Origin of the sequence: Parvularcula bermudensis HTCC2503 (assembly GCF_000152825.2) — a bacterium.
GTDB classification, from domain to species: domain Bacteria; phylum Pseudomonadota; class Alphaproteobacteria; order Caulobacterales; family Parvularculaceae; genus Parvularcula; species Parvularcula bermudensis.
Map to the genome: position 1 here is coordinate 1,877,109 of NC_014414.1, position 56,056 is coordinate 1,933,164.

At 60.5% G+C, this 56,056-nt stretch carries 57 protein-coding genes and 1 other RNA gene (1 of these 58 running past the window's edge); 49 read left to right on the forward strand and 9 right to left on the reverse strand.

Annotated elements, in window-relative coordinates; all coding sequences use genetic code 11:
- Positions 1–330 precede the first annotated feature (330 nt).
- From rplJ to PB2503_RS09050, 42 genes are all read left to right on the forward strand, one after another.
- Positions 331–855, forward strand: a complete 525-nt coding sequence (gene rplJ, locus PB2503_RS08840; RefSeq protein ID WP_013300903.1) for a 50S ribosomal protein L10 — start codon at positions 331–333, stop codon at positions 853–855.
- A 45-nt stretch (positions 856–900) separates the two neighbouring features.
- A complete protein-coding gene (rplL, locus tag PB2503_RS08845) occupies positions 901–1,284 on the forward strand; it encodes a 50S ribosomal protein L7/L12 (RefSeq protein WP_013300904.1) in 384 nt (127 codons plus the stop codon).
- A gap of 405 nt (positions 1,285–1,689) precedes the next feature.
- A complete protein-coding gene (rpoB, locus tag PB2503_RS08850) occupies positions 1,690–5,775 on the forward strand; it encodes a DNA-directed RNA polymerase subunit beta (protein WP_013300906.1) in 4,086 nt (1,361 codons plus the stop codon).
- 127 nt (positions 5,776–5,902) lie between these two features.
- Positions 5,903–10,126 carry a DNA-directed RNA polymerase subunit beta' gene (gene rpoC / locus PB2503_RS08855; protein WP_013300907.1) on the forward strand — a complete coding sequence of 1,408 codons (4,224 nt, stop codon included), beginning with the start codon at positions 5,903–5,905 and terminating at the stop codon, positions 10,124–10,126.
- A gap of 245 nt (positions 10,127–10,371) precedes the next feature.
- Positions 10,372–11,496, forward strand: a complete 1,125-nt coding sequence (locus PB2503_RS14035) for a GNAT family N-acetyltransferase (protein ID WP_148235240.1) — start codon at positions 10,372–10,374, stop codon at positions 11,494–11,496.
- Positions 11,483–12,316, forward strand: a complete 834-nt coding sequence (locus tag PB2503_RS08870; protein ID WP_013300909.1) for a cupin-like domain-containing protein — start codon at positions 11,483–11,485, stop codon at positions 12,314–12,316. Before PB2503_RS14035 ends, PB2503_RS08870 begins: the two co-directional genes overlap by 14 nt.
- Before the next feature lie 320 nt (positions 12,317–12,636).
- The gene (gene rpsL / locus PB2503_RS08875; protein ID WP_013300910.1) at positions 12,637–13,008 is read left to right on the forward strand and encodes a 30S ribosomal protein S12; all 372 of its coding nucleotides are present in this window, start codon (positions 12,637–12,639) and stop codon (positions 13,006–13,008) included.
- 14 nt (positions 13,009–13,022) lie between these two features.
- Complete coding sequence (rpsG, locus tag PB2503_RS08880; protein WP_013300911.1) at positions 13,023–13,493, forward strand: 30S ribosomal protein S7; 471 nt, start codon at positions 13,023–13,025, stop codon at positions 13,491–13,493.
- A gap of 41 nt (positions 13,494–13,534) precedes the next feature.
- Positions 13,535–15,628 carry an elongation factor G gene (gene fusA / locus PB2503_RS08885; protein ID WP_013300912.1) on the forward strand — a complete coding sequence of 698 codons (2,094 nt, stop codon included), beginning with the start codon at positions 13,535–13,537 and terminating at the stop codon, positions 15,626–15,628.
- Positions 15,629–15,681: 53 nt separating this feature from the next.
- Positions 15,682–16,857: an elongation factor Tu gene (gene tuf / locus PB2503_RS08890; RefSeq protein ID WP_013300913.1), complete on the forward strand. Its 1,176-nt coding sequence runs from the start codon at positions 15,682–15,684 to the stop codon at positions 16,855–16,857.
- Between the two features lie 68 nt (positions 16,858–16,925).
- Positions 16,926–17,237 carry a 30S ribosomal protein S10 gene (gene rpsJ / locus PB2503_RS08895; protein WP_013300914.1) on the forward strand — a complete coding sequence of 104 codons (312 nt, stop codon included), beginning with the start codon at positions 16,926–16,928 and terminating at the stop codon, positions 17,235–17,237.
- 1 nt (position 17,238) lies between these two features.
- The gene (gene rplC / locus PB2503_RS08900) at positions 17,239–18,195 is read left to right on the forward strand and encodes a 50S ribosomal protein L3 (protein WP_083811034.1); all 957 of its coding nucleotides are present in this window, start codon (positions 17,239–17,241) and stop codon (positions 18,193–18,195) included.
- Positions 18,195–18,857 carry a 50S ribosomal protein L4 gene (gene rplD, locus PB2503_RS08905; protein ID WP_013300916.1) on the forward strand — a complete coding sequence of 221 codons (663 nt, stop codon included), beginning with the start codon at positions 18,195–18,197 and terminating at the stop codon, positions 18,855–18,857. Before rplC ends, rplD begins: the two co-directional genes overlap by 1 nt.
- A complete protein-coding gene (locus PB2503_RS08910) occupies positions 18,857–19,162 on the forward strand; it encodes a 50S ribosomal protein L23 (protein WP_013300917.1) in 306 nt (101 codons plus the stop codon). The genes rplD and PB2503_RS08910 overlap by 1 nt, the downstream gene beginning before the upstream one ends.
- 6 nt (positions 19,163–19,168) lie before the next feature.
- Positions 19,169–20,008 (forward strand): 50S ribosomal protein L2, encoded by an 840-nt coding sequence (gene rplB, locus PB2503_RS08915; protein ID WP_013300918.1) that lies wholly within the window; start codon positions 19,169–19,171, stop codon positions 20,006–20,008.
- A 2-nt stretch (positions 20,009–20,010) separates the two neighbouring features.
- Complete coding sequence (gene rpsS, locus PB2503_RS08920) at positions 20,011–20,289, forward strand: 30S ribosomal protein S19 (RefSeq protein ID WP_013300919.1); 279 nt, start codon at positions 20,011–20,013, stop codon at positions 20,287–20,289.
- A 2-nt stretch (positions 20,290–20,291) separates the two neighbouring features.
- A complete protein-coding gene (rplV, locus tag PB2503_RS08925; RefSeq protein WP_013300920.1) occupies positions 20,292–20,672 on the forward strand; it encodes a 50S ribosomal protein L22 in 381 nt (126 codons plus the stop codon).
- Positions 20,672–21,397, forward strand: coding sequence for a 30S ribosomal protein S3 (rpsC, locus tag PB2503_RS08930; RefSeq protein ID WP_013300921.1), 726 nt, complete (start codon positions 20,672–20,674; stop codon positions 21,395–21,397). The genes rplV and rpsC overlap by 1 nt, the downstream gene beginning before the upstream one ends.
- A gap of 12 nt (positions 21,398–21,409) precedes the next feature.
- Positions 21,410–21,823 carry a 50S ribosomal protein L16 gene (gene rplP / locus PB2503_RS08935; RefSeq protein WP_013300922.1) on the forward strand — a complete coding sequence of 138 codons (414 nt, stop codon included), beginning with the start codon at positions 21,410–21,412 and terminating at the stop codon, positions 21,821–21,823.
- Between the two features lie 3 nt (positions 21,824–21,826).
- On the forward strand, positions 21,827–22,048 hold the full coding sequence (rpmC, locus tag PB2503_RS08940) for a 50S ribosomal protein L29 (protein ID WP_013300923.1): 222 nt from the start codon (positions 21,827–21,829) through the stop codon (positions 22,046–22,048).
- Positions 22,041–22,322 (forward strand): 30S ribosomal protein S17, encoded by a 282-nt coding sequence (rpsQ, locus tag PB2503_RS08945; protein ID WP_013300924.1) that lies wholly within the window; start codon positions 22,041–22,043, stop codon positions 22,320–22,322. Before rpmC ends, rpsQ begins: the two co-directional genes overlap by 8 nt.
- Before the next feature lie 66 nt (positions 22,323–22,388).
- Complete coding sequence (rplN, locus tag PB2503_RS08950) at positions 22,389–22,757, forward strand: 50S ribosomal protein L14 (RefSeq protein ID WP_013300925.1); 369 nt, start codon at positions 22,389–22,391, stop codon at positions 22,755–22,757.
- Between the two features lies 1 nt (position 22,758).
- Complete coding sequence (gene rplX / locus PB2503_RS08955; protein ID WP_013300926.1) at positions 22,759–23,085, forward strand: 50S ribosomal protein L24; 327 nt, start codon at positions 22,759–22,761, stop codon at positions 23,083–23,085.
- Complete coding sequence (rplE, locus tag PB2503_RS08960; protein WP_013300927.1) at positions 23,078–23,647, forward strand: 50S ribosomal protein L5; 570 nt, start codon at positions 23,078–23,080, stop codon at positions 23,645–23,647. The genes rplX and rplE overlap by 8 nt, the downstream gene beginning before the upstream one ends.
- A gap of 67 nt (positions 23,648–23,714) precedes the next feature.
- Positions 23,715–24,020: a 30S ribosomal protein S14 gene (gene rpsN, locus PB2503_RS08965; RefSeq protein ID WP_013300928.1), complete on the forward strand. Its 306-nt coding sequence runs from the start codon at positions 23,715–23,717 to the stop codon at positions 24,018–24,020.
- 15 nt (positions 24,021–24,035) lie between these two features.
- A complete protein-coding gene (gene rpsH, locus PB2503_RS08970) occupies positions 24,036–24,434 on the forward strand; it encodes a 30S ribosomal protein S8 (protein WP_013300929.1) in 399 nt (132 codons plus the stop codon).
- Positions 24,435–24,451: 17 nt separating this feature from the next.
- Positions 24,452–24,985 carry a 50S ribosomal protein L6 gene (gene rplF, locus PB2503_RS08975; RefSeq protein WP_013300930.1) on the forward strand — a complete coding sequence of 178 codons (534 nt, stop codon included), beginning with the start codon at positions 24,452–24,454 and terminating at the stop codon, positions 24,983–24,985.
- 30 nt (positions 24,986–25,015) lie between these two features.
- The gene (rplR, locus tag PB2503_RS08980) at positions 25,016–25,381 is read left to right on the forward strand and encodes a 50S ribosomal protein L18 (RefSeq protein ID WP_013300931.1); all 366 of its coding nucleotides are present in this window, start codon (positions 25,016–25,018) and stop codon (positions 25,379–25,381) included.
- Positions 25,382–25,393: 12 nt separating this feature from the next.
- A complete protein-coding gene (gene rpsE / locus PB2503_RS08985) occupies positions 25,394–25,987 on the forward strand; it encodes a 30S ribosomal protein S5 (RefSeq protein ID WP_013300932.1) in 594 nt (197 codons plus the stop codon).
- A gap of 12 nt (positions 25,988–25,999) precedes the next feature.
- Complete coding sequence (rpmD, locus tag PB2503_RS08990; RefSeq protein WP_013300933.1) at positions 26,000–26,188, forward strand: 50S ribosomal protein L30; 189 nt, start codon at positions 26,000–26,002, stop codon at positions 26,186–26,188.
- 151 nt (positions 26,189–26,339) lie between these two features.
- Positions 26,340–26,846, forward strand: a complete 507-nt coding sequence (rplO, locus tag PB2503_RS08995; RefSeq protein WP_013300934.1) for a 50S ribosomal protein L15 — start codon at positions 26,340–26,342, stop codon at positions 26,844–26,846.
- A gap of 125 nt (positions 26,847–26,971) precedes the next feature.
- Positions 26,972–28,327 (forward strand): preprotein translocase subunit SecY, encoded by a 1,356-nt coding sequence (gene secY, locus PB2503_RS09000; RefSeq protein ID WP_013300935.1) that lies wholly within the window; start codon positions 26,972–26,974, stop codon positions 28,325–28,327.
- Positions 28,327–28,914 (forward strand): adenylate kinase, encoded by a 588-nt coding sequence (locus PB2503_RS09005; RefSeq protein WP_013300936.1) that lies wholly within the window; start codon positions 28,327–28,329, stop codon positions 28,912–28,914. Before secY ends, PB2503_RS09005 begins: the two co-directional genes overlap by 1 nt.
- Before the next feature lie 148 nt (positions 28,915–29,062).
- Entirely contained in the window at positions 29,063–29,431 is a 369-nt protein-coding gene (gene rpsM / locus PB2503_RS09010; RefSeq protein ID WP_013300937.1) for a 30S ribosomal protein S13, read from the forward strand.
- A complete protein-coding gene (gene rpsK / locus PB2503_RS09015) occupies positions 29,431–29,826 on the forward strand; it encodes a 30S ribosomal protein S11 (RefSeq protein ID WP_013300938.1) in 396 nt (131 codons plus the stop codon). The genes rpsM and rpsK overlap by 1 nt, the downstream gene beginning before the upstream one ends.
- A 58-nt stretch (positions 29,827–29,884) precedes the next feature.
- Positions 29,885–30,901 carry a DNA-directed RNA polymerase subunit alpha gene (locus PB2503_RS09020; protein WP_013300939.1) on the forward strand — a complete coding sequence of 339 codons (1,017 nt, stop codon included), beginning with the start codon at positions 29,885–29,887 and terminating at the stop codon, positions 30,899–30,901.
- 156 nt (positions 30,902–31,057) lie between these two features.
- Positions 31,058–31,483, forward strand: a complete 426-nt coding sequence (gene rplQ / locus PB2503_RS09025) for a 50S ribosomal protein L17 (RefSeq protein WP_013300940.1) — start codon at positions 31,058–31,060, stop codon at positions 31,481–31,483.
- A gap of 69 nt (positions 31,484–31,552) precedes the next feature.
- Positions 31,553–32,965 (forward strand): Do family serine endopeptidase, encoded by a 1,413-nt coding sequence (locus PB2503_RS09030; RefSeq protein WP_013300941.1) that lies wholly within the window; start codon positions 31,553–31,555, stop codon positions 32,963–32,965.
- Complete coding sequence (locus PB2503_RS09035) at positions 32,962–34,287, forward strand: replication-associated recombination protein A (RefSeq protein ID WP_049781998.1); 1,326 nt, start codon at positions 32,962–32,964, stop codon at positions 34,285–34,287. Before PB2503_RS09030 ends, PB2503_RS09035 begins: the two co-directional genes overlap by 4 nt.
- Positions 34,288–34,519: 232 nt before the next feature.
- Positions 34,520–36,076, forward strand: a complete 1,557-nt coding sequence (locus tag PB2503_RS09040) for a hypothetical protein (protein WP_013300944.1) — start codon at positions 34,520–34,522, stop codon at positions 36,074–36,076.
- 10 nt (positions 36,077–36,086) lie between these two features.
- On the forward strand, positions 36,087–37,058 hold the full coding sequence (locus tag PB2503_RS09045; protein ID WP_013300945.1) for a tyrosine recombinase: 972 nt from the start codon (positions 36,087–36,089) through the stop codon (positions 37,056–37,058).
- Between the two features lie 70 nt (positions 37,059–37,128).
- The gene (locus tag PB2503_RS09050; RefSeq protein WP_013300946.1) at positions 37,129–38,094 is read left to right on the forward strand and encodes an acetyl-CoA carboxylase carboxyltransferase subunit alpha; all 966 of its coding nucleotides are present in this window, start codon (positions 37,129–37,131) and stop codon (positions 38,092–38,094) included.
- Positions 38,095–38,201: 107 nt separating this feature from the next.
- Here PB2503_RS09050 and PB2503_RS09055 read toward each other — a convergent pair whose 3' ends face one another.
- Both PB2503_RS09055 and mutL read right to left on the reverse strand, forming a co-directional pair.
- Complete coding sequence (locus PB2503_RS09055; protein WP_013300947.1) at positions 38,202–39,527, reverse strand: putative O-glycosylation ligase, exosortase A system-associated; 1,326 nt, start codon at positions 39,525–39,527, stop codon at positions 38,202–38,204.
- A 40-nt stretch (positions 39,528–39,567) separates the two neighbouring features.
- Positions 39,568–41,466 carry a DNA mismatch repair endonuclease MutL gene (mutL, locus tag PB2503_RS09060; RefSeq protein ID WP_013300948.1) on the reverse strand — a complete coding sequence of 633 codons (1,899 nt, stop codon included), beginning with the start codon at positions 41,464–41,466 and terminating at the stop codon, positions 39,568–39,570.
- Between the two features lie 170 nt (positions 41,467–41,636).
- On the opposite strand from mutL, the gene PB2503_RS09065 reads away from it, so the two are divergent.
- Positions 41,637–42,155: a DUF421 domain-containing protein gene (locus PB2503_RS09065; RefSeq protein ID WP_013300949.1), complete on the forward strand. Its 519-nt coding sequence runs from the start codon at positions 41,637–41,639 to the stop codon at positions 42,153–42,155.
- A gap of 28 nt (positions 42,156–42,183) precedes the next feature.
- Here the strand turns inward: PB2503_RS09065 and parE are convergent, their stop codons facing one another.
- From parE to sfsA, 3 genes are all read right to left on the reverse strand, one after another.
- Positions 42,184–44,181: a DNA topoisomerase IV subunit B gene (gene parE, locus PB2503_RS09070; RefSeq protein ID WP_013300950.1), complete on the reverse strand. Its 1,998-nt coding sequence runs from the start codon at positions 44,179–44,181 to the stop codon at positions 42,184–42,186.
- Between the two features lie 126 nt (positions 44,182–44,307).
- On the reverse strand, positions 44,308–44,748 hold the full coding sequence (locus tag PB2503_RS09075) for a sugar fermentation stimulation protein (RefSeq protein WP_013300951.1): 441 nt from the start codon (positions 44,746–44,748) through the stop codon (positions 44,308–44,310).
- Between the two features lie 60 nt (positions 44,749–44,808).
- Positions 44,809–45,564 carry a DNA/RNA nuclease SfsA gene (sfsA, locus tag PB2503_RS09080; RefSeq protein ID WP_013300952.1) on the reverse strand — a complete coding sequence of 252 codons (756 nt, stop codon included), beginning with the start codon at positions 45,562–45,564 and terminating at the stop codon, positions 44,809–44,811.
- Between the two features lie 57 nt (positions 45,565–45,621).
- Here sfsA and PB2503_RS15160 point away from each other — a divergent pair, with 57 nt between their 5' ends.
- From PB2503_RS15160 to PB2503_RS09100, 4 genes are all read left to right on the forward strand, one after another.
- Positions 45,622–45,873, forward strand: a complete 252-nt coding sequence (locus PB2503_RS15160; protein WP_013300953.1) for a DUF3253 domain-containing protein — start codon at positions 45,622–45,624, stop codon at positions 45,871–45,873.
- Positions 45,870–46,676, forward strand: coding sequence for an inositol monophosphatase family protein (locus PB2503_RS09090; protein WP_013300954.1), 807 nt, complete (start codon positions 45,870–45,872; stop codon positions 46,674–46,676). The genes PB2503_RS15160 and PB2503_RS09090 overlap by 4 nt, the downstream gene beginning before the upstream one ends.
- Complete coding sequence (locus PB2503_RS09095) at positions 46,673–47,098, forward strand: metallopeptidase family protein (protein ID WP_013300955.1); 426 nt, start codon at positions 46,673–46,675, stop codon at positions 47,096–47,098. Before PB2503_RS09090 ends, PB2503_RS09095 begins: the two co-directional genes overlap by 4 nt.
- A 417-nt stretch (positions 47,099–47,515) precedes the next feature.
- Entirely contained in the window at positions 47,516–50,407 is a 2,892-nt protein-coding gene (locus PB2503_RS09100; protein WP_158305839.1) for a TonB-dependent receptor plug domain-containing protein, read from the forward strand.
- A 226-nt stretch (positions 50,408–50,633) separates the two neighbouring features.
- Here the strand turns inward: PB2503_RS09100 and PB2503_RS09105 are convergent, their stop codons facing one another.
- Positions 50,634–51,575 (reverse strand): SDR family NAD(P)-dependent oxidoreductase, encoded by a 942-nt coding sequence (locus tag PB2503_RS09105; RefSeq protein ID WP_013300957.1) that lies wholly within the window; start codon positions 51,573–51,575, stop codon positions 50,634–50,636.
- Positions 51,565–52,392, reverse strand: a complete 828-nt coding sequence (gene mazG / locus PB2503_RS09110) for a nucleoside triphosphate pyrophosphohydrolase (RefSeq protein ID WP_013300958.1) — start codon at positions 52,390–52,392, stop codon at positions 51,565–51,567. Before mazG ends, PB2503_RS09105 begins: the two co-directional genes overlap by 11 nt.
- 89 nt (positions 52,393–52,481) lie before the next feature.
- Between mazG and PB2503_RS09115 the strand changes: the two genes are divergently transcribed.
- On the forward strand, positions 52,482–53,417 hold the full coding sequence (locus PB2503_RS09115) for a branched-chain amino acid transaminase (protein WP_013300959.1): 936 nt from the start codon (positions 52,482–52,484) through the stop codon (positions 53,415–53,417).
- 29 nt (positions 53,418–53,446) lie between these two features.
- Here PB2503_RS09115 and PB2503_RS09120 read toward each other — a convergent pair whose 3' ends face one another.
- Positions 53,447–54,169: a type III secretion system chaperone family protein gene (locus PB2503_RS09120; RefSeq protein ID WP_158305840.1), complete on the reverse strand. Its 723-nt coding sequence runs from the start codon at positions 54,167–54,169 to the stop codon at positions 53,447–53,449.
- A gap of 108 nt (positions 54,170–54,277) precedes the next feature.
- A complete protein-coding gene (locus tag PB2503_RS09125) occupies positions 54,278–55,720 on the reverse strand; it encodes a UDP-N-acetylmuramate--L-alanine ligase (RefSeq protein ID WP_013300961.1) in 1,443 nt (480 codons plus the stop codon).
- A 125-nt stretch (positions 55,721–55,845) separates the two neighbouring features.
- Here PB2503_RS09125 and rnpB point away from each other — a divergent pair.
- An RNA gene (gene rnpB / locus PB2503_RS14185) (RNase P RNA component class A) lies at positions 55,846–56,056 on the forward strand (it continues 161 nt past the right edge of the window).

The following is a 56,056-nucleotide window of genomic DNA, read 5'->3' on the forward strand; positions in this document are numbered from 1 at the left end:
AGCCGAAAAGACGATCTGACCATGCGCGCCCTTGGGGGTTTACAAGCACGGCCTCATTCGCCATAGGCCCGGTTTCCGAGAGAGATCTCGGGCCTGTCCGTGACCGTTGGCAGAGGCCCTTTTTGAAAAGGGGTTTCCGTAAGACCCACGTAGATGAGGTTAGGACCGATAAGCCGGGATCCCCGTGATCTTGCGCTGCGGCCCTCGCGCATCCGGTCAGGCTTTCGTCATTATGGCGGAGGCTTTTTTTGTCTCCGCCCCCGATAATCGCCCCGTCAGGGGCGTCAGACCGGAACCGGCGCTTCGGCGCCCTGAGGAGTGAGGCCGCGAATGGCACTGACACGGGAACAGAAGGGCGATCAGGTCGCCTGGATTTCGACTGTCCTGAACGACAACGAGGTGCTTGTCGTCATCGAGAACAAGGGGCTCTCCGTTGCCCAAGTGTCCGATCTCCGCAGCAAGTTGCGTGAGGTGGGGGCGGGCATGAAGGTGGTGAAGAACCGCCTTGCGAAAATCGCCCTCGCCAAGGTCGATGGCGGCAATGACGTGGCCCCGCTCTTTGTCGGCCCGACCTTTATCGGCTATTCGGAAGACCCTGTCACGGCGCCCAAAGTGCTGGTGGAATGGGCTAAGAAAAGCGACAAGGTGGAGATTCGCGGCGGGCTCATGGCGGGCACCGCGCTCAATGCCGACGGCATCACCAATCTCTCCAAAATGCCGTCGCGTGAAGAGATCATCGCCCAGATTGCGGGCAGCCTCACGGCGCCGGCGGCCAACATTTCCGGGGCTATTGGCGCCCCCGCGGCGAACCTCGCTGCCTGCGTCAAAACCATCGCGGAAAAAGAAGACGCGTAATTTTCTCTCAACACCTGACCCAAACGATCGATTAGGAGCCCTCCCATGGCAGATATCAAAGCCCTCGCCGAACAAATCGTCGGCCTCACCCTCCTCGAAGCGAAAGAGCTTCAGGACCTTCTCAAAGACGAATACGGCATCGAGCCCGCCACCGGCGGCGGTGTCGTCATGGCCGGCCCGGTCGGCGGCGACGGCGGCGGCGATGCGGCCGAGGAGAAGACCGAATTCGATGTCATTCTGACCTCTGCCGGCGATAAGAAAATCAACGTCATCAAGGAAGTCCGCGGCATCACCGGCCTTGGCCTCAAGGAAGCCAAGGAATTGGTCGAAGGCGCGCCGAAGCCCGTCAAGGAAGGCGTGTCCAAGGACGAAGCCGAAGAGCTTAAGAAAAAGCTCGAAGAAGCCGGTGCCGGCGTCGAGCTGAAGTAAACACCCTCTCGTTTGGAGGTGGGGCCGCCGTCGGCGTTTCCGGCGGCGGCCTTTTCTTGTCTCGGATCGGGGAAAACCGATGGGGCCTTGAGGGGGGCGTCAAGCCCTGACCTCCGGTCGAAAATCGGATAAGGAATGGGAACGGTGCTGACGGCCGAGATTTGCGTCTTTTTCCTTAACGCCCCCCTTGCCAAGGGGGACGCCAAAGCGTATTGGCACAGCCCCCGGGGTCGGCCGCCCGGGCCAGGCTGGCACGTGCAAAATATTTTCGTAGCGAACACCTAAATTTTGGCGACGCGGTTGCCGCGCTCATCCACCGATTTGCGGATGTGAGAGCGCGGCGTTCGTATTGGCGCGCGGTGGTCCGTGTGAACCAATGACGTGTTGCGAGGGAAAGGACTGTAGATGGCGCAGAGCTTTGTCGAGAAGAAGCGAATTCGCAAACATTTCGGTCGGATCGGCGACGCCGTTGAGATGCCGAATCTGATCCAGGTCCAGCGGGAAAGCTACGAAGCCTTTCTTCAGCGCTTCGTTCCGGCGATGGACCGCCGTCGCGACGGGCTTGAGGCGGTGTTCAAATCGGTTTTCCCCATCTCCGATTTTACCGACACGGCTCGCCTGCAATATGTGTCCTACGAATTCGAAGAGCCGAAATTCGACGTCGACGAGTGCATGCAACGGGATATGACCTATTCCGCCCCCCTCAAGGTCAAGCTGCAATTGGCTGTCTTTGAGGTCGATGAAGATACCGAGGCCAAATCCCTCAAGGATATCAAAGAACAAGAAGTCTATATGGGCGAATTGCCCCTGATGACGGACAATGGGACGTTCATCATCAACGGCACCGAGCGGGTGATTGTCAGCCAGATGCACCGCAGCCCCGGGGTGTTCTTCGATCACGATAAAGGCAAGACCCATTCGTCCGGGAAATTGCTGTTTGCGGCGCGGATCATTCCCTATCGCGGCTCATGGCTCGATTTCGAGTTCGACCCAAAAGATATCATCAATGTACGGATCGACCGTCGTCGCAAACTGCCGGCGACGACCCTGCTTTATGGCCTTGGATACGACCAAGAAGATATCCTCGACTTATTCTATCACTCGGTGACCCATGATGCGGTCGAGGGGGGATTCTCCACGACCTTTGATCCTGAAAAGCTCAAGGGCACGAAGTCCGAGCGGGATCTGGTGGATGCCGCCACCGGCGAAGTAGCAGTCGAAGCCGGCAAGAAGATCACGGCCCGTACGATCAAGCAGCTTGAGGAGGGCGGCGTTAAACGCTTCCTTCTGAGCCCTGAGCAGATGGTTGGGCGGTATATCGCCAAGGACCTCGTCAATCGCGAGACCGGCGAGATTTATGCCGAAGCCGGGGACGAAATCGACGAGGATGTGCTGGCTGAGCTCGCTGAGCGGGGGATTGACAGCTTCGAGACCCTCGACATCGATCACATCAACACCGGCGGCTATATCCGCAACACATTGGCGGCGGATAAGAACCGTAATCGGGACATGGCGCTGATCGATATCTACCGCGTCATGCGTCCAGGTGAGCCGCCGACCCTTGAGACCGCCGAAGCGTTGTTCAGCGGCTTGTTCTTCGATGAGGAGCGCTACGACCTGTCGGCCGTGGGGCGGGTCAAGATGAATATGCGCCTGGGCTTTGAGGATGTCTCCGACGAGCAACGGACGCTGCGTCGTGAAGACATCATCGAGGTGTTGCGGGTCCTGGCCGGCCTTCGGGATGGCAAGGGCGAGATCGACGATATCGACAATCTCGGCAATCGCCGGGTGCGGAGTGTCGGCGAGTTGATGGAAAACCAGTATCGCATCGGTCTGTTGCGGATGGAGCGGGCGATCAAAGAACGCATGAGCTCGGTCGAAATCGACAACATCATGCCGAACGATCTGATCAATGCGAAACCGGCCGCCGCGGCGGTGCGCGAATTCTTCGGCTCCTCGCAGCTCAGTCAGTTCATGGACCAGACCAATCCGTTGTCCGAGATTACCCACAAGCGGCGTATGTCGGCGCTGGGGCCCGGAGGGCTGACTCGGGAACGCGCCGGGTTTGAGGTGCGCGACGTGCACCCCACCCATTATGGGCGGATTTGCCCCATCGAAACCCCCGAAGGACCGAATATCGGGCTCATCAACTCTCTCGCGACCCACGCCAAGGTCAACAAATACGGCTTTATCGAGAGCCCTTATCGTAAGGTCGAAAATGGGGTCCCCACGGATGAGGTGGTGTATCTCTCCGCCGTGGAGGAGAGCCGCTATAATATCGCCCAGGCGAATGCTGAAATCGACGAGGATGGGCGCCTGGCGAATGAGTTCGTCAACTGCCGGGCCGGGGCCCTTCGTGACGCCATGCTCGTGCCGCGGGAAGAGGTTGATTATATCGACGTCTCGCCGAAGCAGCTTGTCTCCGTCGCCGCGGCGCTCATTCCGTTCCTCGAAAACGATGACGCGAACCGCGCGCTGATGGGCTCGAACATGCAACGCCAGGCGGTGCCTCTCCTCCAGGCCGAGGCTCCCTATGTTGGGACCGGCATGGAAAAAGTCGTGGCTCGTGATTCAGGGGCGGCCATTGCGGCACGCCGTTCTGGTTTCGTTGAGCAGGTTGACGCACAGCGGATCGTCATTCGGGCCACCGAGGAGACCGACACCACCAAGCCTGGGGTCGATATCTATAATCTCCGCAAATTCCAGCGATCGAACCAGAATACCTGTATCACGCAGCGTCCGCTGGTGAAGATCGGTGATATTGTCGAGGCCGGGGACATCGTCGCCGATGGACCGTCGACTGACCTTGGTGAGCTGGCCCTCGGCAAGAATGTGCTGGTCGCCTTCATGCCCTGGAATGGCTATAATTTCGAAGATTCGATCCTGATCAGTGAGCGGATCGTGCGGGACGATGTCTTCACCTCGATCCACCTTGAGGAGTTTGAGATCGCCGCTCGGGACACCAAGCTGGGCCCTGAAGAGATCACCCGCGATATTCCGAACGTGTCGGAAGAAGCCCTCCGCAATCTCGATGAGGCGGGTATCGTTTCGATCGGGGCCGAGGTGCATCCGGGGGATATTCTGGTCGGGAAGATCACCCCGAAGGGCGAGAGCCCGATGACGCCGGAGGAGAAACTCCTGCGCGCGATCTTTGGGGAAAAAGCCGCCGATGTGCGTGACACGTCCCTCAAACTCCCCCCCGGCGTTGCCGGCACGGTGGTCGAGGTGCGGGTCTTTAACCGTCATGGCGTCGAGAAAGACGAGCGGGCGATCGCTATCGAGCGTGAAGAGATCGATCGCCTCGCAAAGGACCGTGACGACGAGCTGGCGATCCTTGAGCGGAATATTTTTGGCCGCCTTGAGGACATGCTGGTCGGCGCCGAGGCCGTGTCCATGCCGAAGGGCTTTGACAAGGGGACTGTCACCAAGGAGCAGCTCAAGGAAATGGGCCGCACACTTTGGTGGAAGATCGGCCTCGCCAATGAAGCGGCGATGGGCGAAATCGAAGGCCTGCGGAAGCAATATGATGAGAGCCGCGCCCGGCTCGAAGCGCGGTTTGAGGACAAGGTCGAAAAACTGCAGCGGGGGGATGAATTGCCCCCAGGCGTGATGAAGATGGTCAAGGTCTTCGTCGCGGTGAAGCGTAAGCTTCAGCCCGGCGATAAAATGGCCGGTCGGCACGGGAATAAAGGGGTCATCTCGAAGATCGCCCCGATGGAAGACATGCCATTTCTTGAAGACGGCACCCCGGTTGATATCGTGCTGAACCCCCTCGGCGTTCCCTCACGGATGAATGTCGGACAGATCCTCGAGACCCATTTGGGCTTTGCCTGCCGCGGCCTTGGTCGCCAGATCGGCGATGCCCTCGAATATTGGGAACGCGATGAGAGCAAAAAGGATGAGTACATCCAGGAGCTCAAGACCGTTTATGGCGATGATCAGGAACTGCCGACGGACGAATACGAGCTCAAGGAATTGGGCCGAAATCTCGTCCGCGGTGTGCCCATCGCCACCCCGGTGTTCGATGGCGCCCGGGAGGCGGAGATCATTGAGATGCTGCAAAAGGCGGGCTTTAACGAGTCCGGCCAGGTGGAGCTCTACGATGGGCGGACGGGGGACAAATTCGCCCGACCGGTGACCGTGGGATACAAATACCTTCTGAAGCTTCACCACCTGGTGGACGACAAGATCCACGCGCGGTCGATCGGGCCGTACTCCCTCGTCACCCAGCAGCCGCTGGGCGGGAAGGCGCAGTTCGGCGGCCAGCGCTTCGGTGAAATGGAAGTCTGGGCGCTTGAGGCCTATGGCGCCGCCTATACGCTGCAAGAAATGCTGACGGTGAAGTCCGATGACGTCGCCGGACGGACCAAGGTCTATGAGGCCATCGTTCGCGGGGATGACAGCTTTGAGGCGGGGATCCCGGAGAGCTTCAACGTTCTTGTGAAGGAAATGCGGTCGCTTGGCCTCAATGTGGAACTGCAAAATAGGTGAGGGCGCCCCGGCGCCCCGCCATGCCGCCCGCGACGGGGGGACGGCCTTGATGTCATCTCCCCTCGCGGACTGCCCTCATCATTCTGCTGCGGATTGTTGATCCGCACCCGCCCGGAAAGGACACTTTATGTCTCAGGATATCGCCAACGTCTTCAATCCGCTCGCCGCGCCGCAGACGTTCAATCAAATCCGTATTTCTCTCGCCAGCCCGGAGAAAATTCTCTCCTGGTCGTTCGGCGAGATCAAAAAGCCGGAGACGATCAATTACCGGACCTTCAAGCCGGAGCGTGACGGGCTGTTCTGTGCCCGGATCTTTGGGCCGGTGAAGGATTATGAGTGCCTTTGCGGTAAATATAAGCGGATGAAGTATAAGGGCGTCGTCTGCGAGAAATGCGGCGTCGAGGTGACCCTTTCCAAGGTGCGCCGGGAGCGGATGGGCCATATCGAGCTGGCCTCGCCGGTCGCGCATATCTGGTTCCTGAAATCCTTGCCGTCGCGCATTGCGACCTTCCTCGACATGACCCTCAAGGATGTGGAGCGGGTTCTTTACTTCGAGAACTACATTGTCATCGAACCCGGGCTCACGCCCCTCGACCAATATCAGCTCCTCACCGAAGAGGAGTATATGGAGGCGCAGGAGCAATATGGCGAAGACAGCTTCACCGCCGGGATCGGGGCCGAGGCGATCCGTGAGATCCTCGGTAATATGGATCTTGAAACGATCACCGAACAGCTCCGGGTCGAGATCAAGGAATCGACTTCGGAACTGAAGCCGAAGAAGCTCGCCAAGCGCCTCAAGCTGATTGAGAACTTCATGCAATCGGGGAACAAGCCCGAATGGATGATTATGACGGTCATTCCGGTGATTCCGCCGGAGCTGCGGCCCCTCGTTCCCCTCGATGGGGGACGCTTCGCGACCTCGGACCTCAATGATCTTTACCGCCGTGTGATCAACCGGAACAATCGGTTGAAGCGTCTTATTGAACTGCGCGCGCCGGACATCATTGTGCGGAACGAAAAGCGGATGCTGCAGGAGGCGGTGGACGCCCTGTTCGATAATGGACGTCGCGGCCGGGTCATCACGGGCACGAATAAGCGCCCGCTGAAATCCCTCTCCGACATGCTCAAGGGGAAGCAGGGTCGCTTCCGTCAGAACCTGCTCGGCAAGCGGGTCGACTATTCCGGTCGGTCGGTGATCGTCGTCGGCCCGGAACTGAAGCTGCATGAGTGCGGGCTGCCGAAAAAAATGGCTCTCGAGCTGTTCAAGCCGTTCATCTATTCCCGACTGGACGCCAAGGGGCTGTCGGCAACCGTCAAGCAGGCGAAAAAACTGGTCGAAAAGGAACGGCCAGAGGTGTGGGACATCCTCGATGAGGTCATTCGCGAGCATCCGGTGATGTTGAACCGGGCGCCGACCTTGCACCGTCTCGGTATTCAGGCGTTTGAGCCGAAGCTGATCGAGGGCAAGGCCATCCAGCTTCATCCGCTGGTGTGTACGGCCTTTAACGCCGATTTCGACGGCGACCAGATGGCCGTTCACGTGCCCTTGAGCCTCGAAGCGCAGCTTGAGGCCCGGGTACTGATGATGTCCACCAACAACATCCTGTCGCCGGCGAATGGGAAACCCATCATCGTGCCGTCTCAGGATATTGTGTTGGGGCTCTATTACATCACCATCGAGAAAGAGAACGAGCCCGGCGAGGGCATGGTCTTTGGCGATATTGCCGAGATCGAACATGCGCTCGAGGCGGGGGCGGTGAGCCTCCATGCGAAGGTCAAGGCGTTGTGGCGCTCCGTCGATGCTGACGGGAATGAGACAGTGGAACTCGTCGACACGACGCCGGGGCGGATGAAGGTGGCGAATGTCCTGCCGCGCTCAGCCAGCGTGCCGTTCGAGGTGGTGAATAAGCTTCTCACCAAGAAAGCCATCGGGGGGCTGATCGACACGGTCTATCGGCATACCGGCCAAAAGGCGACGGTCATCTTCGCCGACAAGATCATGGACCTTGGCTTCAAGGAGGCATGCAAGGCAGGGATCTCTTTCGGGAAAGACGACATGGTTATTCCCGAAACCAAGCGGGGCATCGTCGAAGAGACGCGGTCCTTAGTGTCCGAGTACGAACAGCAATATGCCGATGGCCTGATCACCAGGGGCGAGAAGTACAACAAAGTCGTCGATGCGTGGGCCAAATGCACGGATCGCATCGCCGAAGAAATGATGGGCGCGATTTCCGCCGTGCAAGTCGACGAAGAGACCGGCCGGACGAAAGAGCCGAACTCGGTCTATATGATGTCGCACTCCGGGGCCCGCGGTTCGCCCACCCAGATGCGGCAATTGGCGGCCATGCGGGGCCTGATGGCGAAGCCGTCGGGTGAGATCATCGAGACACCGATTATCTCGAACTTCAAGGAAGGCTTGACCGTTCTTGAATACTTCAACTCGACCCACGGTGCCCGGAAAGGTCTTGCCGATACCGCGCTGAAAACGGCGAACTCAGGCTATCTCACCCGTCGTCTCGTCGATGTGGCGCAGGATTGCATCGTCAAGGAAATCGATTGCGGCACCGAGCGGGGCATCACCCACGAAGCCGTGGTGGATTCAGGCGAGATCGTCCTCCCCCTCAGTCAGCGGATTTTGGGCCGGACAGCGCTTGTTGACATTGAGGATCCTGAGACCGGTGAAGTCCTGGTGACCGCCGGCACCCAGATCAACGAGGTTCAGGCCGAAGGGCTGGAGAAGGCCGGGGTGCAAAAGGTCAAGGTGCGTTCGCCCCTGACCTGCGAAACGCCGATCGGCGTTTGTGCCACCTGCTATGGTCGTGACCTTGCCCGCGGCGAACCGGTGAATATCGGGGAGGCGGTCGGGGTGATCGCCGCCCAATCGATCGGCGAGCCGGGCACGCAGCTCACCATGCGGACCTTCCACGTGGGCGGGACCGCCACGGTGGGGGATATCTCCTTTATCGAGGCGAGCCATACAGGGACGGTCGCCCTCGAAAACCGGAATGTCGTCAGAGATTCTTCCGGCGATCTTATCGTCATGGGGCGGAATACCCTGATCAAGATCCAGGACGGTCAGGGCAATGATCTTGCCAGCTTCAAGGTGACCTATGGCACCAAGCTGCGGGTCGACAATGGCGACAAGGTCGATCGTGGTCAGCGACTTGCCGACTGGGACCCCTATACCCAGCCGATCGTCACCGAGGTCGCCGGTAAGGTGTCCTATGAGGATCTGCTCGAAGGGGTCTCATTCCTGAATGTCGCCGACGAGGCGACGGGGCTGTCGTCGAAGACGGTCAGCGATTGGCGCTCCAACCCCCGCGGGGCGGAATTGCGCCCGGCCATCTCGATCAATGCCGGCGACGGGACGACGAAAAAGCTCGATTCCTCCGGCGGCGATGCGCGCTATCTCTTGCCGGTGTCGGCCATCCTGTCCGTCGAGGACGGTGACGAGGTGCAGCCCGGCGATGTGCTGGCGCGGATCCCCACCGAGGGGGCGAAGACCCGGGACATCACCGGGGGTCTGCCGCGCGTGGCGGAATTGTTCGAGGCACGCCGTCCCAAGGATCACGCCATCATCGCCGAAATCGATGGTCGAGTGGAATTCGGGCGCGACTATAAGAATAAGCGCCGGATCTCCATCGTCCCCGTCGACGAGGATCAGGAACCGCGGGAATATCTGGTGCCGAAGGGTAAGCATATTGCGGTCCAGGAAGGCGACTTCATTTCCAAAGGGGAATATCTGCTGGACGGGAATCCCGCGCCGCACGATATCCTCGATGTGATGGGGATTGAGGCGCTTGCTGAATATCTCATCAATGAGATTCAGGAAGTGTACCGATTGCAGGGTGTGCCGATTAACGACAAGCACATTGAGGTGATCGTCCGCCAGATGCTGCAAAAGATCGAGGTCTCAGACCCCGGTGAGTCCGGTTTCTTGAAGGACGAGCAAGTCGACAAGGTCGAATTCGATGAGGCCAATGCGCGTCTCGAAGAACAAGGCCTGCGCGTGGCGGTGGGGCAGCCGGTCCTTCTGGGGATTACCAAGGCCTCCCTCCAGACACGGAGTTTCATCTCGGCGGCGTCGTTCCAGGAGACGACCCGCGTGCTCACCGAAGCGGCGGTGTCCGGCAAGGTCGATATGCTCGAAGGCCTCAAGGAAAACGTCATTGTCGGACGCCTCATCCCGGCCGGGACGGGGGGCCAAATGGCCAAGCATCAGCTGGAAGCCGACAAGCGGGACGCTGCCCTCGTCGAAGAACGCGAGAAGCGCGAAGCGGCGGCCCTCCCGGCTCCCGAGCATGTGGCAGAAGAAGCCGACAGCGAAACGTCGCCCGAGGCGGCCGAATAAGGCGCACTCGGTCAGCCGCGACAGTCGACCATCAACCATCACCCCCGCGCCTCTCCTCAGAGGTGCGGGGGTTTTGATTCTCAGGCGACAAGCAGCGACGCTGGGGCGGAGGGATACCCTTCTGCAGCCCGTTAGCCGGAGCGCCTCTCGCCGCTCTTATGAACTCCCCCGATGCGGTCGATGACGGCGAGTTAAGTCTCATATGCGACAGTGCGCGTAGTCGAGGTCCCTAGGGGGAAGTGATTTTGACCATTACGGTGCGGATGATATCAAAGGCTGAGATCACGCCCTCGCTTCGCGGGGCTTGGCGGGATCTTGCCGACAAGGCGCTGTGGCCGAATCCCTTTTTCCGTCCGGGGATGTTGGAAGCCGCGCTCATCCACCTCGATCCGACCGGTACTGTCCATTTGCTTGTCGTCGAAGAGGGGGGCGAATGGCTCGCGCTGATGCCGGTGCGGCGACGTCGGGGAATCGCGAAATTGCCCCTCGCCTATCTTAAGATTTGGCAGCCCCCCCATATGTATAATGGGACACCCCTGGTCCGTCGCGGGGCGCTCAAGCCGGTGCGAAGCGCGCTGGCCGCTTGGCTTGACGGTCGGCCCCTGGGGGCCCGTTTCTTCAGATTGACCGCGGTAACGGAGGAAGTGGCCGCCGCATGGGCGCATTTGGGGGGCAGTCCGCGCACTTACGTCCAACAACGCGTCCGTTGCCGGGCGTGCCTTGTGCCCGGCACCACCTTCGATGACCATTTAAGCGCGCGCTATTCCGGGAAGAAACGCAAGCAGTTCCGCCGTCTTGCTAAACGATTGGGGGAGGAGGGGGAGATGCGGTTCGATGAGGGGCCGCCCACCCCGGCGCTCATCGAGACCTATCTCACCCTGGAGGCGGCGGGCTGGAAGGGCGTCAAGAGTGAGGGGCACGCCTTGTTGAGCGATCCCAACGAGGCCGCCTTTTTTCGGGCGGCCATGGCGACAGCGGAGGAGGGGACAAGCGTCCTCACCCTGCGCCTTTCGGGGGCGCCCATCGCTCTTCTGATCATCCTGCGCCATGGCGGCGGCTGGAGCTTGTTTAAAACGACCTATGACGAAGCGTATGGTCCCTATTCACCCGGGGTCCAGCTCCTCCTCGAAGCCACCAGACGCTTCCTTATCGCAGGGGACGCGGGGGAAGGGGACCTTTACGATTCCTGTGCAAAACCAGACCACACCGTCATGAATGGAATGTGGGAGCAGCGCTTGGTCGTGATGGATCTCGAAATGTCGACTGGGGCGGTCATCGACCGGATGGCGCTCGCCTTGGCGGCCCAGCTGGGGGCGATGCGCCATCGCCTCACGACCATGATAAAGAAGCGGACCCATGGACTCCCCTGATCTTGATCTCCTCGCGGCGGCTTATCCCGACCGCCATGCAACCTTTCCCGTGTCCCTTACCCATGGGGCGTTGACGCGGTCGGCCCTGGCTGATCTCGCCGAGGCCCTGCCTGCGGAACTGGTGGAATATAATAGTGGGGCTCTGCCTGTTGCGGTGGACCCGCAGGCTGTCGCTCCCGTGCCCATGACGGCGCGCGAGGCGATCATGGCAATGGACTCTCACAATCTGTGGATGACGTTGCGGAATATCGAACGCGATGCGACGTATCGGGCTTTATTGGAAGAGACGCTGGCAGGATTTGCGGCTGTGGCGGCGCCGTCCACCGGGCCGATGATGGATCGCCAAGGCTTCGTCTTCCTGTCCTCGCCGGGGGCGACCACCCCGTTCCATATCGACGAAGAGCACAATGTGCTGATCCAGATCGACGGTCATAAGGAAATGACGATCTTCTCCCCGGCGGATCGGGCGGTTGTCCCCCAAGAGGCTTTAGAAGACTTCCACAGCGGGGGACATCGCAATCAACCCCTGCCGGAGGCCCTGGCCGCTCGGGGGGAGACGATCACCCTGACCCCGGGACAGGCGGTCTATGTGCCCCCGCTTGCTCCTCATTTCGTCAAGGTGACGGGGGAGACGCCCTCATTATCGTTGAGCGTGACCTGGCGCTCGGCGGCATCGCGTCGCGCCTGTTACCTTCACCAAATTAATCATACGCTCCGACGGTACGGTGCCCGTCCCCGCTTTCCCGGCGTCGCCCCGATAACGGACCAGTTGAAGATCTGGGGCGCTTCCGCAACGGCGCGCCTGACGGGCCGCTGGTAAGCCCTCAAGCGGCGAACGGCGGACCGGGGCAAGCCCCTTGAAATGGATCCCCGGGGCGTGCCGACGGTCCGGCGCTTTCGGGGAAAAGGACGTCCCTTTACGCTTGACTAAGAGGTGGGTGAGCTGTAGCCCGCCGCTTCTGCCAATGGAGTGCAGTCGGCGCAGGCATCTTGCCTCCCCCCGAAACGGCTCCGGCACGACGGACATAATTTGTTGATAAGATGCGGTTGTCTTCACCCCGCGCGAAGGCTTCCACATCTTTTTGGGTACGTATGTCCGTCGTGGTAGGCGATGCCGAATTTTTGACCGACGGAACATAAATGCCGACGATTCAACAGCTGATCCGCAAGCCGCGCAAGCCGAAGCGGAAGATCAACAAAGTCCCTCATCTGCAGGGCAACCCCCAAAAACGCGGGGTGTGCACGCGCGTCTATACGACGACCCCGAAAAAGCCGAACTCGGCGCTTCGGAAGGTCGCAAAGGTGCGTCTGACCAATGGCTTTGAGGTTATCAGCTATATTCCCGGCGAGGGGCATAACCTCCAGGAGCACTCGGTGGTGCTGATCCGCGGCGGGCGGGTCAAGGACCTTCCTGGGGTGCGCTATCACATTCTTCGCGGCGTCCTTGATACCCAAGGGGTCAAGGATCGTAAGCAGCGGCGCTCGAAATACGGCGCCAAGCGGCCGAAATAAGGGAGGGCTGAACGATGTCACGTCGCAGAAGAGCCGACAAACGTCCGGTCAACCCGGATCCGAAATTTCACGATCAAACCGTGTCCAAATTCATGAACTATCTCATGCTGGACGGGCGCAAGGCTGCGGCGGAAAAGATCGTCTACGGGGCGTTCGATCGCGTCGAAGAGCGTTTGAAGCGTCCGCCGCTCGAGCTCTTTCGCGAGGCGCTCGAGAATGTGACGCCTGCGGTCGAAGTGCGCTCTCGGCGTGTCGGCGGGGCAACCTACCAGGTGCCCGTCGAGGTGCGGCCGGATCGAAAGATCGCCCTTGCCATGCGCTGGTTGATTGCCGCCGCCCGGGCCCGTAACGAGGCGACGATGGTTGAGCGCCTCTCCGGTGAGCTGATGGATGCCAGTCAGAACCGGGGCGCTGCCGTCAAAAAGCGCGAAGACACTCATAAAATGGCGGACGCCAACCGAGCGTTTTCGCACTACCGTTGGTAACCTAAGGATTTAAAAGGGGTTTTGCCCCTGGAAAGCATGACATGGCCCGCGATTATTCCATCGAGGACTACCGCAATTTCGGTATCATGGCGCATATTGATGCCGGGAAAACCACGACGACGGAGCGGATCCTCTATTACACCGGCAAGTCCTACAAGATCGGCGAAGTCCATGACGGCGCCGCGACCATGGACTGGATGGAGCAGGAGCAGGAACGCGGGATCACCATCACATCCGCGGCCACGACGACCTTCTGGCCTGGCCGGGATGGGAAAAAGCGTCGTCTGAATATTATCGATACGCCGGGCCACGTGGATTTCACCATTGAGGTTGAGCGGTCCTTGCGGGTTCTCGACGGGGCGGTGGCTTTGCTTGATGGCAATGCGGGGGTGGAGCCGCAAACCGAAACGGTGTGGCGTCAGGGCGATAAATACAACGTGCCCCGCATGTTCTTCGTCAACAAAATGGACAAGATCGGCGCCGATTTCTATGCCTCCGTCGAGTCGATCCACGACCGTTTGGCGGCGAAAACCGTTGTTCTGCAATTGCCCATCGGGATGGAGTCGGATTTCAAAGGGGTTGTCGATCTCATCGAGATGGATGCCATTGTCTGGAATGACGAGAGCCTTGGGGCCTCGTTCGAGCGGACGGAAATCCCCGACGATCTCAAGGATAAGGCGCAGGAATACCGCGATAAGCTCATCGAGACGGTCGTTGAGGTCGATGAAGCGGCGATGGAAGCCTATCTCGAGGGCGATGAGCCGGATAATGACAAGATCCGAGAGCTGATCCGCAAGGGGACGATCGCCGTTGAGTTCCATCCGGTGCTTTGCGGGACTGCGTTTAAGAACAAGGGTGTTCAGCCTCTGCTCGACGCGGTGGTGGACTTTTTGCCGAGCCCCCTCGACATTCCGGCGATCAAAGGTGTCGTGCCGGAGACCGATGAAGAGGTGACCCGTCCGGCCTCGGACGATCAGCCGCTGTCCATGCTGGCGTTCAAGATCATGAACGACCCGTTTGTGGGCACATTGACCTTCTGCCGGATTTATTCCGGCCATCTTGAGCAGGGGGGCTCGCTCCTCAACACGGTGAAGGGCAAAAAGGAACGTGTCGGCCGTATGTTGCTGATGCACTCAAACACCCAGGAAGAGATCAAAGAGGCGTTTGCCGGTGACATTGTCGCGATTGCGGGCCTTAAGGACACGACTACGGGGGATACGCTTTGCATCTCGACCAAGCCGGTCATTCTTGAGCGGATGGAGTTCCCTGAGCCTGTGATCGAGTTGGCGGTGGAGCCGAAGACCAAAGCCGACCAAGAGAAGATGGGGATCGCCCTTAATCGTCTTGCGGCAGAGGACCCGTCCTTCCGGGTGCAGACCGATGAGGAAAGCGGTCAGACCATTATTAAGGGGATGGGTGAGCTTCACCTGGACATCCTGGTCGATCGGATGAAGCGGGAATTTAAGGTCGAGGCGAATGTCGGCGCCCCGCAGGTGGCCTATCGTGAGACGATCACCCGCGAGGCCAATATCGATTACACCCACAAAAAGCAGTCCGGCGGCTCTGGGCAATTTGCCCGCATCAAGATGAAGATCAAGCCGGGCGAGCCGGGGACGGGCTTTGTCTTCTCGAACTCGATTGTCGGCGGTTCTATTCCCAAGGAATACATTCCGGGTGTTGAAAAGGGGCTCGTCTCGGTGCAAGAGGCGGGACTTCTCGTCGGATTCCCCATTCTCGATTTCGAGGTGGATCTTTACGACGGGGCCTTCCACGACGTCGACTCGTCCGTTCTCGCTTTTGAGATCGCGGCGCGGGCGGCGATGCGGGAGAACAAATCCGAATTGGGCATGGCATTGCTCGAGCCGGTCATGAAAGTCGAAGTGGTCACGCCGGATGAATATACCGGTACGGTCATCGGCGATCTGAACTCCCGTCGTGGACAGATCCAGGGACAGGAGATCCGGGGGAACGCCACTGTCGTCAATGCGATGGTGCCGCTTGCCAATATGTTCGGGTACGTGAACAATCTGCGGTCGGCCACACAGGGTCGTGCGCAGTATACGATGCAATTCGACCATTACGAGCGGGTGCCGAATGCGGTGGCCGACGAGGTCAAAGCCAAGCTGGCGGGCTGAGCGCCCGTCCGCACTGAGTTCAACATTGTTCGTCAGATTACGGAGAGACGAGAATGGCCAAGGAAAAGTTTGAACGGACAAAGCCGCATGCCAATATCGGTACAATCGGCCACGTCGACCACGGGAAGACCACGCTGACGGCAGCGATCACCAAATATTTTGGTGATTTTCGCGCCTATGACGAGATCGATGGGGCGCCCGAGGAAAAGGCGCGCGGCATCACGATTTCGACCGCGCATGTGGAATATGAGACGGATGAGCGGCACTATGCCCACGTCGATTGCCCGGGCCACGCCGACTATGTGAAGAACATGATCACCGGGGCGGCGCAGATGGACGGCGCGATCCTGGTGGTGAACGCGGCCGACGGTCCGATGCCCCAGACGCGTGAGCACATTCTGCTTGCCCGTCAGGTCGGCGTGCCCGCGATCGTGGTGTTTCTGAACAAGGTGGACCAGGTCGACGACGAAGAACTTCTCGAACTGGTTGAAATGGAAGTTCGTGAGCTTCTGTCCTCCTATGACTTCCCCGGCGATGATATTCCGATTGTCAAAGGCTCCGCGCTGGCGGCGATGGAAGGTCGCGACCCCGAAATCGGTGAGAACGCGATCCGCGAGCTCATGAAGGAAGTCGATGCGTACATTCCGACCCCGGAACGTCCGATCGATCAGTCCTTCCTGATGCCGATCGAGGATGTGTTCTCGATTTCCGGTCGGGGGACGGTTGTGACCGGTCGTGTCGAGCGTGGCGTGATCAATGTCGGTGACGAGATCGAAATTGTTGGTGTTCGTGACACCAAGAAAACGACCTGTACCGGCGTCGAAATGTTCCGCAAGCTGCTTGATCGTGGTGAGGCCGGGGACAATGTCGGCGTTCTTCTCCGCGGTGTTGAGCGGGAAGGGGTCGAGCGCGGCCAGGTGCTGTGTAAGCCCGGTTCCGTGACGCCGCACACGAAATTCGTGGCGGAGGCTTATATCCTGACGAAAGAAGAGGGGGGTCGTCACACCCCGTTCTTCAATAATTATCGTCCTCAGTTCTATTTTCGGACGACGGACGTGACCGGGATCTGCACCCTGCCCGAAGGGACCGAAATGGTCATGCCGGGTGATAATGTGAATTTGAACGTCGAATTGATCGTGCCGATCGCGATGGAAGAAAAGCTGCGCTTCGCTATTCGCGAAGGTGGCCGTACCGTCGGGGCCGGGATCGTTTCGTCGATCATCGAGTAAATTGAAGAGTGTAACCGGAAGGCGGGCCGCCGCGGCGTGGCCCGTCTTTCATTTCAGGACTGTCCGACATGCAACAAAATATCAGAATACGGCTCAAAGCATTTGACCATCGCGTGCTCGACAGTTCCGCCGTCGAGATCGTGAACACGGCCAAACGAACCGGCGCGCGGGTTCGTGGACCCATTCCGTTGCCGACTCATATTGATCGGTACACGGTGTTACGTTCGCCCCACGTGAACAAGAAGTCGCGTGAGCAATTCGAGATGCGCACTCACAAGCGCGTTTTGGACATTCTTGAGCCGACCCCGCAAACGATCGATGCGTTGATGAAACTCGATCTCTCCGCGGGTGTCGATGTCGAGATCAAGTTGGGAGCCTAAGATGAGCGCTACGGGACAAACCCACCGGGTGTCGCCGGCCAAGCTCGGTCGGCCCAACCACAATCCTCAGCCTTTGCCCGCTCAGCGGCTTGGCGCGCGGACGGGGGTTATCGCCAAGAAACTTGGGATGACTCGTGTCTATACCGCTGAAGGTACGCATGTGCCGTGCACGGTTGTCAGCCTTGAAAACTGTCAAGTGGTCAGTCACCGGACAGAAGAGCGTGATGGCTATTCGGCGCTGCAGCTTGGGGCTGGTGAGTATCTGAATCGCAAAGGCGAGGCGAAGCTGGGACGCGTCAGCAAGGCGGCACGCGGGCATTTCGCGAAGGCGAATGTCACACCGAAGCGGAAGCTCGCTGAATTCCGTGTCGAGACGGACTATCTTATCGAGATTGGCGCCAGTCTGACGGCTGAACATTATGTCCCCGGTCAACGGGTGGACGTCGTCGGCACGTCGATCGGTAAGGGCTTTGCGGGCGGCATGAAGCGGCACAATTTCGGCGGGCTTCGCGCCTCCCACGGGGTGTCGATCAGCCACCGATCGCATGGCTCCACTGGACAGTGTCAGGACCCTGGCAAGGTCTTTAAGGGCAAGAAGATGGCTGGCCATATGGGCGATGTCCGGGTCACCACGCAAAATCTCGAAGTGATCCGAACCGATGTTGCCCGCGGGCTTATTCTCCTCAAGGGCGCCGTTCCCGGGTCGAAGGGCTCCTGGATTCTGATCCGCGACGCGGTGAAGAGAGTACGGCCGGAAGAGGCGCCGATGCCCGGTGCTTTCGTCGAGGCCGGCGAGGACATCGAGGCAGAAGAGCCTGAAAGCACGCTGGCCGAAGCTGGGGAGAAAACCCCCGTCGGCGCCCACGGCGTCGAAGTGCCGGCGGACGCGGCCGGTGACGACGCGGCGGGCAATGATGGTCAGCAGGCTGATGATGCCCCCGAAGGAGGGAAGGAATAATGCAGATCGACGTTTTGACCCTCGATGCGTCGAAGGCCGGCGATCTCGATCTCCGGGACGATATTTTCGGGCTCGAGCCGCGGGCGGATATTTTGCATCGCTATGTCGTTTGGCAACAGGCCAAACGGCAGCAAGGGACGCATAAGGCCAAAGAGCGTGGAGAAGTTACCGGCACAACGAAGAAATTCGTTCGGCAAAAAGGCTCCGGCGGCGCCCGTCACGGGAATAGGAAGGCCCCGCAATTCGTTGGGGGCGGCAAAGCCCATGGTCCGCGGGTACGCAGCCACGCCCATGATCTGCCGAAGAAAGTGCGTCGCTTGGCGTTGCGTCACGCCCTCTCGGCGAAACAGGGCGCGGCGGAGCTGATCATTATCGATGAAGCTACTGTTGCCGATGTGAAAACCAAGGTGCTGGCCGAAAAGCTTCAAAAGCTTGGTGTTCGGAACTCACTCGTGATCGATCAGTCTGTGGATGAAGGATTTGCCCGCGCGGCGCGTAACCTCGACGGAGTCGATGTGCTGCCGGTGATTGGGGCGAATGTGTACGATATTCTGCGGCACGACAAATTGATCCTGACCCGGGCGGCGGTCGAGGGGCTGTATGCGCGTCTCGATGGATCGGCGGCCGTTCAGTCGGCGGCGCAAGAAGAGGCGGCTGAGTGATGGCGGATATTAAGGAACAACATTACGACACGATCGTGTCCCCGGTGATCACGGAAAAGTCGACGATTGCCGCTGAGCACGATCAGATTGTTTTCCGTGTCGCACGGGCGGCCACGAAGCCTCAAATCAAAGAGGCGATCGAAGCGCTGTTTGATGTGAAGGTGAAGGCCGTGAACACCCTTGTCACCAAAGGCAAGAACAAGCGGTTTCGCGGTCGTCCCTACACGCGGTCCGACGTCAAAAAGGCCGTCGTGACCCTTGAGGCCGGCCACTCGATCGACGTCACCACCGGATTGGGGAGGTAGGACGCCATGGCTTTGAAAACATATAATCCCACCTCGCCGGCGCGGCGCCAATTGGTGACCGTTGATCGCGCCGACCTCCATAAGGGGCGCCCGGAGAAGTCCTTGACCCAGGGGCTCACTAAAAGTGGTGGGCGGAACAATACCGGTCGGATTACGGCGCGACGCATCGGCGGCGGGGCGAAGCGGCTCTATCGGATCATCGATTTCAAACGGAATCGGAGCGATGCCATCGCTGAGGTCAAGCGGATCGAATATGATCCCAACCGGACGGCGTTCATTGCGCTGATTGAATATGGTGATGGTGTTAAGGCGTATATCCTCGCCCCCCAACGGTTGACGGTCGGGGACAAGGTCGTTTCGAGCGAGCGGGCGGATATCAAGCCCGGCAACGCCATGCCTTTGCGCAACATGCCGCCCGGCACGATTGTCCACAATGTCGAGCTGAAGCCCGGCAGAGGGGGACAGATGGCGCGTTCGGCCGGTGCCTATGCGCAACTCGTGGGGCGTGATGGCGACTATGTGCAGCTTCGGCTGAAATCCGGCGAAGTGCGTCGGGTTCACGGGACCTGCCTGGCGACGGTCGGGGCGGTTTCCAATCCCGATCACGCAAACCGCAATCTTGGCAAGGCCGGGGCGACCCGCCTTAAGGGCAAACGCCCCGCGGTCCGCGGCGTCGCCATGAACCCGATCGATCACCCCCATGGGGGCGGAGAAGGTCGGACTTCCGGCGGTCGTCACCCTGTTTCGCCATGGGGGCAGCCCACCAAGGGCAAGCGCACCCGGAGTAACAAGAAGACCGATAAGATGATCATCCGTTCGCGTCATGCGAAGAAGAAGGGACGCTGAGGATGCCCAGAGCAGTTTGGAAAGGCCCGTTTGTCGATCGCTATCTGTTGAAGAAAGCGTCGGACGCGCAAGATGGCAGTCACAAGGGGGGGATCAAAACCTGGTCTCGCCGCTCGACGATCCTGCCGCAATTCGTCGGCCTCACCTTCAATGTCTATAACGGGCAGAAATTCATTCCCGTGCATGTGACCGAGGATATGGTCGGTCACAAGCTGGGCGAGTTTTCTCCCACCCGGACCTATTACGGTCATGGGGCGGACAAGAAAGCGAAGCGGAAATAACCATGGCACAGAGCAAAAACGCCCGCCGTGTCGCCGAAGATCAGGCGATGGCCAAAGGCCGGATGATCAAGACGAGCCCGCAAAAGCTCAATCTCGTGGCTCAAATGATCCGTGGGAAGAAAGTTCAGCGCGCACTGGACGAGCTTGAATTCTCGCGCAAGCGTGTGGCCCTCGATGTGCGGCGGGTCTTGCAAAGTGCGATTGCCAATGCGGAAGAGAATCACGATCTCGACGTCGACAGCCTGATCGTCGATCAGGCCTTTGTCGGCAAGAATATGGTGCTGAAACGGTGGCACGCTCGGGCACGCGGACGTATCGGGCGGATCCGTAAGCCATTCTCGGAAATTACGATTGTCGTCCGCGAAGTTGAGGAGGCCGCCTGATGGGTCAGAAAGTCAGTCCGATTGGCCTTAGGCTCGGGATCAACCGCACCTGGGACAGCCGCTGGTTCGCCAGCAAGGGAAACTATGGCGATCTCTTGCATGAAGATCTCCGTATTCGGAATTTTCTTCAAAAACGCTTGAAGAATGCCGGTGTCAGCCGGATCGTCATCGAGCGGCCGCATAAAAAGTGCCGTGTGACGATCTATACGGCGCGGCCCGGCGTGGTCATCGGCAAAAAGGGCGCGGATATCGAAAAGCTGCGTCAAGAACTGCAAAAGATGTCGTCGTCGGAGACGGTCCTCAACATTGTCGAGATCCGTAAGCCTGAGGTCGACGCGACCCTTGTCGCGGAGAATATCGCCCAGCAGCTTGAGCGTCGGGCGTCGTTCCGCCGCGCGATGAAGCGCGCGATGCAGACCGCGATGCGGATGGGGGCGCTCGGGATCCGCGTGAATTGTTCGGGCCGTCTCGGCGGCGCCGAAATTGCCCGGATGGAATGGTATCGTGAGGGGCGGGTGCCGCTTCACACGCTCCGCGCGGATATCGATTACGGGATCGCCACGGCGCGCACTACCTATGGGGCCATCGGCATCAAGGTCTGGATTTTCAAGGGCGAAATTCTCGATCACGATCCCATGGCCTCCGAACGCCGTCTTGTTGAAAGCCAGACCGGCGCGCCGTCCAATCAAGGCCGGGATCGTCGTCCGCGTCGTGAAAACGCCTGAGGGATATGAGTCATGCTTCAGCCGAAACGCACAAAATACCGTAAGCAGCATAAAGGCCGGATCAAAGGCCTGGCGAAGGGCGGTACCGATCTCAACTTCGGGTCCTACGGCCTCAAAGCTGTTGAGCCGGAGCGGATTACCTCGCGTCAGATCGAGGCAACCCGCCGGGCGATTACGCGCCATATGAAACGGGCGGGACGCGTCTGGATCCGGATTTTCCCTGACGTGCCCGTGACCGCCAAGCCGACGGAAGTGCGGATGGGGAAAGGGAAGGGCTCTGTCGACCGCTGGGTCTGCAAGGTGAAGCCCGGGCGGATCATGTTCGAAATCGATGGGGTGCCTGAGGCGCTGGCCCGTGAAGCTCTCGAGCTTGGCGCGGCGAAGCTGCCGATCAAGACCCGTATCGTCAAACGGATCGGAGACTAAGCGATGAAATCGAACGACGTTCGTGATCTGAGCGACGATGAGCTGAAAGATCGCCTTCTTGAACTGAAGCGTGAGCAATTCAATCTACGCTTCCAAGGGGCCTCCGGGCAGCTTGAAAAAACCGCGCGCATCAAAGAGGTGCGCCGGGACATCGCCCGTATCAAGACGATCCAGACCGAGCGGCAATTGACGGCCGCCGGCGAGATGGAGGGCACTGATGCCTAAACGTATTCTTCAAGGACCGATCGTGTCCGACAAAGGAGAAAAGACGGTCGTGGTCCGTGTGGATCGGGCGTTCAAGCACCCCTTGTTGGCCAAGGTTGTGCGGCGTTCCAAGCGGTATCACGCCCATGACGAGAGCAATGAGTTGAAGGTGGGGCAGCGGGTCTTGATCCGTGAGTGTCCGCCCAAATCGAAGCTCAAGCGGTGGGAAGTGGTCACTGAGGAGCAGGTGGCGGCGGATGCGGCCTCGGCCCAGCAGGGTGAGGCGGCGGAATAACGTCGCTTAGATAGTTTAACGGCGGGATCCGGTTTCCCCGGGCCTGCAAATTTGGAGGGATCGCATATGATCCAGATGCAAACGAACCTGGACGTCGCCGATAATTCCGGCGCGAAGCGGGTCCAGTGCATCAAGGTGCTCGGCGGCGCCAAGCGGAAATATGCCGGCGTGGGCGACATTATCGTCGTCTCCGTCAAAGAGGCGATGCCGCGTGGCCGGGTGAAAAAGGGCCAGGTGATGAAGGCCGTGGTCGTGCGCACCGCTAAGGACATTAAGCGTCGTGACGGATCGGTGATCCGTTTCGATTCCAATGCGGCTGTGCTGATCAACAACAACAAAGAGCCGATCGGCACACGGATCTTTGGGCCGGTGACGCGGGAGCTGCGTCGCGCCAATCACATGAAGATCGTGTCGTTGGCACCGGAGGTGCTCTGAGATGGCGGCGAAGATTAAAAAGGGTGATCGCGTGATCGTTCTCGCTGGCCGCGATCGCGGGGCCGAGGGCGAAGTGGTCAAGGTCGATCCGAAGGCGGCGCGTGTAACGGTTCAGGGCGTGAACATGATCAAACGCCACCAGAAGCCGAGCCAGGCCTCCGCTGGGGGGATCATCACGCGCGAAGCGCCGATCCATGTGTCGAATGTGGCCATCAAGGACCCCAAGGACGGCAAACCGACCCGGGTTGGGTTCAAATTCGTGGGCGAGGGCGAGGACCGCAAGAAAGTGCGAGTCGCCAAACGCTCAGGGGAGGTGATCGATGTCTGAGGCTGCTGTCGCGGAAGACTACAAGCCGCGCCTGAAGACCAAATATGAGCAGGACATTCGCAAGGCGATGCAGGAGCAATTCTCCTACGGCAATGTGATGCAGATCCCCAAGCTCGAGAAAGTGGTCATCAATATGGGCCTCGGCGATGCGGTCAATGACCGGAAGGTCGTCGATCAAGCCCTCGATGAGCTGACCCGCATTGCCGGACAGCGTCCGGTGGTGACGAAGGCGAAGAAATCTATCGCCGGGTTTAAGGTCCGCGAGGAGATGGCGCTTGGCGTGAAAGTCACCCTGCGGAAGGACCGAATGTTTGAGTTTCTCGACCGTCTCATCACCATCGCCTTGCCGCGGGTGCGAGATTTTCGCGGGCTCAATCCGAAGAGCTTTGACGGGCGTGGTAACTACGCCATGGGGCTTAAGGAACATATCGTCTTCCCTGAGATCGATTACGACAAGGTCGAGGGGCAGCGGGGCATGGACATCGTCGTCTGCACGACGGCGACCAATGACGAAGAAGCGCGCGCCCTGTTAAAGGCATTCAATTTCCCCTTCCGCAAATAGCGAAGGGTTAGGAGGCTAGGTTCGTGTCCGGAGGATGCGGAAACCGGCCCTCGAGGAGAAACGAAAAATGGCGAAAAAAGCGATGATCGAGCGGGACGTCAAACGACGCAAGCTGGCCGCTAAATATGAAAATAAGCGGCAGTCGCTCAAGGCGATCATGCGTTCCGATGAGGCAAGCCCCGAAGATAAGTTCAAGGCGGCGCTAAAATTGGCGGAGATCCCCCGTAACGCGTCCAAGACGCGCATTCGGAACCGGTGCCTCGTCACCGGTCGGCCGCGGGGATATTACCGTAAGCTGAAAATGTCGCGGATCGCCCTTCGGGAGCTTGGCTCTCAGGGCAAGATCCCCGGTCTTGTGAAATCGAGCTGGTAAGGGAGGGTATCGACCATGGCGATCAATGATCCGATCGGCGACATGCTGACCCGTATCCGGAATGCGCAAATGCGGGGGATGAATCGGGCAACGACCCCGGCCTCAAAGCTCCGCCAGCGCGTGCTCGACGTTTTGCGGGATGAGGGATATATTCGCGGATACACGCGGGTTGAACATGACAAGGGGAAGGCGGACCTCGAGATCGAATTGAAATATTTCGAGGGCGAGCCTGTCATCTCCAAGATCAAGCGGGTTTCGAAACCCGGTCGGCGTGTGTACTCGTCGGTCAAGAATATTGAGCCTGTGCGCAACGGCCTCGGTATTTCTATTTTGTCGACCCCCAAAGGGGTCATGTCGGACGCATTGGCGCGCGAGCACAATGTGGGCGGCGAAGTTCTCTGTCACGTCTACTAAAAGGGAGGCGATCCATTATGTCACGTATCGGCAAACGGCCCGTCCCCGTCCCTAAGGGTGTCGACGCCAAAATCGACGGTCAGACCGTCACGGCCAAGGGCCCCAAGGGGGAGATGGCGTTCGTGGTGAACGAACTCTGCCTCGTCGAAATGGGCGAGAATGGCGTTACGGTTACGCCAAAGGACAAGTCTAAACCCGCCCGCTCCATGTGGGGGATGTCCCGTACCCAGATTTCCAATCTGTTTGAGGGCGTATCGAACGGCTTCACCAAGAAACTGGAACTGGTTGGGGTCGGCTACCGCGCTCAGATGAAGGGCAAGACCCTGGTCCTGGCCCTTGGCTATTCCCACGATGTTGAATTTGATCCGCCCGAAGGCATCGATATCAAGGTGGGCAAACCCACCGAGATTGAGATCACCGGCCGCGACAAGCAGGTCGTCGGTGAGGTGGCCGCCAAGATCCGGGGGTTCCGTCCGCCCGAGCCTTATAAAGGCAAAGGGGTTCGGTATGAGGGTGAATATATCTTCCGGAAGGAGGGCAAGAAGAAATAAGGCTGTGCGCTTTGTTTTCTTGTGGTGCTTATGACCAAGACAAATGTTGAAAAACGCCGCCGGCGCGCCGGTCGGACCCGGGCGTCTCTAGCCCGTAAAGCCAACGGGAAATTGCGCCTGTCGGTGTTCCGTTCGGCAAAGAATATCGCCGCGCAGATCATCGACGATCGGGCGGGCAAGACCCTCGCTGCCGCGTCGAGCCTTGAGAAAGATTTCAAGGCCGAGCAGGCCAAGGGGTCCGATATTGATGCGGCCGCCAAGGTGGGGGCGCTGATCGCGGCCCGCGCCAAAGAGGCAGGGATCGAGGATGTCGTCTTTGACCGAGGCGGCTACATTTTTCATGGCCGGGTGAAAGCCCTGGCGGATGCTGCCCGTGAGGGCGGCCTGAAATTCTAAAGGGCTGAATTTATGGCAAAGGAACCGCAACAGGGCGGCCGGGGCCGCGGCCGCGGCAAGGGGCGCGACGAGGAACGGGACGAGTTCACCGACCGCCTTGTGGCCATCAATCGGGTCTCGAAGACGGTGAAGGGCGGCAAGAATTTCGGCTTCGCCGCGCTTGTGGTCGTCGGCGATCAAAAGGGGCGTGTGGGCTTCGGCAAGGGCAAGGCGCGCGAAGTGCCTGAAGCCATTCGCAAGGCGACCCAAGAGGCAAAGCGGAGCTTGGTTCGGGTGCCCTTGCGGGACGGTCGGACTCTCCATCACGATGCCTATGGACGGCATGGGGCGGGGAAAGTGGTTCTTCGTACGGCGCCGCCGGGAACCGGTGTGATCGCCGGGGGGCCGATGCGGGCGGTGTTCGAGATGCTTGGCGTCCAAGATGTCGTGGCAAAATCCCTCGGGACGTCAAATCCTTATAATATGGTGCGGGCCACCGTGGATGCGCTGAAGAACCAGCACAACCCTCGGTCAGTGGCGGCGAAGCGCGGCATGAAAGTGTCTGAGCTGGTCAATCGCCGGGCGGCCGTTCAGCCCGATGCCGCCGCGTCGGCGGATGCGGCCTAAGGAGGCAGGGGCATGGCAGACAAGAAAACGCTTAAGGTACGTCAGACCGGCAGTCCGATCCGGCGTCCCAAGGATCAAGCCGCAACGCTCAAAGGGTTGGGACTTGGCAAAATCGGTCGCGTGCGCGAACTCGAAGACACCCCTGCCATTCGGGGGATGATCGCGAAGGTCAGCCACATGGTCGAGGTCGTCGGCGAATAGGCACCGGCGGACGGAAAGGGGCTTTCCCTCCGAGGGGGACAAGTTGCGGCGGGCCGGCGCCTTCCTTTCCAGGATCAGGGTCCTCAGGGGCCCACCGGCACAGGCGAGGCGTCGGCATCGGGTCGGCGCCGCTCAGTCGAAAGGATGACAAATGAAACTCTCAGATCTCAGGGACAATGAGGGCGCCCGCAAGTCCCGTACGCGCGTGGGTCGGGGCATCGGCTCCGGCAAGGGCAAGACCGGTGGCCGCGGTGTCAAAGGACAAAAATCCCGCTCGGGTGTGGCCATCAAAGGCTTCGAAGGCGGGCAAATGCCGTTGCATATGCGGCTTCCCAAACGCGGTTTCCTTGCCCCAGGGCGGCTTTCTTTTGCCGAAGCGAATCTGTCCGATGTGCAAAAGCTGGCTGAGGCAGGGACCACAATGGTCTCAGAAGAGACCCTGCTCTCCGCTCGCTCGCTCAATCGGACAAAGGTGGATGGCGTTCGCCTGTTGGGATCGGGCGAGCTCTCGGCCAAAGTCGATGTAACGGTCACCTACGCCACGAAATCGGCGCGAGACGCGATCGAAAAAGCTGGCGGCACGGTGACCATGACGCGGCCTGAAAAGAAAAAACGCCTGCGGGGGCCGCACAAAGAGGCGGCGAAGAAGGGCAAGTAATCAGAAGAGCGCCCCTGTCGACCGGATCGGTTGAGGGGGGGGGCGTTCAGGTGATGTTGCGGTTACCGAAAAAGACGGCCACGGTCACGACCGCGAGGAAGCTTTGGTGGCAGTAGGAACAGCGCATGGTATCGGCGGCCGAACAATTCGCATCCAACATCAATCTCAGCTCATTTGCGAAAGCCGATGAGCTGAAAAAGCGTCTATTGTTTACGATCGGTGCCCTCATCGTCTACCGAATCGGCACGTTCATCCCGATCCCCGGGGTCAATCCGGACGCGTTTCGCGATTTGTTCAGCCAACAGACCGGCGGTCTTCTCGGCACCTTCAACCTGTTTTCGGGCGGGGCGACGGAACGGATGGCGATCCTGGCCCTCAATATCATGCCCTATATCTCGGCGTCGATCATCATGCAGATGATGTCGGCGGTGGTGCCTTCGCTTGAGGCCATCAAGAAAGAAGGGGAAAGTGGGCGCCGTCAGATCAACCAGTATACGCGGTATCTGACAGTGCTGCTCGCGACGGTGCAGGGCTATTTCATCGCGGCCACGATTGCGGGGACGACCGGCACGATCGCCGGGCAGACGGTGCCGGTGGTGCAAAACCCCAATGCGATCTTTTATATCACTACAACGGTGACGTTGGTTGGCGGCGTCATGTTCCTGGTGTGGTTGGGGGAACAAATTACCGCAAGAGGGATCGGCAATGGGATCTCCTTGATTATTTTCGCCGGGATCGTCGCAGAGCTGCCGCGGGCCGCCGCCGGATTGTTCGCCAGTGGGCGCACGGGCGCCATGAGCGCCTCTGTCATTGTGGGCGTGATCTTGGGGGCCATCGCCATCATTGCCTTCGTGGTCTTTATCGAACGGTCCCAGCGCCGCCTCGTGGTTCAGTATCCCCGGCGCCAACAAGGCAATCGAATGGTGCAGGGGGAGAAATCCCATCTGCCGCTGAAGCTCAATACGGCCGGCGTGATCCCCCCTATCTTCGCCTCGAGTATTCTCCTGCTGCCCGCGACGGCTCAGGCGGCGGTTGGCCAGGATAGCCCTCTGTGGCTGCAAAATATCCTGATTTATGTGGCGGTGGGCCAACCCCTTTATTTCGCGCTCTACGCGGCGGGGATCATTTTCTTCTGCTTTCTCTACACCTCGATTGTCTTCAATCCCGAGGATACGGCTGACAATCTCAAGAAATATGGCGGCTACATCCAGGGCTATCGTCCCGGCACCCGGACCGCGGAATATATCAATTATGTGCTCACCCGCATCACCGTGATCGGCGCGGCGTATTTGACTTTTGTCTGTCTGGTGCCGGAGTTTCTGAGGGCGCAAAATCCGGCGATTCCGATTACGCTCGGGGGGACATCACTGTTGATCGTCGTCACGGTGACCCTCGACACGGTGCAACAGATTCAAGGACATCTCTTGGCCCAACAATATGAGTCGCTAATCAAGAAATCGAAACTGAGAGGGGCGCGCTGATGATTGTTATTTTCCTAGGACCGCCAGGCGCCGGCAAGGGAACCCAGGCGGCGTATATCGCAAAGAGCCGCGGAATTCCGCAATTGTCCACTGGGGACATGTTGCGCGCGGCGATCAAGGCCGAAACCCCCGTGGGCCTCCAGGCGAAGGCGATTATCGAACGCGGCGACCTGGTCTCCGATGATGTTGTCGCTGGGATTGTGGCGGAACGGATCGACGCGCCGGACTGCAAGCCGGGGTTTTTGTTGGATGGGTTTCCCCGCACCCTCGGCCAAGCGCAGATGCTCGATGATATCGTCAAAACGAAATCCTGCGATATCGACGTCGTGCTTGAATTGAAGGTCGATGAGGGCGCGCTGGTCGATCGCCTCAGGACCCGGATTGAAGAGACAAAGGCCCGCGGCGAGCCGGTGCGCAGCGATGATAACGAAGAGGCGTTCCGGAATCGTCTGGAGGTCTATCGCGAGCAGACGGCGCCGCTTATTCCTTTCTACAAGGAGAAGGGTCTGTTGCGGGAAATCGACGGAATGCAGCCAATCGATCAGGTTTCTGCAGAGATCGACAAGGTTCTTGACAGCTTGTCTTGACGCCTGACCCTTAGGCTTTATAGATCCCGACTTCGCTCGAATTTCACCCGTGGTTTCGTGCGGCCCTCCCGAAAAGGGGCGCGCGCTGGAAAGTCACCCGCTGGTGCGGACCGCCGCACCCGCCCAAAGCATTGAGAGGCCAAATCACGTGGCGCGTATTGCAGGGGTCAATATCCCCAACAACAAGAGGGTGCACATCGCCCTGACCTATATTCATGGAATCGGTCCGTCCCTCGCGAAGGAGATTACCGACCGCGTCGGGATCGCCGAAGAGCGTCGCGTCCAGGAGCTGTCGGATGCGGAAATTCTCCGTATCCGGGAGGCTATCGACGAGGGCTATACGGTTGAGGGCGATTTGCGCCGTGAAACCGCCGTCAACATCAAACGTCTGATGGATCTTGGGTGTTATCGCGGCCTGCGTCATCGTCGAGGCCTCCCCGTGCGCGGTCAGCGAACCCATACCAATGCGCGGACCCGTAAGGGCCCCGCCAAACCGATCGCCGGGAAGAAGAAATAATGGCACGCCAACCGCAACGTCAGGCCGTCCGCCGTCGCGAACGGAAGAATATCGTCAATGGCGTCGTTCATGTGAACGCGTCCTTCAACAACACGATGGTGACCATCACCGACGAGCAGGGCAATGCTGTGTCGTGGTCGTCCGCTGGGCATATGGGCTTTAAGGGGTCGCGCAAATCGACGCCCTTTGCGGCACAGATGGCCGCTGAGGATGCCGCGAAAAAGGCAATGGACCACGGCCTCAAATCGGTGGACGTTCTGGTCCGGGGTCCGGGGTCTGGTCGGGAGAGCGCTCTTCGGGCGTTGCAGTCCGCGGGCCTGACCGTCACCAATATTCGTGACGTGACGCCGATTCCCCATAATGGTGTCCGGCCGCGCAAGCGTCGTCGGGTCTGACGCTCATCGCGTTATTGCAGGGCGACCTCCTTGGGGGAGGCCTGTCCGAGGAGAAATTATGCTCGAAAAGAATTGGCAGGAACTGATCAAGCCGCAAAAGCTTGAGGTGGTGTCGTCATACGATCCGCAACGGAAGGCGACGATCGTCGCTCAACCTCTCGAGCGGGGCTTCGGCCTGACTCTGGGCAACAGTCTGCGGCGAATTCTGATGTCTTCCCTTCAGGGGGCAGCGGTGACCGCGATCCAGATCGATGGCGTTGTGCACGAATTTTCGTCGATCCCCGGGGTTCGCGAGGACGTGACGATCATCGTGCTCAATATCAAACAGCTGGCCTTACGGATGCATGTTGACGGCCCCCGTCGGTTGACCCTCAAGAAACAGGGGCCTGGGATTGTGACCGCCGGCGACATTCAAGAGACCGCCGACATCGAAATCCTCGACAAGGATCACGTTATCTGCACCCTCGATGAGGGCGCTGATTTGCGGATGGAAATCACGGTTCAGACCGGTAAAGGCTACGTGCCCGCCGATCGCAACCGACCCGAGGATGCGCCGATTGGGCTGATCCCCGTGGATAGCCTTTACTCGCCGGTGCGCCGGGTGAGCTATAGTGTCGAGAATACCCGGGAGGGACAGGTCCTCGACTATGACAAACTCATCCTCGAAGTGGAGACAAATGGGGCCGTGACCCCGGAGGATGCGGCGGCCTTTGCGGCGCGCATTCTTCAGGATCAGCTCCAAATCTTCGTCAATTTCGATGAGCCCAAGCGCGACGATCAGGGGGGTGCCGATGAAGAATTGCTCTTCAACGCCGCGCTTCTGCGCAAGGTCGATGAACTTGAATTGTCCGTCCGGTCGGCGAACTGTCTGAAGAACGATAACATCGTCTATATCGGTGACCTCATTCAGAAGACCGAAGCTGAGATGCTGCGGACTCCGAATTTCGGTCGGAAATCGCTGAACGAGATCAAAGAAGTGCTCGCGACCCTCGGCCTGCATCTCGGCATGGATGTGCCGGATTGGCCGCCGGACAATATAGAAGAACTCGCGCGTAAATTCGAAGATCAGAACTAATATTGGGAGGCGGCATCAAGCCGTCCCCCGGAGGTTCTGAAAAGGGGGAAGGGGGACGGTTCGCCCTTCCTTTTTTGTTCTCGCTGTGGCAGACGCTGCGGCTCTACCTTGTTCCAAACCATCCGGGCCCGTCCCCGGAGCAGTGGAGACTTTCTTATGCGCCACGGAAAAGCGCACCGTCGCCTGAACCGCTCCGCCTCCCACCGGAAGGCGATGTTTGCGAATATGGCTGCCTCGTTGATCAAGCACGAGCAGATCACGACGACGCTGCCAAAGGCGAAGGAATTGAAACCGATCGCCGATAAGCTGATCACGCTTGCCAAGCGGGGCGATCTGCACGCTCGGCGTCAGGCGATCAGCCAGATTCGCGACGTCGCGATGGTCGGCAAGCTGTTTGAGACCCTCGGGCCGCGCTACAAGGACCGCAATGGCGGCTATACCCGCGTGATGAAGGCGGGCTTCCGCTTCGGCGATAATGCCCCGCGCGCTGTCATCGAATTTGTGGACCGCGATGAAACCGCCAAAGGCGTGGATTCCGGTCCGACGGCGGACACGCACGTCGAAGAGTTCGCCGAAGCGTAAGGTTTCGCTGCTTGAACCGTTGGGTCGCTTGCCCGATATCGCTTTGGGGATAAGCGAGGTTATGACCCTATGAAGCGTTTGTGGCCCCCCACCGGCGTCATTTTGGCGTTAGGCCTCGGTTTTGCCCACCCGGTCGCCGCGCAGGAGCCGACGTTTCAACCGGCAACCGATGCGGGGCTCCGCGCCACTTACGCGCCGGTTGTCGAAAAAACGGCGCCTGCGGTGGTCAATATCTACACTGAGCGCACTGTTACCCGACAGATGCGCTCTGTTTTTGACGATCCGTTTTTCCGCGATTTTTTTGGGGGGGTGCCGGGGGGGGCTCGGACCCGCCGCGAGAGCTCCCTCGGATCGGGGGTCATCGTGGATCAATCGGGGATCGTTGTTACGAACAATCATGTCGTCGAGAATGCCGGCGCGATCAAGGTGGTGCTGGCCGACCGTCGTGAGTACGAGGCCGAGATCCTTTTGACCGATCCGCAGACGGATCTCGCGATATTAAGCATCGACGCAGGCGCGCCATTGCCGGCGCTGTCCTTTGCCGACTCAGACACCGCCGCGGTGGGGGATATTGTCCTTGCCATCGGCAATCCGTTTGGGGTCGGTCAGACGGTGACGAGTGGTATCGTCTCGGCCCTCTCCCGGACCGCTGCATCGGTATCGGACTATCAATTCTTTATACAGACGGATGCCGCCATCAATCCGGGAAATTCCGGCGGGGCGCTTGTCGATGTCGACGGCAATTTGCTCGGTGTGAACACCGCCATTTATTCCCGGTCGGGAGGATCGAACGGGATCGGTTTTGCAATCCCCGGTAATCTCGTCCGTCAGGTGGTCGACAGTGCCGTCGGTGGGCAAATGACGGTCCGCCGTCCCTGGTTAGGGGTTGAGGGACGATCCGTTGACAGTCGGTTGGCCGCAGCTGTGGGGCTCGACCGGCCGATCGGGGCGATACTCGAAGCGCTTTATCCAGGCGGTCCCGCCGACCTTGCCGGGCTGAAGGAAGGCGATGTCGTTCTGGCCATTGGGGGCCAGGATGTCCTCAGCGCCGAGGCCTTGAAGTATCGGCCCGGGACCCGTCGCGACGGCGAAAGGGTGGCTGTCCGGTATCTTCGCGATGGTCGAGAGCGGGAAACCCAGGTCCGCTTGGCGCTCCCGCCTGAAACACCAGCACGAGAGACCACGACGATTGGCGGAAGCTCCCCCTTCACCGGAGCGACGGTCGCTAATCTCTCCCCGGCTTTGGCCGAAGAGATCGGCTTTCCCCCCCTGACCGAAGGGGTCGTTATTCTCGAAACGGTCCGTGGGTCGATCGCCAGTCGCTACCGCTTGGGCCGCGGCGTGATTATCCTCTCCGTCAACGGGGAGCCGATTGAGCGCGTGCGCGACCTCACCGCCGTCCTTAAGACGTCTGCTCCTGGTTATCTTATTCAGGTGACGAACCGATCGGGACGGGTGTCGACTTTGAGGATAGGGCGATAGCAGGGGCGGGCGACGATCTGTTTTCCGCGTCGGGCCTTGCCGATGCGGCACCGCGACCTCTGGCGGATCGCCTTCGGCCACGCCAGCTGTCCGAGATTGTCGGGCAGGATCACTTGCTGGGGATCAGAGCGGCGTTCAGGCAACGGATCGAAGCGGGGCATCTGCCGTCACTCATCTTATGGGGGCCCCCGGGGGTCGGGAAAACCACGCTGGCCCGGCTTCTTGCGGGGGCCGTGGATCTCGAATTCGTCTCGATCTCTGCGATATTTTCGGGCGTTGCTGATCTCAGGAAAGTTTTCGAGGCCGCGGAGGGCCGCCGTCAAACGGGGCAGGGCACCTTGCTGTTTGTCGACGAAATTCACCGCTTCAACCGCGCTCAACAGGATAGTTTCCTGCCGGTGATGGAAAAGGGGACGATCACCTTGGTGGGGGCAACCACGGAAAACCCCTCCTTTGCCCTCAATGCGGCCCTTCTCTCCCGTGCGCAGGTGGTGACACTTCATCGTCTCGACGAGGCTGCCCTCGAGCAATTGCTCCAGCGGGCGGAGAAGGATATCGGCGCGCCGCTCCCGCTCACCCCCGCCGCGCGCGCCCAGCTTCTCGTCGCGGCGGACGGCGATGGTCGCTTCCTCTTGGGGATGGCCGAAGAAATTGCCGGTCTGTCTCTTGACGACGTCCTTGATGAGATGGGCTTGGCCGAGGCTATTCAACGGCGGATGCCGGTTTACGATGCGAAGCAAGACGGCCATTACAATCTCGCCAGCGCGCTTCAAAAATCCGTACGCGGTTCCGACGTCGATGCGGCCCTCTATTACACCGCCCGGATGCTGGAGGCGGGGGAGGATCCGTTGTTCGTTCTGCGGCGCTTGGTGGTCATCGCCAGCGAAGATATCGGCAACGCGGATCCGGCCGCCTTATCCCTCGCCATTGCGGCCAAGGACGCCTATCAATTTCTTGGCGATCCAGAGGGACATATCGCCATCGGCCAATTGGTCAGCTATCTCGCCACTGCTCCGAAATCAAATGCCGCTTATCGCGCGCTCAAAGACGCAAAGCGGCTCGCGCGGGAAGGGGGCTCCCCAATGCCGCCGCCCCATGCGGTGAACGCGCCCTCGCGCCTGATGAAGGCGCAAGGCTACGCCAAAGGCTATGTCTACGATCACGATACGGAGGAGGGCCATGCCGGGCTCGATTATTTCCCCGAAGGTCTTGAGCGGCGTGCCCTCTATCAGCCGACCGATCGCGGGGCCGAGCGCGCCATCCGTGAGCGGAAAGCCGCTTATGACAGGCGGCGCGGAACGGCGGCGGAGACCAAGCCCTGACATTTGCTTCGTGCGGTTAGGGGAAAGGACATCGCCGATCCCGAGGCGTTGAAGACCAGGCCAGCACAAGTTAAATAAAGTAAGGGGAATAGGGCAGAGAGATGAAATTCGCGATTTTTATCGGGTTCTTGGTCCTTTTCACTCTCGGTTTGCTATACGTGGTCGGAGATCGTCGCGTACCGGCACAGAGCCTGGTTGAGAAGGAGGTCGAGCTGACCGCTCGATAGGATGGATGCGTAAGACATTTCTGGGGGTTCTCGGGGCCGCCCTCCTGCCCATGGGGGCCGCTGCACAGATGGAGCGGGTGGCCGTCGATGACAGTGCCTTCGCGCTTGGCACGCTGAATGCCGACCAGGGGGCCTTGCCCGAAACGCTCTGGCAGGGGGCTGATCGCGACGAGGTCGAGACCCTGTTGATGGCCGTGCCGGACACATTTTCCGAGCCGCTTTATCGCGAGCTTTTAAGGCGGGTTCTTCTCTCCCCCGGCGCCGGACCGGAAAGAGCCGATAATGCCCTGGCCGGGCAAAAATTCCTGAAGGTGGCGCGCGCCGGCTATTATCGCGATGCGGCCAGTCTTGCGGGGATCGTCAGCGGCAGCGGGCAGGACCCCGCGCTCAGTCAGGTTGTGGCGTATAAGGAGCTTCTCGACGGCGAAGTGGACCAAGCCTGCGCCCGGGGAGAGGCCCTGCGCGAGGGGCGTTCGGACCCGTTTTGGATCACGCTGCGCTATGTCTGCTACGCCCATGCGGGTGAGGACGCGGCGGCTGATCTGACCTTGGGCCTCCTCCGTCGACAGGGGACATTGACGACGGAACAAATCGAGCGGCTCGCGGCCTTTGCCGGCGGCGAGAGTCTTGGGGTGCCCCCCGGAACGCCCTCGGTCTTTGACTGGACAATCATGCAGTTGCGCGGCGTCCGCCCGGATGCCTCTTTTTTGATGCGGGCCGGTCCGGCGATCACGGCCGCAGCGGCGCGATCCGACTTCGTTCCCGACTCCGTGCGAGAGCGCGCCCTGTTGATGGCCTTGGCCGGAAATATGATTGGCGCGGAAGAAGCGGTGCGATTGGTTGATGGCATGGAGGCAAGTGGGCTTGCCAATAGTCTCGTCATCTTGACCTCGTTACCGCCGCAATCCCTTGAACAGGCCGAAGAACTCGGGCGCGCCCTGGCCGCCGGGGGCACGGATTACGAAGAGAGACTTGCCCGGGCGCGGCTCTATTCCCGCTGGTTGGGCGTGGTGGCGCCGGTGGATAATTACGCCCCTTATGCCGCCGAAATTGCCCTTGCGGCCATGATGGTCGATCAGGACCGGGTGGCTGAGCGGTGGATTTTGGCCCTGGCCGCTGATGCAACAAGCGGCCAGGGGCGCGCCGTCGCCGAACGGCTCGTTCAGGTCTATGCCGAACGGGATCCGAATGCCGCCCGCCGCATCGCCTCCTATCTGGAGATGGAGATATCGGTGGAGTCCCCGACGCCTTTTCTCGCGATCGCCCGTGAGCCGGAATTGCCCGTAGCGTCCTTAGTCGCGCGCGCGCTGGAGACGGCGGATGCCGAGGGTCAAGCCCTTCCGGCGCTTATCTATCTCGCCGGCACCAACACCCGCGCCGAGGGCGAGGGCGATATCCGAGCGACCGTCCTCGATTGGTCGCGTCAGCACGCCGATCTGTCGTGGCTCGACCGATATGCGAGCTTCCGGGCCGAGGCCGAAGCGTTTCTCGCAGGTGATCGTGGTGGGGCTGGCCGTCCGCCGGAAGGTTCCCGCACGCCGAGCCTCAAGCCGCGTCAATGAGGAGGGGACGATGACCGCCATAGGGCCGACCGACCGCCGACCCCTCGATTTGTTTTTAGATATGATGGCGGTGGAACGGGGGGCTTCTCCGCGCACTTTGCGAAATTACGGTCGCGATCTTGAACGGGTTTCGGTTTTTCTCTTTCAGCGAGGCACGTCCCTTCTCAGGGCCACTGCGGCGGATCTGTCCGCCTATATCGATCATCTGCATGGTCAGGGGCGCAGCGCGGCTACTGCCGCATTGTGTCTGTCGGCTCTTCGGCAGTTCTATCTTTTTGCGTATACGGAGGGAATGAGAGAAGATAATCCCGCCGAATTGGTGGACCGGCCGAAGGCGCGCCGACCATTGCCGAAGATCCTCTCCATCGACGAAGCGGCGAGCCTCCTCGATCTGGCACGGGATGAGGCGGCATGCATGAAACCGGGGCCCTTGCGGCTGCATGCCCTTCTTGAGGTTCTCTACGCGACGGGACTGCGGGTGTCGGAGCTGTGCAGCCTCCCCCGAGGCGCCGTTCGGGCGGGGGAGCCGTGGATGACGGTCTTGGGCAAGGGGCAAAAGGAACGCTTGGTGCCCCTGACCGATGGCGCTGTCATGGCGGTCAGCCATTATGTCGCCGTCCAGACCGACGCCGAGCGGGCCTCGGCCTTTCTCTTTCCGTCGCGCGGCAAAACCGGGCACATCACGACCGCGCGGGTCGCCCAATTACTCAAAGAGCTGAGCGCCAGGGCGGGGATCGATCCGACACGGGTCAGCCCCCATGTCCTTCGCCACGCCTTTGCCTCTCACCTGCTTGAGGGGGGCGCCGATCTCCGTATCGTGCAGCAATTGCTCGGTCATGCCGACATCTCAACGACCCAGATCTATACCCATATCGGGTCAGGTAGTTTGGCGAAAACGCTCGAACACCGTCACCCATTGGGCAATACTGGCAACCGACAACAGACCCGCTATGGTATGGGACCTGCAAAACGATTGGGCTAAGATCGGCTTGTGGGGCTGAAGGCAACGAGGCTCCGCCCAGCGGAGATTGTGGGACAATAGGGGACCGTTCATGCGCAGTTACCTTGAATTCGAACGTCCAATTGCGGAACTCGAAGGAAAAATCGACGATTTGCGCGCCCTTGCGGGGGACCAGAAGGTCGATGTCGCCGACGAAATCTCTCGGCTGGAAGGCAAAGCCGAAAAGCTTCTCGGCGATACCTATGGTCATCTCTCCCGCTGGCAAAAGACACTGGTCGCGCGACATGCGGCTCGGCCGCATTTCTCCGATTATGTCGAGCAATTGACGACGGAGTTCACCCCCCTTTCGGGGGACCGTAATTTCGGTGAGGACAGTGCCATCATCGGTGGCCCGGCGTTCTTCCGTGGCCGCTCGGTGATCATCATGGGACACGAAAAGGGCTCCGATACGCAGAGCCGGGTGACCCATAATTTCGGCATGGCGCGCCCCGAAGGATATCGGAAGGCGATCCGCCTCGTCGAGCTTGCGGAGAAATTCGGCCTTCCCATTGTCACGCTGGTCGACACGCCCGGCGCCTATCCTGGCCTTGGGGCTGAGGAGAGGGGCCAGGCCGAGGCGATTGCCAGCTCGACGGCGAAATTCCTGGATGCGTCGGTGCCCACCGTATCGGTCATTGTGGGGGAGGGCGGGTCAGGCGGGGCCGTGGCGCTGGCGGCAACCGATAAGGTGCTGATGTTTGAGCACTCGGTTTACAGCGTCATCTCGCCCGAGGGCTGCGCGTCCATTTTGTGGAAAGGCGATAAGGACGGGGGCAAGCCGTCCGACGCCGCCGAGGCAATGAAAATCTCGGCCCAGGATCTCCTCGAACTCAAAGTGATCGACGAGATCGTCCCCGAGCCGCTTGGCGGGGCCCATCGCCATCCGCACGACGCGATCAGCAATTTGGGCGACGCAATCGCAAGGGCGCTTGGCGCTGTGGAAGATATGTCGTCTCAAGAGCGGCGCCTGGCGCGGCGTGAGAAGTTCCTGGCCATCGGTCGCCACGGTCTCACCTAGAGAGAGCCCTATCGATCAATCGGCGCCGTGAACCGTCTTGAGCTCTTTGTTCTGTCGATTTTTCTTCACAACGGCCCGGTTCCGTTCCCCCTTCGCGTGAATAGGCTCTAAGGGCGCTGCCTCTCCGATCGATCCAGCGTCGCGGCTGTCACGCGCGCTTTGATACGCGCCGCGCTCGGGGCGGATCCGGTGTTGCCGCGTGCGTCGGTGGCGGTGCCTTCGGCCAATCGTGGCAGGGCCGCCACGAGGATCAGCACGATCAGATAGCCCTCCCACATTTCCATGGAGACGCTGGCCCCCCCCACGGCAAAAGCAATGAGCGAGATTTCGGCAAATTTGGCGAAATCCGCTCGCCAGTTCTGTCTTCCGGCTTTGGCCGCACGTCGCCAGAGATGTCTTGCCGTCCACACCCCAAACAGGATCATGCCGAGGTAAAAGAAGAGGCCGATAAAGCCCGTGCCGCCCAAGACCTCGAAATAGATTGAATGGGCCGCCAAAGGGGGCCGGTTCGACACCAGGGCGACGACATCCTCCTCATAGGCGGCACGCAACCCTGCCCCCGTAAAGGGATTGTCGAGGGCCAAGCGCCAATTGACCTCCCACGCGCCTAGTCGTCCCTGAAAGCTCGCATCCTCATCAGCTTCAGCGATGGTGGCCATGCGCTCCACCCAATCGCTGGGGAGTAAAGCGAGGCCAAGCAGCGCCGCCCCCACACCGGCGAGGGCACCGGAAATCTTGAACCGTGAGCGCCACCAAAGGGCGATCAACGCGACCACCAACGTGATGAAGGCCCCCCTTGAATGGGTGGCGAGGACGGCGCCGATGCACAGCCCCGCAACGCCCACGGCACCCCATTTCAGGATCGAGTTGGGAGCCCGGGCGGCGAGATAGAAATAGAGCGGCAGGGTCGCGGCCAGGGCGATGCCGATATGGTTGTTATCGTAAAGGATCGTCTCGTCGAGACCGTAATAGATCTCGCTTGGATAAAGCAGGCCAAAGGCCGCGCCCTTGGCGGCATAGAGCGCCATGACAAGCAGATAGACCCACAATAGGGCGTGAAACCGCAGCCTGTCGCTGGTGCCGATCGCGGTCAGGACGACAAACAGCATGATTTTCCAGAAACGATCATGGGCCACCGCTGTAGCGCCGGGGGCGAGGCTGAAGGTCTGGGCCACAAACAACCATGCCATAAAGAGCAACGCGAAGATCAAGAACGTCGTCGCTTGGAACCGTCGGTATTCCGTATGGAGAAAAAAAGCGAAAATCGTCCCCGCGGCAATCAACAGATTGAGCGGCAACTGATCCGCCGCATAGGCCGCCTGTTGAGGGGTGGCGAGAACGAACCACGCCCAAAGGAGAAGACCCGCATAGGGATAGCGGATCACCGTGAGGAGGGCGCCCCCGAGGAAGAGAAGAAGAAGAGCGTCACGCATCGACGACCATCAGATCGGGGACCACCACAACGACGCCTTATCAGCGCCGACCGAACAAACGTTCGATATCGGCAAGCTTGAGTTCCACATAGGTCGGGCGGCCGTGATTGCACTGTCCCGAATGGGGGACGGCCTCCATGTCCCGCAACAGGCGATTCATTTCCTCGGCGGTCAGACGGCGTCCTGATTTGATGGCCCCCCGGCACGCCATATTCCCCGCAATGTCGCCCAGCCGGGTCTCAAGCGCGGCCGACCCATCAAGGGTGACAAGGTCGGCGGCGATGTCGCGGATCAGGCCCGCCACATCGCCGTCGCCGAAGAGACAGGGCACTTCTCGGACAAGGACCGCCGTCCCGCCAAAGGCTTCGACGACAAGGCCGAGGGCTGCCAGCTCTTCGGTCCTGTCGATGAGGAGTTCCGCTTCCTCCTGTGGCAGGTCGACCACTTCGGGGATGAGCAACGTTTGTCGTTCTATCCCCCGGTCCCGCTGACGGGACTTCATGGCTTCGTAAATCAGACGCTCATGGGCCGCATGCTGATCGACGATGACGATCCCGTCGGTGGTTTGGGCGAGAACATAGGTCTCATGCAGTTGGGCCCGTGGCACGCCGAGCGGAAAGGACGGGCCCTCTTCCTCATGCGCCTGCGAAGGATCCTCGATCGTCTGGGCGCTTGGGGCTTCACCTCTGAACAAGGTCGTCCCCTCGGCGGCAAAGGGGGGAGCCTGACGGGGCGGCAGGATCGGGCGCTCCCGATGGGCGCCATGGACGAAGGTGGTCGGCGCGTTGGGGCCTTGGGGAGGCGGCGCCTCCGCCCCCTCGAACCGCGATAAGGCGCTGGCGGCTATGGTGGTGGAGGCACGATGACCAGCAGCCGCCAGCATATGACGGAGGCCCGAGACGATCATTCCCCTGATCGCCGCCGCGTCCCGAAACCGGACTTCGGTTTTCGCCGGGTGCACATTGACGTCAACTTGCTGGAACGGCAGGTCGATATAGAGGGCCAGCAAGGGATGCCGATCCCGTGCCAGGAAATCGGCATAGGCGCCGCGGACCGCCCCCACCATCAACCGATCTTTGACGGGCCGTCCGTTGACGAACAGATATTGGCGGTCGGGTTGCCCCCGGTTGAGGGTCGGGACGCCGGCAAAGCCGTGCAGACGGGCCCCCTCCCGGTCGATATCGATGGCAAGGGCATTATCCTCGAACTCTTTGCCCATAATGTGGCCAAGTCGCCGCAGCGCGCCCTCCGGCCCCTCACCCTCAGGCGGATAGGAGAAACGCTGCCGTCCGTCGGCGATCAGGGTAAAGCCTATCTCAGGCTGCGCCATGGCCAGGGCTTTGAGGGTTTCGGACACGGCCCGGGTTTCGGCGCTGTCGGCCTTGAGGAATTTCAGACGGGCGGGGGTCGCAAAGAACAGGCGTTTGACGCTGACCTTTGTGCCGACGCCGACAAAGGGATGGGGCCGGGGCGGGTCGATGACCCCGGCGCGGCAGGAGATTTTGATCCCATCCCCCCCATGGCATCGCGAGGCGATGTCGAGTTCAGCCACGGCCCCGATGGAGGGCAAGGCTTCACCCCGAAAGCCCAAGGTCGCAATATCGAGGAGATCGACGCATCCCGTCTCGTCGGCCGCGAGCTTTGAGGTGGCATGGCGCTCCAGCGCGAGGATCAGATCCTCTGCGCCCATGCCGCACCCATCGTCCTCGACATCGATCAGCGCCTTACCGCCTTGGTCAATGCGGACGGTGATGGTGCGAGCCCCGGCATCGATGGCATTTTCCACCAGCTCCTTCACCGCGGCGGCGGGGCGCTCGATCACTTCACCGGCGGCGATGCGATTGACCGCCACCGCGGGCAGCCGACGAATGCGCGGGGACAGTCGCGCGTCTGGCCGATGGCCTGAAAGGTCGATCGAATGAGGGTGGGTGGCAGACATCCCTCTTCTTTAGCTGAGTCTGGGGGGGCGCGAACCCCGGCGGGGAAAACTCACATGCCGAAGGCGACGGCGCCCATCACGGCAAAGGGTATCGGTGCGGAGGTCGCTTTTTCGGGACGATGGGAACAAGTCAGCCGGGCTGGCGCTGTGCCTTGTGCAGGAGGACGCCCATGGATCCCGTCATCTTTGACTGTGCCGCGTCACTCGGGCGCGTCGCGGTGTCCGGTCTCGCCACCTTTGTCGGCGTGGTGGCAATTCTTCGCCTGTCCGGCGCGCGGACACTCGCCAAACTGAACCAGTTCGACTTCGTCATCACCATCGCCCTGGGATCGATCTTTGCGTCGACCGTGTTGTCCACCAGCGTGACCATCGCCGAGGGACTGGCGGCAACGATTGTGCTTGTCGGCTTGCAGTGGAGCATCACAAAGCTCTCCGTCCTGTCGCCACGCTTCCGCCAGATCGTCACCACCGCGCCGGAACTCTTGTTTTATCAAGGCGCGTTTCAGGAGCGGACGATGCAGCGCGCGCGGGTCACCCGGGATGAGCTTCGATCGGCGACCCGGGACAGCTCCATTGGCTCAATGGCCGACGTGGCCGCGATGGTGCTGGAATCTGATGGGACGATCAGCATCATCCCCCATACGAAGGTCGGTGATGGCGAGGTCGTTCCCCCGCGGGAGCAAGAATGAGGGCGAAGCTAAGACGTCGAAGGCTTCGTCAGAGGTCCAGATCGTCGGTGACGAATTGGGCGTTGTCCTGAATGAAGCGAAAGCGCGGTTCGGCATTCCGGCCCATCAAGCGATCGACCAGATTGTTGATATCCTCAATTTCGTCAGTGGTTAGACGGACACGGGCGAGAATCCGTGTGGCGGGGTCCATGGTCGTTTCCTTGAGGTCCTTCGCATTCATTTCGCCAAGCCCCTTGAACCGGCCCACATCCACCTTTGACCCGGATTTGAATTCCGCTTTGATCTTCGCCTCGCGGTCCGCATCGTCGAGGGCGTAGACGGTCTTCCCCCCCTGACTTAGGCGATAAAGAGGCGGTTGTGCCATGTAGAGGCGACCTGCCTGGATCAAGCCCGGCATGGAGATATGGAAAAAGGTGATAAGCAGTGCCGCGATATGGGCGCCGTCGACATCCGCATCCGTCATAATGACGATCTTGTCATAGCGAAGATCATCAAGCTCAAAGCGGCTCCCCAGGCCTACCCCCATGGCAAGGGCGATATCGGTGACTTCTTTGTTCTGCGTGATCTTATCCTTGGTTGAGGAGGCAACGTTCAGGATTTTCCCCCTTAGGGGCAAGATCGCCTGGGTTTCGCGGCGCCGCGCTTGTTTGGCGCTACCTCCTGCCGAATCGCCCTCCACCAAGAAGAGCTCCGTGCCCGTCCGGTCTTTCGCGGTACAATCGGCGAGTTTTCCGGGGAGCCGCAATTTTTTCATCGCCGAGGCGCGTTGAACTTCTTTTTCCTTTCGGCGGCGGATCCGGTCTTCGGCCCTATCGATCACCCATTCAAGGAGCTGATCTGCCTGCTGCTTATGCCCGGCAAGCCAGTGATCGAAGGCGGGACGGATCGCCGCCTCGGTCAGCTTTTGGGCTTCTGCGGTGGCGAGCTTATCTTTCGTCTGGCCCTGAAATTCGGGGTTCGAGACAAACACCGACAGCAGAACGCCGGCCGTGCCCAGAACATCTTCGGCGGTGATATTGGCGGCCTTTTTTTGGCCGGCCAGTTCGGCATAGGCCTTAAGACCCCGTGACAGCGCGGCCCGCATCCCCTGCTCGTGGGTGCCGCCCTCAGGCGTGGGGACGGTGTTACAGTAGGAGTTTGTGAAGCCGTCGGCCATTTGTCCCGCTGGGGTCTGGAAACCGGCCCGACCCCACACGATCGCCCATTCGACGGTGCCGTGCCCGCCTTCTTTTTCGATTTTGCCGGCGAAGACTTCTCCCGTCACAGTCGGCCGTTCACCAACAACATGGGTGAGATAGTCCTTAAGCCCCCCCGCGAAATGCAACACTTCCTTTTGGGGGGTGGGATCGTCGTCGGCGAGGAGGCTTGGGTCGCAGGACCACCGGATCTCAACCCCTCCGAACAGATAGGCTTTGGAGCGGGCCATACGGAACAAGCGCGCCGGCTTGAAGGACGCGCCCTTTCCGAAGATCTCCGGGTCGGGATGAAATGTAACGGTCGTGCCGCGCCGACTGGGGGCGGCGCCTACCTTCCGCAACTTGGAAGTGGGCAGTCCCTTTGCATAGGTTTGGCGATAGAGGTCACGGTTCCGCGCAACCTCGACCACGAGATCGTCCGATAACGCATTGACGACCGATATGCCGACGCCGTGCAGGCCGCCGCTGGTCGCATAGGCCTTGTTGGAGAACTTGCCGCCGGAATGGAGGGTGGTGAAGATGACTTCTAACGCGGATTTGGTCTTGAACTTCGGATGTTTGTCAATCGGAATGCCGCGGCCGTTATCGGCGACGGTCAGTTTTCCTTCCGCATCGAGATGGACCTCAATCCGGCTCGCATGGCCGGCCACAGCTTCGTCCATCGAGTTGTCGAGCACCTCGGCGAAAAGGTGATGAAGGGCGCGCTCATCGGTGCCGCCAATATACATGCCCGGACGCTTCCGAACCGGTTCAAGCCCTTCGAGGACTTCGATATCCTTAGCGGTATAGTCACCACTGTCGAAAAGATCGGCTTTTTGCGCTTTGCTCATCAGCTCTCGGAAGAAACGACGTCGGGGAGGATGGCTATAGCTTGCTTACCGATCAGCGCCAAGACCGGGGATCCTGCGCCGGGAGGGGCTTTGGGGGCGGGCACCGCCGACACCGATGTCCACGCCTCAGGATAAGCGTTGCGGCGGGCGACGAGCCGGGGGCGGCGGCGATGGCAGGTCACGGGGATAGGTGGGGGCACGGGTCAGCATGGCGGGAGCGGCCTTCTGTCGGTCTTGAGGGGGGGGACGCACCGCCGCCGAACCTGTCCGCCGTTCCGCCGGCATCAGGTCGGCATCGGTTTCCTCATCGGGGCAGTCTGGGCGGGTCCGGTTCAGCACATCCGCATAGCGCTGGGGCAATTTTGCCGCCGCCATGTCGAGCCAACGATCGATTCGCGCATTCCGACGCCTCAGCCATTTGACGAGGTGACGAACCGACAGGCTGGAGGACAGCATAATGAACAGCCCAACCGCCATCAATATCAGGCCGAAGGGGATCGGCATGAAGGCCAAGATGACCCCCAGCAAGAAGATGATCGCCCCAATGAGACTGGCGATAAGGCGCATGGCGGTCCCCTTTCGGCTGCTCCCTCCCTGCCTAAGCGAGCTTAGCCGTTTTTCGGTCCGCTAGCCATTCATCGAGTCGCTTGGGGCGAAAAAGGGGAGGGGGCGTGTCGGGGTGATCGCCTCGGGGGTGAGGCGACACTGGACGGCCAGGATCTCAACCCCGGCATTGGCGGCGGTGAGAAGGCCGCGGGCATAGGCCGGATCGAGATCGGCGGCGATCGAGACCGCTTTCGCATCGGCCCGCTGTACGACGAACAAAAGGACCGCTCGGTGTCCAGCGGCGATCACGCCCATGAGTTCCCGTAAGTGTTTCAGCCCCCTGGCGGTGACGCAATCAGGGAACTCCGCCACCGCATCCGGGCGGCGGAGCAAGTGGCAATTCTTTACCTCAAGATAGATCGCCCCCTGCGTCTCGCCTTTGTGGAAAAAATCGATACGGGAGTTTTCCTGGCCGTAGCGCACCTCCCGCGCCCACCCTTCAAGGGGAAGATCGGGCAGGAGCCCCATCGCCAAGGTTTCGGCCGCCAGCGTGTTGGGGTGCATGGTGTTGATGCCGACGAGGGTTGTTGCCGCCTCGTCGGGAGGGCGGCCTGGGACCGGGCACTCCACCAGCTCAAGCGTATAGGGCAGCTTTCGCGTTTTGTTGGGGGATCGGCTCACAAAGGCCCTGGCCCCCGCCGGTGCCACGCCCATCATGGCGCCGGGATTGGGGCAATGCACGGTGATCTCCGTGCCGTCGGGAAATCGGACATCGGCGAGGAAGCGCTTATATCGACGCAGGAGAACGACTTCTTCGAGGGGACTGGCGAACTGCATCGGTGCCCCCTAGGCGAGACATTCGGCGATGACGAGGGACAGGTGAGCGGCGCATCGATGGCGGATGAAAGAAACGCAGCAGGGGAGGCGGCGATCCTCGCGCTGTTGTCAACAAGGCGGCAAGGCGCAAGCATTTGTCCGTCAGAGGCCGCGCGCGTGCTCTCCGACCAAGACTGGCGCGATCCCATGGAAAGGGGACGCGAAAGCGGGCGCCGCCTGTCTGAGGATGGGAAGATTGAGATCACGAAGGGCGGTGTGCCGGTATCTGCCGACGCAAGCGGCCCCATTCGCTATAGATTGAGTTCATGACACCGAGCCTGATTGAGACCGTCGACCACCTGTTGCGAGAGGCCAGCGCCGACTTTGTGCTGCCGCGATTTCAGTCCTTGTCAGCGGCGGACATCGAGACGAAATCGGGGCCCAACGATTTGGTGACCGTGGCCGATCGCGAGGCGGAGGCGTGGCTGACGCCGCGGCTGGCAGCCTTGGTGCCGGGGTCGACCGTGATCGGAGAAGAGGCGGTGGCGGCCGACCCCGCCAGGCTGCGCCATCTTGAAACCGCGGGGCCGGTCTGGCTGGTCGACCCCGTCGACGGCACCGCGAATTTCGTCAAAGGCCAGCCGCAATTCGGTCTGATGGTGGCCCTTATCGACGAGGGGGTGACCAAAGCTGGCTTTATTTTCGCGCCGATTGAGGATGCGATGGCCGTCGCGATCAAGGGCGAGGGGGCACGCCTTAACGGTGCGCCGCTCTCGGCCAGGCCGCAGCGGCAATTCAGTGAGGCCGTTGGGGATTATTCCTCCCGCTATGTGCGGGCGCCTTTGCGGCAAAAACTGACCTGCGCGGTCGAGCGGGCGCAAGCGACGCGACAGGGGCATTGTTCCGCCTACGCCTATCTCGATACGGCGCGGGGCAAGATTGATTTTGTCCTGCAATATTTGATGAATCCGTGGGATCACGCTGCCGGTGCGCTGCTCGTCGAGGAAGCGGGCGGGGCGGTCCGCTTTCTACAGGACGGCCGCCCCTATACGCCCGAGAATAGGGCACCCGAGGCCATGCTGGCGGTCGGCGTGGCGGAGGATTGGTCCGATTACAGCGAGTGCCTAAAATGATCGATACGAGCCCGGACGGGTTTGCCGAGATTGCGCGACAGACCTATCAATCTCTCCCCAAGGCGTTCAGGCAGCTGAGCGCCGATGTGGTGATCCGTATTGCCAATGTCGCTGAATTGGCCGTCCTGGAAGATTTGGGCATTCAGGATCCGATGGAGTTGCTCGGTCTCTATCAGGGGATCGACGTAACCCAAAAAAGCGGCTTCGATGTCATTCCCGCTCATGACATGGTCTTTCTCTATCGGCAGCCGATCCTCAATTATTGGGTCGAAGGGAACGACGCCCTCGAGGACATCATCGCCCATGTTCTCATCCATGAGATCGGCCATCATTTCGGCCTCTCCGACGACGCGATGCATGCCCTCGAAGAGGAGGCGCGCGCCGAAGACCGAACCTGGTATCGTGGTCGTTCCGATGACTGACGAGGTCGCGGTTTAGCCGCGAGGAGGGGAGCCTCCATCGCCTGCTCGTCGTCTCTCACGCCCCCTCTGGCCCACATCCCCTGATTTGCAACCTTCGGTATTTTGGCGCGGCAGCGTGGGCGAAGGACAGCCTTGGCTTGTGCCGCCGCCGATAGGGAGACCCGCTTAACGAGCGCTGTCGGCGTCACCAAACTGTAATATTTTCGGCTCGATTGTGGGGCATTTAGTGACATTTCCGTCCAATGGTCTGCAAATAATTGGTTTAATGAGGTTTTTTGTATTGCGGTTTTGTGAACTTTCGTTGACGTTAAAGTTACACTGTGGGAAGGCCTAGATATGCGGGTGGCTGGGGAAATTCTCGGTACATCCTTGGCGGGAGATCCCGCTTTCTTCGACGATATAATCAGGGAAGTCACAGTGAACAGACAATTCCACTTGCTCGGTGCAGGGGTTGCCGCGCTCATGACCGCGATTCCGGCCATGGCCTCCGCCCAAGAAACGGCTGGCGCCTCCAACGACGTCGTTGTCGTGACGGGGTCGAAAATTCCGCGTGAAGATCTTGAGGGGCCAAGCCCCGTCGCCGTTTTCGGCGAACAGCAGATCGACCGCTCCGGTGCCGTTTCGATCGGTCGCCTGTTGCGGGAGATCCCGTCCGTGGCCGGCGCCGGTGAAACCCGCGCCATCAACAATAGCGGGGCCGGGTCCCAAGAGGTGTCGTTGCGGGGCCTTGGTTCCCAGCGGACGCTCGTCCTCATCAACGGTCGCCGCGTTCCCGACAGCTCCGCTGGCCTTGAAGGTCAGGTTGATCTCAATACGATCCCGGTCTCTCTGATCGAGCGGGTCGAGGTCCTGAAAGATGGCGCGTCCACGGTTTACGGGGCGGATGCGGTCGCGGGGGTTGTCAATGTCATCCTCCGCCGTGATTTTGAGGGGATTGCCCTCGATTATCAAAAAGGGATTTCGGAACAGGGGGATGCGGAACAAGACAGCGTCTCGCTGACCCTTGGCGATACCTTCGACAAAGGGAACTTTGTCATCAATTTCAGCCTCACCGAAGAAGGCGAAGTCTCCGCCGGTGATCGCGAGTTCTCCAAGCAAGCCCGCGATATCGAGCTTGGTGAGCTTATTCCCGGCGGTTCCTCCGCACCGCCCTGGGGACGCTATTTCGTGACCGGCGGTCCGGAACCGTCGGTGACCCTTGGGCCGGACTATTCCGGTGGGCCGTTCTTCGGCTACCAAGGCTTCCAGTTTGCGGAAGACGCCTACAATTTTGCGCCGATTAACCATCAGGCCCAGCCGCTGGATCGCTGGTCGGCGACCTTTATCGCGAACTACGATGTGGACGTCCTGTCCGACGGTCCCTTCTTCCTCGATACAGAGCTGTTCACCGAAGTCAGCTATGTCGACCGGCAAAGCCAGCAACAGCTCGCTGAGGTACCCCTCGCGCCGCTCGCCTTCTTTGGATTCGATGCGCCTTATTCGGCGGATAACGGGTATAACCCCTTCGGTCAGGAGATCAGTGACTGGCGCCGCCGGATTGTGGAAACCGGTGGCCGGACGGATGACGTCCAGGTCAAGACCTTCCGTACGGTGCTCGGCGCCCGGGGTGAGCTGCCGCGCGATTGGTCGTGGGAGTTCTCTTACTCTTACGGTGATGTCGATCGGACTTCGTCCTTCTTCCCGATCATCGACCTGAACAAGACCGCCTTGGCGGTGGGGCCGACGGCGATGGACGGCGACGGGGTGCTCCGTTGCGATACCGACAGCGACGGTGACTTTACGGACGCGGACGATCAGACCTGTGTGCCCCTCGATGTCTTCGGCGAGAACTCGATCACCCCTGAGATGATCGATTACATCGCGATCACCCAGAACGAATCGACCGAAGCGACCAGCGAAATCTTCGCCTTGGACCTGGTCAATCCATCGATCTTTACCCTGCCTGCTGGGGATGTCGGCATCGCGGTCGGTTATGTTCACCGGTCCGAAGAGGGGACGTTCACGCCGGACAGCCAGGTGGCGGCCCTTGGTGGGGCGGCAACCGGGACACCGTCCCAGGCGACCGTCGGCGGCTATGAGCTTGATGAGTTCTTCGGAGAGGTCCGCGTGCCGATCCTCGCGGATCGTCCACTTGCTGATGAGTTGACCGTCGAGGCGGGGATCCGGTGGTCGGATTATGACACCTTCGGTGACACCACCAATTACAAGGTGGGTCTGACCTATCGTCCGGTTTCGGATGTCCTGCTGCGCGGGTCGGTCAACACCGCTTTCCGGGCACCGCAGATCGAGGATCTGTTCGGGGGAGCTGAGTTCTCCTTCCCGTCCACGACCGACCCGTGCGCCTCGAACCCGAGCCAGTTCTGTATCGACGATGGCGTCCCCCCCGGCGGCTTCGACCAATTGTCGAGCCAGGTGCGGACAATCGAAGGCGGGAACGTGGATCTCCAACCCGAAGAGGCGGATATCTTCACGGTCGGTGCCGTCTACACGCCGTCACAGATTCCCGGCCTGGCCCTTGGTCTCGACTATTACGATTATGAGATCACCGATGCCATCACCACCATCGGGGCCAGCGTTATCCTGCAGGAATGTGCCGCGACGGGTGAGTTCTGTGAGCTGATCGATCGTCTCGACAATCCCGGCGAAGTGACGGACGGGGCGCCGATCCTGGTCGACAACCGCACCACCAATGTGGGGCAGATCGAAACCCAAGGCGTCGATTTCTTCATCGAATATGTCGACATTCCCGCCGGTCCGGGCGAGATCACGGCCCGCCTGCAAGGGACCTATACCGATACCTTTGACCTGACCCAGGCCAATGGAACGGTCGTTCCCCATGCCGGTTATTTCCGTGACGACAATGAGGGGCACTTTGCCAAGCTGCGCCTCAATTCCGAACTGGCCTATACGGTGGGCGGGTTCACCGGCTCGATCACCGGGCGGTTCATCGACAGCGTCGAAGAGTTCGGCGAAGATCTCTTCGGCTCATGCGTCAATGATGGCGGTTTTGTTATCACGCCGGGCGTCAATGCAGGGCTCACTTGCGTTGGCGAGCGGAGCAGCCTGGCGGCGTCTCCGGTCGATGTCGGCAAGTTCCATCGCCGCATCGAAGCGGTCACCTACTGGGATGTGTATGCGGAATATCTGATGCCCATCGAGCAGGTCGAAACCATCCTTTATATGGGGATCGACAATCTGCTCGACGAGCAACCGCCCCTCTCGGTCGATGGGTTCAACGACAACACCGATGTGCGGACCTACGACACGATCGGTCGCTTCCTCTATGGCGGGATCCGGACGAAGTTCTAATCCATCGCTTACTGACGAAACGAAACACCCGGCAGCGATGCCGGGTGTTTTTTTGTTTATGGAGATGGGCGCGAGAAGGAGAGCGTCCTTTATCTTTGGGGTCGTGACGGTCTGCCGACGGTCCGTGAGAGCCGTTTCAATGCGATGGACGTTGCGGAACGTCTCCAGGGTCTTGGTTAACCGTATTTCCGCCGTGCGAATCGGTAAGCACTTCGCTGAAATGGCACTAGGCCATTGACCATTCCCGACCTGTGGCCTCTTCGCAGACCGACCATAATTGCTTGGCGACCTGCGGATCCTTTGCCCACGGTTTGATCGCGGCTTCGCCAACCGGACCTTTCATCTCTTGAAAGCCAGTGGGGCCGTAGAGGACGCCGGGTTGTGCCTTTGGATAGGCGGCGGCTAGTACCGTCGGCAAAGCACCTTTCTCAGCGGGCTGAGAAAATATCATCGTAAATGGTTTGATGAGCGTGCCTAAGATCGCGCCGGGACCGGCGCTTTGCAGATTGGTATCGGAATACCCCGGATGGGCGATATAGCTGCCGGCGGATTTTCCCGCCGCACTCAACCGACGATGTAGCTCCAGACCAAGCATCAGATCGGCTAGCTTCGATTTAGCGTAGGACGATGTCGGGGAGTAGCCCGCCGCATAGCCAAGATCGGTGAGCTTTGGGTGCTTGGCATAATGGTGCGCGATGCTCGACAGCCACACGAACCGCCCGCTTGCCGTTTCGACGAGATCGGCCAGGGCGGCGGCGAGGGCGAAATGCGACAGGACATTGACCTGATACTGCATCTCAAACCCGTCCTTGGTAATCTGCCGCCGTGGCAGCATCATCACCCCCGCATTGAGGATCAGCCCATCGAGGCGGTCGGTGGCTTGTCTGATGGCATCGGTGGCGGGGGACAGGGTCGAAAAATCGGCCAGGTCGAGGGAGATCGTCTCGTATTTCCCGCCCGGCGCCGACTGGCGCAGCGCGTTCCTGGCACTTTCCGCCTTACTCGCGTTACGGCAGAGCATCAGAACGGTGGCATTGCGACCGCCAAGATAGCGTGCCGCCTCAAGCCCGATACCGGAATTGGCGCCGGTAATGGCAAAGGTTTTGCCCGTCAAATCAGGCAAATGCTCTGCCGTGAACCCGTCGCTGCCAAATTGCTTATCCGCCATTCATTGTCTCCCGTTCCACTCGTTTTGCGTCCTGCCAATAGGCCTCGAGCTCTTCGAGCCGGTGGTCGTCCCACCCCCGGCCGCTCCGCTGAACCTGCCGTTCAATATGGCCGAACCGGCGCGCGAATTTCTGATTGCCGCCGCGCAGAATGTCTTCAGCATGCAGCCCCAGATGTTGGGTTAAAGTGGTGACGGTAAAGAGGACGTCGCCGATTTCATCAGCGATGGCCGCCTCGTCGCCGGTGGCGAGGGCCTCCTCGACCTCTGCAATTTCCTCGTGCAACTTCTCAAGGACGGCGTCGGGGGTCGGCCAGTTGAACCCTAAACGGGCCGCCCGCTTGCAATATTTCTCCGCTCTTGTCAGCGCGGGGAGGGTGAGGGGCACGTCGTCCAGGACACTCGCGTCCTTGCCCTTCGCTGCCCGTTCCGCCGCTTTATGATCCTCCCACGCGGTGGCCTGGCCCTCGGCGGAGCGCTGCGCCGCGGCGCCGAAAACATGGGGATGACGGCGGATCATCTTGGTCGAGATACTGTCGAGCACATCTTCGAGCGTGAAGGCGCCGCGCTCCTTGGCCATTTGGGCGTGAAAGACGACCTGTAACAGGAGGTCGCCCAGCTCTTCACACAGGTCGCGATCATCGTCCCGTTCAATGGCATCGACCACTTCATAGGCTTCTTCGAGAGCGTAACGGGCAATCGACCGATGGGTCTGGGTCACATCCCACGGGCACCCCGTCTCGGGGTCGCGTAGCCGAGCCATAATCTCGACCAGCGCATCGAGGGTACGAGGCGGGGCGTTCAGCGGGGCGGTGGTCATGGGCAATTCCTTTCGGGGACGGCGGCGACGCTTGCAGGGGGGCGCCCCACCCCATAGAAGGCTTTTTCTTAGAGCGGAGGAATGATGCCGTGCCGATACAGGAAGCGGACTTCATCTGGAAGAATGGCGAGCTGATCCCTTGGGCCGAGGCGACGACCCATGTTCTGACCCATGCTCTGCTTTACGGGACCTGCGCCTTCGAGGGCAGCCGCGCCTATCAGACCCATAAGGGGACCTGCATCTTTCGGACGGCGGCGCATGTTGAACGCCTCATCTATTCCTCAAAGATCTACCACATTCCGGTTCCCTATACCGCCGATGAGATCATTGAGGCGACGCGCCGGACCGTGCGTGAGAACAACCTGCCGGAGGCCTATATCCGGACCAACGTCTATCTCGGTTATGGAGAAATGTCGCCGGCGGCGGTCAATGCGCCAACGGATGTGACCATCGCTGCCTTTCCCTGGGGGCGATATATGGGCGCCGATGCGATTGAGCAGGGGGTGCCCGCGGCGATTTCGAGCTGGCGCCGTCTGGCCCCCTCGACCATGCCGGCGGGGGCAAAGCTCGCCGGGAACTATCTCTCCTCGCGGCTGATCGCTCTTGAGGCGCGGCGGGCCGGCGTCACCGAAGGGATCGGCCTGACCGCCGAGGGCATGGTCTCCGAAGCGGGCTCTGCCAATTTGTTCGTGGTCAAGGGGGGGCGGCTGATCACACCGCCCGTGGCCGCCTCGATCCTCAACGGCATCACCAGAGATACCGTCATTACCCTGGCGAAGGATCAGGGGATCGATGTGGTTGAGCAGGAGATGCCGCGGGAATTGCTCTACGGGGCCGACGAATTGTTCTTCACAGGGACCGCCGCCGAGATCACGCCCATCAATCGGGTCGATGGGCTGCCGGTCGGCCCGGCATCAGGCGAGAATGCCCGGCCGATCACGGGCGCGTTGCAAAAGGCGTTTTTCGGCCTGTTCACGGGCGAAACGTCCGACAAATGGGGCTGGCTCGATCCGGTCGAGGCCTAAAGGGCGCGCTTCGCCCCGCCCCAGGGGGCTTAGCGCTCTTTGGGGCTAAGGGTCGGCTCGAACGCGATCTGCTTAATCATCAGCGCGTTCCCTCGAGCCGAATCTGAGGATGTCTGGCCTGGAGACAGAGTCACCAAATGCGGGTCGGCGGGGTCAGCCGGGGCCGCGATCGCGGTGGCCTCCTTCAGGTGGGTGTCCTCTTTCCCTTCGGAAACAGGAGGTCCATCGGGAACCAGCGGGGTGAAGGAGACCACCCGAGACGAGCCACGGCCGGCGACGCTTTCCCATTTTTGGGTCGAACTCGCAAAGGCGCGGAGATTGACCATGAGCGACCCCTGGGTCACGCCGTGGTCGCCAATCACATAATGATAGAGCATGGCCCCGCCATCGGGCCCTGGGGTCACCCGCGCCACCGGGGTTGTCCGATTGAAGTCGGTCATGACGGCGGTGGTGCCCGCCATGGGAGAGAAGGCGTATAGGCTTAACCCGGCACAGCGATGATCGGCGGTGCAGACATTGGGCACCAAGGTCACCTCCGTGCCGCCCATATAGGCTTTGGCGACCGGGCGGCCGCCCATATCGCCGACCTGATAATTGACCCCATAGCGCTGCAGGACGGGGAGGATATCGCCAAAAGACAGGGTCTCGACAATCCGTTGTTGATCGATATCGGTGCTTAGCTGCGTCAAGGCGAGGGCAGGCGCCGCCGCCAACATCCCGACCCCGATCATTGCCGCTATTTTGCGCATCATGGCCCCCTCCATGGGTGTTTCCCTCACACCTTGGGCGTTGTGACACGGCGGCGGACGACAGGCAAATGATGGGGCCGGCGAGAGGCGCCCCTATTGCCCCTCCAAGTCTTACGAGGACGCAGCGGTCCCCGCCGCCTCGGCGCGGTCGAGAAGGGGGGGGAGGTGCCCACCGAAGCTCCCCGAACTGAGGATCAAGAGAAAATCCTTTGACGGCGATAGCGTTGGTAAAATATCGACGATCGCCGCCGGATCGGGGAGGGGGGTAACCGTCTCGTTGTTTGCCCTAATCCGTTCGACGATCTCATCGAGGCTCGCCTGGTCGTGACTGCCCGCCGCGGTCTCAGGGGGGGCGGCGACATAGACCTGATCGACCCCGTCGAAGGCCCGGTCATATTGGTCCAGGGCCTTTTTGTTCCGCCAGGTGAAGGTATGGGGCTCAAACAGGACCACAAGTCGGCGATCGGGAAAGTGCAGGCGGGCCGCCTCGATTGCTGACCGCGCTTTTTCGAGGGAGGAGCCGAACCCCTCGTAAATGAGATAAGGTCCGTTCTCCGCCTTTCGGTCGAGACGTCGGGTCAGCCCCTGAAAGGCGCCCACCGCTTCCCTGAACAGGGCGGGGCTCATTTGCTTTTCGCCGAGCAGATAGGCGGCCGCCCCGCAGATATTCTGGACCGCGTGGCGGCCCAGCTCCAGGGTTTGCATGCCGGCGATCAACTCGCCGCGGGCCAGCAGGTCAAAACGCGTTGGCGTTCCCTCGAGCGGATCTCCCGGCTTAATGGCTCGCGCGGTGAAATCGGCCCCCTCGACCAACCCGTAGCTGACTTTCGTGCCGTCATAATCATCAAAAAAACGGGCCGCGTGCCGTTCGTCCGTACACGCAACAAAACACCCCTCACGCGTCGCCAGGTCTTGAAGAAGGGCGCCGAAAGGGCGGTGATAATCGGCAAGGGTCGGGAAGACGTTTACGTGGTCATGGGTGGCGGAGGTCAAGACCACTGTATGCGGCTGATAATGAAGAAACTTCGAGCGATCGTCAAAATTCGCACTCGGATATTCATCGCCCTCGAAAATGAATGGACCGGTCCCCCCAATATGGGAGGAATGGGAAAGGCCGCGGGGGATGGCGCCGATGAACCAGCCTGGATCACGCTCGGCAAACAGCAGCGCGTGGGTAATGAGAGTGGAGAGGCTCGACTTACCGTAAGACCCCGCAACGACCGTCCGCCGCCTGTCCTCGGTCAGTTGCGCCAGGACTTGCGGAAAGGATCGTACACGATCGGCGTAGTACGAGAACGCCGCGCGCACCTCTTCATTGGTTTCGGGCACCAGGGTTGCATGCTTGCCGATCACGATGAGATCGGGATCACTCGGCAGATTGTCGGCGCGGTGCCCCTCGATCGGGTGGAGGCCGAGTTGGGTCAGGTAGGTACTGACCGGCGGATAGATCCCACTATCGCTGCCGGTCACTTCATATCCGGTTTGTTGAAGCAGGCGAGCGACGGCCGACATGCCGGCGCCGCAAATTCCGATCAGATGCGCGCGTTTGGTCATGATCACGGGCTAGCAAGTGCCGCGGCCAGGGCGAAGCAAAATGCGTTTCTTCTGCGATTGACGGCTTGTCGGCGAGCGATCCTTATCGCTTGACCTCTGGTCTCTGGCGACGGACATGACCTCGGTCAGATGGCCGGACGGCCGCAGGTCCTACCTGAGGAAAGTCCGGGCTCCCTGGCGGCAGGGTGCCGGGTAACCCCCGGCCGGAGCGATCCGAGGGAAAGCGCCACAGAGATCGAACCGCCTCGGTCCGCCGAGGTAAGGGTGAAAAGGTGCGGTAAGAGCGCACCGCCGCATCGGCAACGCTGCGGGCATGGCAAGCCCCACCTGGAGCAA

What these genes read in the sequence shown, in the direction of transcription:
- rplP (WP_013300922.1), top strand. Translation starts at nt 21,410, where the DNA reads ATGCTTCAGCCGAAACGCACAAAATACCGTAAGCAGCATAAAGGCCGG.
- PB2503_RS09095 (WP_013300955.1), top strand. Translation starts at nt 46,673, where the DNA reads ATGATCGATACGAGCCCGGACGGGTTTGCCGAGATTGCGCGACAGACC.
- rpmC (WP_013300923.1), top strand. Translation starts at nt 21,827, where the DNA reads ATGAAATCGAACGACGTTCGTGATCTGAGCGACGATGAGCTGAAAGAT.
- secY (WP_013300935.1), top strand. Translation starts at nt 26,972, where the DNA reads ATGGTATCGGCGGCCGAACAATTCGCATCCAACATCAATCTCAGCTCA.
- rpsN (WP_013300928.1), top strand. Translation starts at nt 23,715, where the DNA reads ATGGCGAAAAAAGCGATGATCGAGCGGGACGTCAAACGACGCAAGCTG.
- rplN (WP_013300925.1), top strand. Translation starts at nt 22,389, where the DNA reads ATGATCCAGATGCAAACGAACCTGGACGTCGCCGATAATTCCGGCGCG.
- rpsH (WP_013300929.1), top strand. Translation starts at nt 24,036, where the DNA reads ATGGCGATCAATGATCCGATCGGCGACATGCTGACCCGTATCCGGAAT.
- PB2503_RS09105 (WP_013300957.1), bottom strand. Translation starts at nt 51,575, where the DNA reads ATGGCGGATAAGCAATTTGGCAGCGACGGGTTCACGGCAGAGCATTTG.
- PB2503_RS09120 (WP_158305840.1), bottom strand. Translation starts at nt 54,169, where the DNA reads ATGATGCGCAAAATAGCGGCAATGATCGGGGTCGGGATGTTGGCGGCG.
- mutL (WP_013300948.1), bottom strand. Translation starts at nt 41,466, where the DNA reads ATGTCTGCCACCCACCCTCATTCGATCGACCTTTCAGGCCATCGGCCA.
- PB2503_RS09075 (WP_013300951.1), bottom strand. Translation starts at nt 44,748, where the DNA reads ATGCGCCTTATCGCCAGTCTCATTGGGGCGATCATCTTCTTGCTGGGG.
- tuf (WP_013300913.1), top strand. Translation starts at nt 15,682, where the DNA reads ATGGCCAAGGAAAAGTTTGAACGGACAAAGCCGCATGCCAATATCGGT.
- PB2503_RS15160 (WP_013300953.1), top strand. Translation starts at nt 45,622, where the DNA reads ATGGCGGATGAAAGAAACGCAGCAGGGGAGGCGGCGATCCTCGCGCTG.
- rplE (WP_013300927.1), top strand. Translation starts at nt 23,078, where the DNA reads ATGTCTGAGGCTGCTGTCGCGGAAGACTACAAGCCGCGCCTGAAGACC.
- rplJ (WP_013300903.1), top strand. Translation starts at nt 331, where the DNA reads ATGGCACTGACACGGGAACAGAAGGGCGATCAGGTCGCCTGGATTTCG.
- rpoC (WP_013300907.1), top strand. Translation starts at nt 5,903, where the DNA reads ATGTCTCAGGATATCGCCAACGTCTTCAATCCGCTCGCCGCGCCGCAG.
- rpsC (WP_013300921.1), top strand. Translation starts at nt 20,672, where the DNA reads ATGGGTCAGAAAGTCAGTCCGATTGGCCTTAGGCTCGGGATCAACCGC.
- fusA (WP_013300912.1), top strand. Translation starts at nt 13,535, where the DNA reads ATGGCCCGCGATTATTCCATCGAGGACTACCGCAATTTCGGTATCATG.
- PB2503_RS09125 (WP_013300961.1), bottom strand. Translation starts at nt 55,720, where the DNA reads ATGACCAAACGCGCGCATCTGATCGGAATTTGCGGCGCCGGCATGTCG.
- rpsG (WP_013300911.1), top strand. Translation starts at nt 13,023, where the DNA reads ATGTCACGTCGCAGAAGAGCCGACAAACGTCCGGTCAACCCGGATCCG.
- rplV (WP_013300920.1), top strand. Translation starts at nt 20,292, where the DNA reads ATGGCACAGAGCAAAAACGCCCGCCGTGTCGCCGAAGATCAGGCGATG.
- PB2503_RS09045 (WP_013300945.1), top strand. Translation starts at nt 36,087, where the DNA reads ATGACCGCCATAGGGCCGACCGACCGCCGACCCCTCGATTTGTTTTTA.
- PB2503_RS09050 (WP_013300946.1), top strand. Translation starts at nt 37,129, where the DNA reads ATGCGCAGTTACCTTGAATTCGAACGTCCAATTGCGGAACTCGAAGGA.
- PB2503_RS08870 (WP_013300909.1), top strand. Translation starts at nt 11,483, where the DNA reads ATGGACTCCCCTGATCTTGATCTCCTCGCGGCGGCTTATCCCGACCGC.
- rplF (WP_013300930.1), top strand. Translation starts at nt 24,452, where the DNA reads ATGTCACGTATCGGCAAACGGCCCGTCCCCGTCCCTAAGGGTGTCGAC.
- rplC (WP_083811034.1), top strand. Translation starts at nt 17,239, where the DNA reads ATGAGCGCTACGGGACAAACCCACCGGGTGTCGCCGGCCAAGCTCGGT.
- rpsS (WP_013300919.1), top strand. Translation starts at nt 20,011, where the DNA reads ATGCCCAGAGCAGTTTGGAAAGGCCCGTTTGTCGATCGCTATCTGTTG.
- PB2503_RS09030 (WP_013300941.1), top strand. Translation starts at nt 31,553, where the DNA reads ATGAAGCGTTTGTGGCCCCCCACCGGCGTCATTTTGGCGTTAGGCCTC.
- PB2503_RS09020 (WP_013300939.1), top strand. Translation starts at nt 29,885, where the DNA reads ATGCTCGAAAAGAATTGGCAGGAACTGATCAAGCCGCAAAAGCTTGAG.
- mazG (WP_013300958.1), bottom strand. Translation starts at nt 52,392, where the DNA reads ATGACCACCGCCCCGCTGAACGCCCCGCCTCGTACCCTCGATGCGCTG.
- parE (WP_013300950.1), bottom strand. Translation starts at nt 44,181, where the DNA reads ATGAGCAAAGCGCAAAAAGCCGATCTTTTCGACAGTGGTGACTATACC.
- rplO (WP_013300934.1), top strand. Translation starts at nt 26,340, where the DNA reads ATGAAACTCTCAGATCTCAGGGACAATGAGGGCGCCCGCAAGTCCCGT.
- rpsJ (WP_013300914.1), top strand. Translation starts at nt 16,926, where the DNA reads ATGCAACAAAATATCAGAATACGGCTCAAAGCATTTGACCATCGCGTG.
- sfsA (WP_013300952.1), bottom strand. Translation starts at nt 45,564, where the DNA reads ATGCAGTTCGCCAGTCCCCTCGAAGAAGTCGTTCTCCTGCGTCGATAT.
- rpsL (WP_013300910.1), top strand. Translation starts at nt 12,637, where the DNA reads ATGCCGACGATTCAACAGCTGATCCGCAAGCCGCGCAAGCCGAAGCGG.
- rplB (WP_013300918.1), top strand. Translation starts at nt 19,169, where the DNA reads ATGGCTTTGAAAACATATAATCCCACCTCGCCGGCGCGGCGCCAATTG.
- PB2503_RS09005 (WP_013300936.1), top strand. Translation starts at nt 28,327, where the DNA reads ATGATTGTTATTTTCCTAGGACCGCCAGGCGCCGGCAAGGGAACCCAG.
- PB2503_RS09055 (WP_013300947.1), bottom strand. Translation starts at nt 39,527, where the DNA reads ATGCGTGACGCTCTTCTTCTTCTCTTCCTCGGGGGCGCCCTCCTCACG.
- rplL (WP_013300904.1), top strand. Translation starts at nt 901, where the DNA reads ATGGCAGATATCAAAGCCCTCGCCGAACAAATCGTCGGCCTCACCCTC.
- PB2503_RS09040 (WP_013300944.1), top strand. Translation starts at nt 34,520, where the DNA reads ATGCGTAAGACATTTCTGGGGGTTCTCGGGGCCGCCCTCCTGCCCATG.
- PB2503_RS09065 (WP_013300949.1), top strand. Translation starts at nt 41,637, where the DNA reads ATGGATCCCGTCATCTTTGACTGTGCCGCGTCACTCGGGCGCGTCGCG.
- rplD (WP_013300916.1), top strand. Translation starts at nt 18,195, where the DNA reads ATGCAGATCGACGTTTTGACCCTCGATGCGTCGAAGGCCGGCGATCTC.
- rpsK (WP_013300938.1), top strand. Translation starts at nt 29,431, where the DNA reads ATGGCACGCCAACCGCAACGTCAGGCCGTCCGCCGTCGCGAACGGAAG.
- rplQ (WP_013300940.1), top strand. Translation starts at nt 31,058, where the DNA reads ATGCGCCACGGAAAAGCGCACCGTCGCCTGAACCGCTCCGCCTCCCAC.
- rplX (WP_013300926.1), top strand. Translation starts at nt 22,759, where the DNA reads ATGGCGGCGAAGATTAAAAAGGGTGATCGCGTGATCGTTCTCGCTGGC.
- rplR (WP_013300931.1), top strand. Translation starts at nt 25,016, where the DNA reads ATGACCAAGACAAATGTTGAAAAACGCCGCCGGCGCGCCGGTCGGACC.
- rpmD (WP_013300933.1), top strand. Translation starts at nt 26,000, where the DNA reads ATGGCAGACAAGAAAACGCTTAAGGTACGTCAGACCGGCAGTCCGATC.
- rpsQ (WP_013300924.1), top strand. Translation starts at nt 22,041, where the DNA reads ATGCCTAAACGTATTCTTCAAGGACCGATCGTGTCCGACAAAGGAGAA.
- PB2503_RS08910 (WP_013300917.1), top strand. Translation starts at nt 18,857, where the DNA reads ATGGCGGATATTAAGGAACAACATTACGACACGATCGTGTCCCCGGTG.
- PB2503_RS09090 (WP_013300954.1), top strand. Translation starts at nt 45,870, where the DNA reads ATGACACCGAGCCTGATTGAGACCGTCGACCACCTGTTGCGAGAGGCC.
- rpsE (WP_013300932.1), top strand. Translation starts at nt 25,394, where the DNA reads ATGGCAAAGGAACCGCAACAGGGCGGCCGGGGCCGCGGCCGCGGCAAG.
- rpoB (WP_013300906.1), top strand. Translation starts at nt 1,690, where the DNA reads ATGGCGCAGAGCTTTGTCGAGAAGAAGCGAATTCGCAAACATTTCGGT.